Genomic DNA, 56288 nt, shown 5'->3' with positions numbered 1-56288 from the left:
CCAGCACGGCGCAGCAAGTGCACGTCTTCGTCAATGCTGTCGAGCGTATCGCCAGCAACGTGATGCGCCTGACTCTGGAACTGGCCGATGGCGACTGGCTGGAGTTCCGACCCGGCCAGTTCATGCAGATTGAAGTGCCCGGTTATGGCGTGGTGCGCAGCTACTCACCCTCGAGCACCGCGGCGCAGTTGCCCAAGCTGGAGTTCCTGGTTCGCCTGTTACCAGGCGGCGCCATGTCCGGTTACCTGGAAGAGAAGGCTACGACTGAGGACGTGCTGACGCTGAGCGGCCCTTATGGCGCGTTTTTTCTGCGCGAGGAAAAACGCCGCGCGCCGCATATTTTCGTCGCCGGTGGCACCGGCCTGGCGCCGATTCTGTCGATGATCGATGCCTTGCGCCAAGGCAGCGGACGCAAGCCACCGATGCTGCTCAGCTTCGGTTGCGCGGTCCCGGACGCGCTGTTCTGTCTCGACGACATTGAACTGCGCCAGCAATGGCTGCCAAGCCTTGAGGCGCGGATCTGTGTCGATCGCGAGCCGCGTGACGGCCTGCACCACGGCAGCCCGGTCAGCGCGCTGCGCGAGGGCGATGTCAGTGCCGACACGGTCGCTTACCTCTGCGGCCCGCAGCCGATGATCGATGCCGCTACAGCGCGGCTGATCGAGCTGGGCGCCGATCCCGCGAACATCTTCGCCGAACAGTTCGTGGCCAGCCACTAAGGAACCCGCCATGCAATCCACCCTGCAATCCACCACGGCCGTCAACTTCTCCGCCGAGCAAATGAGGTGGTACGAACAGGCCTGCGCCAAGATCGACCCCAAGCGTCTGCAGAACCTGTTGTACAACATCACCAACATCCATAGCCCTACCGGTGCGGCCCGTGCAGCCAGCGAGCACATGAAGGGCTACCTCGAAAGCATTGGCATGGCCGCACGTTACCAGCCAATGAGTTTCACCAGTGGCAATGTGTTGGCCGAACTGCGCGGCAGCGGCGGCGGCGCCAGCGTGCTCTTGTATTCACCAATCGATACCCACCTGGAGCTGGACGAAGCCGAGAAGATCCTCACCGGTCCCGCCGACGAAGCGGACATGCAGCCATCGGCGCAGCAGATCGACGACTGGGTTTTCGGCCTTGGCGCTTCCAATCCCAAGGGCATGATCGCGACCCTCACCGAGGTGGCCACTGCGTTGATCGAGGCCGAAGTACCGCTGGTTGGCGACCTGCTGGTCGGCCTGGCCGATGGCGGCATGCCGGTGGATGTTTCGGCCCGCCAGCATGCCGGTATGTCCAATGGCGTGACACACCTGATCAACCGTGGCGGCGCGCCTGACTTCGCCATCGTGATGAAGCCGTGGAACTGGGTCTATCACGAGGAACCTGGCATGGGCTGGTTCAAGCTGCGCGTGTACGGAACCCTCGGCTATGCCGGCGTTCCCCGTGGCACGCCGGGCTTCCGTAGTTCGGTGGTGCCGGCGGCGACGGTGATCCAGGATCTCGAGCAGTGGATCATTGAGTATGCCGAGCGCAACACATCCGGTCAGATCAAGCCGCACGGCTGGATCGCCGGGGTGCGCGGTGGCAATCCGGAACGCCCGGCCTTTCCATCGGCGGTTACCGAGATCTTCTTCGACGTGCGGATCAACCCGCGCACCAGCCCCGCCGAGGTCAAGGCACAGTTCGCCGGGTTCGTCCGCGATCTGCAGACGCGACGCCCGGAACTGGTCCTCGACTGGGAGATGTACGGCTCGGTGGCCGGCGGTAGCACCGATGCACAGAACTGGATCGTGCAGTCCGCCCGGCGTGGCTGGGAGCATATCGAGGGGCGCGCGCATGGCGAGGCCGACCTGCTCGGTGGGCAGACCGACGGTGCCGCGCTGCGTCGCCTCGGCATCCCCACTGCGCGCATCGGCTGGCCATGGCCGGCCGAAGGTGCACCGCTGCCGGTCGCCGAAGGGCTTGGGGGCATGGGCGCGACCTACATCCCGGATCTGCTGCCGTGCGCCAAAAAAATCATGTACGCACTGATCGACACCCTGACCCGGCCTCGTAGCGAGTTGGGCCTGTAGTCAGCGACTTGAGTTCTTTGATGGTAATTTTGGCCATGAAATGGGTTCCCCCTACTTTCCCCCCCCCACAAAAACGTCGGTTCTTGATGGGCGTTCCTGGACTCTCGTAGAGCTGAACACCGCTGGAGTTCAAGTAAATACTCGCTTGGAAAAATTCAGAGTGAAATTTTCAAAGCTTTCAAGAAATATGCAAAAGGAGTTGGGGTGCTAGGGGCCGAGTGTTCGAATCACTCCGTCCCGACCATATAATTCAAGGGGTTGCGAGACTTTATCTCGCGCCCCCTTTTTATTTTTGGTCGGTGTTACCCTACAAAACCATTGGCTCTAGGTGGAATCTTCGGCTGTGATAACAAGGGCGGAGTTTGTCCCGTGAGTCTTGGTCTCAGCTTGATAAGTGAATTGACGACGGTTTTTGTGGGTTCATTCCTGTTGCACGTTGCACGTTGCACGTTGCACGTTGCACGTTGCACGTTGCACGTTGCACGTTGCACGTTGCACGTTGCACGTTGCACGTTGCCGGCGCTATTGGCCGATTGCTGCCTGCCGGCAAGGGCTGCAATCAACTGTGGATTCAACCGGTCGACTTGGCTCGCGTTCAGATTGAACAAACCGGCCGCTCACCCAACCGTTCTACCAACCTTACGAGATAACCATCGGGATCCTGGACGATGAATTCGCGCTGGCCTACTTCTACATTGTTAGCCCGATACCAGGTGTCTTTGCATCCTCGATAGAGCGGAAATCCAGCGTGGCCAAGTTTTTGGATGATTGGTGCGACAGCCACAACGTCAATCTGTAGGTTAATTCCTCTACCAAACGGCTTGGTCAGGGGCGCAGTCAGCCATTGGCCTGCGTCCGGATCAACCTGCTCCAGCATTACTTGAGCACCATTTAAGTCGAGGTAAGCGAATCCATCCTCCGGGCGTTGATAAGCTACTTCGAGCCCTAGGCAAGACACCCAAAAAGCCAGGCTGCTATCCAGGTCAGTAACCATTAACTCTGGAACCAGTTTGTTACGTTCAAACATGAGATGACTTCCATTTCAATAAGCTCATTCGCCGGGTTCGGGCAGTCTAAATAACTTTTTCACGGTATCAGTGCTCTGCACTTCTGGCATTGGTGCCACACGGGACGTGACGAGCATGATGATGCACGGTCGGGAGAGTATTATCGAGTTGCGTTGAATGGCGGCTTCAGCCGATTGCTGCCTGTCGCGAAGGTCAGCAATTGAAAGCAAACCCTCGCCTCAGCGGTGGCACAACCCAGGTACATTCTGACCCGGGTTGTGGTGAGGCTACTCCGTCTGAATCCAATTCAGGGACAATTAGCGAAGACCTGGGTTACCAGAACTTGAACGTGTAAGCGACGATCAGTCGATTTTCATCGACATCCGTCGTTTCGCTGCCGCGATAAGTGACATTGCGCCAGCGCAGGCTCAGGTTTCGTAAAGGCCCGCTCTGGATCACGTAGGCAATGTCGGTATTGCGCTCCCACTCTTTGGCGGCAACGCCTCGAATATCGAAATCATCGCCTCGCATGTAGCGCGTCATCAGTGTCAATCCGGGCATACCCATGGGGGCAAAGTCATAGTCGTAGCGCAATTGCCAGGAGTCTTCCCTGGCCCGGACGAAGGGTTGGTAGGTGCCGTTGTTCAAGGCCCAGGGGTCGGCGACCAACAGATAGGGAAGGCCGGTGTCGCCACTTTGGTTTTGATAACCAATGCCTAGTGAATGACCGTGGCTGCTCAAAGTGAACATGCCGCCCAGATAGCGGTTGTCGACGTTGGTCTGGCCCTCGTCATCGCTGCCGAAGTAGCGCATGTCGGCCTTCAGGTTGATGCTTTCGGTCAGGGCCGATTTGTACAAAAGACTGGCGGCATTCTGGCTGTAATTATCCTTCAGTTCCGCGTGGTAAAACGTGGCACTGAGATCGGGCTGGATGGAGTAGGTTGCGCCTGCGTAGTTGAAACGGTCCGAGGGCACGCCGCCGGTGGAGCCGTCGGCCGCCATGCGCATGTCTTCGTAGTCGGACGAGTCACGCTGGTGGGCCTGGCGAAACTGTCCGGCAGTGAGGCTCAGGTTCTGGATGTCGGTGGAGACGACCTGACCACCCTGATAGGTTTGTGGCAGCAGGCGCGTGTCATTGCGAAACAGCACCGGCATCACCGGTTCGTGGTTGCCGAGGGTGACCAGGGTCTTGGCGACTTTGAGCTTGGCGGTCGGAGCCAGGAAGCTGTACTCATCGACCGGCTCGCCGGTTCGTTGATTGCGCTGCAGGACACCCGTACCGCTGCTACCGCCGCCGGAGTCGAGCTTGACGCCGACCAGCCCCAGGACATCCAGGCCAACGCCAATCGTACCCTCGGTGAACCCCGAGTTACCGCGCAGAATGAAGCCTTGAGCCCAGTCTTCGGCCTTGTTCTGGGGCTTGCCATCATGGCGTGGTCCGTCGGACAGACCCGCGTCCCGGTAATCGCGATTCATGTAGAAATTTCGCGTTTCCAGGCTCAAGTGACTATCGGCGATCAGGTCTGCATGGGCCTGTGTAGCGAGCAATAACGCAGACACACAAGAGGCTGTCAGGGAATACCGGGCATGAGTCGGCCCGGCCATATGCCCGGTGACGGGATTGGCTGTACGCATGATGAGATGTTCCTGCCTGCTGTGAGTTGTTTTTGTTGTTCAGCCAGCCCCTGGAAGGGGGCTGTTTTAGGGTTTTATGAACAATGACTCTTCGGCGAGGGCAGGAAGGTTGAAATCGGACTATTGCGCCTCGTCGTCTTGCTGCTCGTCGCCAAGCGATATGGCTGCCATGTCGCCTTGTAGCTTGTTGAGGTAATGCAGGAAGCTGACACTGTCGTCGAAACTGAAGCCTTTCAACGCCTGCTGGTAAAACGTCTGGATCCGCTCCTGCAACGAGTCCCAGAATGCCCTGCCGGTATCGGTCAATTGCACCAGGCGTGCACGTCCGTCATCCGGGTGCGGTACGCGTAGCACATGATTATCGCGTTCCATGCGCTTGAGCACGCCGTCCAGGCTCTGGCGGCTGACGAACAGGTACTCGGTCAGTTCAAAGAACGAGATACCGCCTTCATAACGTTCACGTGACAGTGCGCCGAGCACGGCCCATTGCACCGTGCTGATGCCCATCTCTTTCTGGACTTGCCTTTGCAGCACGTTGCCGGTCTGGAACAACCGGAAAAACAGCGTATTGGGTACGGATCGGGTATCGCTATTGTTCATTAATGTTCCTTGTCGGCTCCGTCAGGGCGAGCGCGATTGTATGAGCGCCTGGCCTGGCGGAGCAGACAGGGCATCAGCTAGGGACAAACTCGCGCGCGATGATATTTTTCATGATCTGCGCGGTGCCGTCACCGATTTGCAGGCCAAGTACATCGCGCAAGCGCTGGGCGAACGGCAGGTCCTCGCCATATCCGGTGTGTCCATGGGCCAGCAAACACTGCTTTACCACATCGAACGCCAGTTTCGGTCCCCACCATTTGTTCATGGCCGCCTCGGCATTGTGCGGCAGCTTATTATCCTTGAGCCACAAGGCGTAATAGCACTGCAGGCGCGCAGCATGCACGTAGGTCTGCAATTCTGCCAGTGGGTGGGTCAAACCCTGAAAGGTAGATAAGGCTTGGCCGAAGGCCTTGCGCTCGGTCAGCCAATGCCAGGTTTCATCCAGCGATTGCTGGGCCAGGGCCAGGCACTGCAGGCCGATCAGGGCGCGACTGTAGTCGAAGCCTTGCATGACCTGTTTGAATCCCTTGTTCTCATCACCCAGGCGATGGTTGACCGGCACCTCAACGTTGTCGAAGAAGATCGAGCCGCGGCCAATGGCACGCTCACCGGCATCGTCGAAGCGAGTGGTGCTGATACCCGGCAGGTTCATGGGGACCAGGAACGCGCTGATGCCACTGGCGCGTTGCTCTACCGTACCGGTGCGGGCGAAGACCACGGCGACGTCAGCCTGATCGGCCATGGAGATGGACGTTTTCTCACCGTTGAGCACATAAACGTCGCCCTTGAGTTCGGCCTTCAGGCGCAGGCTGGCGGCGTCCGATCCGCCGCTGGGTTCGGTCAGGGCGATGCAGGCGACCTTGCGCCCGGCGGTCATTTCACCCAGCCATTCCCGGGCCAGCGAGGATTCGGCGTACTGAGCGATGATTTGTCCGTTTAGCGAAGTCAGCAGTGGGATGTACGCTACATTGAAGTCACCACGGGCCAGTTCTTCGATGATCAGGCCGGCGGTGACGCAGTCCAGGCCGCTGCCGCCGAATTCTTCTGGCAGTTCACCGCCGAGCAGACCCATTTCACCCATCTGGGAAATGACTTCGCGCTCGATGCGGCCATCGCGATCCCGTTGGCGGTAACCGGGGGCGAGTACGTCAGCGCTGAATCGTGCAACGCTTTCGCGGATGGCATTTTGTTGTTCTGTGAATGCAAAATTCATGATGCTCTCCAGGCCATTCGGGTGCTGTGCCGGCAGCGGGATGGCTGCCGGCACAGGGATCATTTGTAGAATTTGCGGAACTCGGGCTTGCGCTTTTCCTTGAACGCGGCGACGCCTTCCTTGGACTCTTCAGTGTCGTAGTACAGACTCAGGGCCTGCATGCCCAGGCCGCCGATACCGCCGATATTGGCGCTGTCGGCATTGAACGAGCGCTTGGCGATGGACAGCGCGGTCGGGCTCTTCTCGAGAATTTCCTCGCACCACTTCTGTACTTCTTCATCGAGCTGTTCGTGGGGTACCACGGCATTGACCAGGCCCCAATCCAGAGCTTGTTGGGCACTGTACTTGCGGCACAGGTACCAGATCTCGCGGGCGCGTTTTTCACCGATCAGGCGCGACAGGTAGGCGGTGCCGTAACCCGGATCGACCGAGCCGACCTTGGGGCCGACCTGACCGAACACGGCTTTGTCGGAGGCGATGCTCAGGTCGCAGACCACGTGCAGCACGTGCCCGCCACCGATGGCAAAGCCGTTGACCCGGGCGATCACTGGTTTGGGCACTTCGCGGATCAGGTTCTGCAGCTCTTCGACCGGCAGGCCGATCAGGCCGCGACCGTCGTATTGGCCTTCATGGGCGCCCTGGTCGCCACCGGTGCAGAACGCCTTGTCGCCAGCGCCGGTGAAGACGATGACGCCGATTTCCTTGTTCCAGCCGGCGCGGTTGAAAGCGTCAAGCAGCTCCATGCAGGTCTGGCCGCGAAACGCGTTGTAGCGCTCGGGACGGTTGATGGTGATGGTTGCGACGCCATTGAGTTCTTGGTACAGGATGTCTTCGTAGTTCATTGCATGCTCTCCCATTTGAGTGTCGCCTGGCTTAGCCAGCCATCGTCAGGCCGCCGGACACGCTGATCACTTGACCGGTGATGAAATTGGCATCGTCGCTGGCGAGCAGGGCGATGATTCCTGGATAGTCTTCCGGTTGGCCGAGGCGACGCATCGGCACGGCATTCTTGAAGGCTTCCAGGAGCTTTTCCGGGTTGCTGGAGGTTTCGGCCACGCTCTTGAGCAGCGCGGTGTCGGTCGGACCGGGGCAGACCACGTTGACATTGATGTTCTTGGTCGCCAGTTCCCGCGCCAGAGTTTTGCTCAAACCCACCAGGCCGGCCTTGCAGGCCGCGTAAACCGCCTCTCCCGACGAGCCGACGCGGGCGGCATCGGAGGCAACGTTGATGACTTTGCCGCCACCGGCCTCGAGCATTTTCGGCAGCACCACGTGGTGCATGTTCAGGGCGCCGGTCAGGTTGATTGAAATCAACTGTTCCCACAGCTTGGGCTCGGTCTTGAGGAACGGCATGAAACGGTCGAAACCGGCGTTGTTGACCAGTACCGTCGGTACCCCCAAGTCGTTTTCGATGGCGGCCACGGTTTCGGTGATGGCGGCGTATTCGGCGATGTCGGCGGCGTAAGCGACTGCTTTGCCACCGGCTTCACGGATCAGATCGACGGTGGTTTGCGCCGCGGCACTGTCGCGATCAAGCACGGCAACCAGGCTCCCTTCGGCAGCGAAACGCTGACAGACGGCGCGACCGATGCCGCCGCCACCACCGGTGATGATCACGGTTTTTCCACTAAGGCCTTTCATAGGGGCATTCTCCAAGTCAGTTGAGTTGCGTGTTTCGAATGTGTGGATCAGCGACGCTTGGCCGGGTCGATGCGAATGCTCGCGGCCCGCTCATGCAGCTTGAATTTCTGGATTTTTCCGGAGGGCGTGCGGGGCAGGGCGGGCAGCACTTCCAGGTATTCGGGCAAGTAGTTGCGCGACAGGTTGTGTTCGAGCAGGAAGGTCACCGCGTCATCGAGGCTCAGGTCCGTATAACCGTCATGCAAGGTGACGTAGGCGCAGACACGCTCGCCAAGACGCTCGTCCGGGCAGCCAACCAGGGCCACTGCCGAAATGGCCAGGTGCTTGTAGAGCAGGTTTTCCACCTCCACCACCGGGATGTTTTCGCCGCCCCGGATAACCACATCCTTGGTTCGCCCGGTGATGCGGATATAGCCCTGGGCATCCATGCGGGCCAGATCGCCGGTGGCGAACCAGCCCTGGGCATCGACGCTGTATAGATCGGGACGCTTGAGGTAACCCACGAACAGACTGGCGCCACGGACCTGAAGGTGGCCTTCGCTGCCGGCAGGGACTTCAATCCCGGCATCGTCGACCACCTGCACCTCCATCAGGGGCAGGGCCACGCCGTCGGTGTAGATGGCCCACTCGGGATGATCCTGCGGACGTGTCATGGTCGAGGCGCCGGTTTCAGTCATGCCCCAGGCCGAGATGATTTTCGCGTTGATGCTCTTGCCTGCCTTTTCCACCAGGCTTTCCGGAATGGGGGCGCCGGCCGAAACAAAAATACGCAGGCTCGACAGCGCATCGCCGTTCTGCGGCGCGAGTTCGATCAAATCGGCGAGAAACGGTGTCGAGGCCATCGTAAAGGTGGGGTGCTCGGCGGCAGCGATCCTGATGGCGGTGCGTGCATCCCAGACGTCTTGCAGTACCGCCGCCGCCCCGAGGTAGATGGGCATCAGCATGCCGTAGAGAAAGCCGGTCTGATGCGCCATGGGCGAGGCCATGAAGATAATGTCTTCGTGGCCAAGTTCCAGGCGTTCGGCATAAGGAATGATATTGCTCAACAGGGTTCTGGAAGTGTGCAGCACGCCCTTGGGTTCACCGGTGGTGCCGGAGGTGAACAGCAGTTGGACAATGTCGTCGGCTTGCGGGCGACGCTCGGCGAACAGAACCTGAGTATCGCCATTATTTTCCCATTCCCGATTGAGCAGTTGCTGTTCAAAGCTGTTGTCGCCGTCGCCACCTATTACCAGTACATGGCGCAGTTCCGGCAGATCGGTGCGCAAGCCTTCAGCCATGCTGGCGTAATCGAACCCCCGGAAGTTTTTGGGCACGACCAGCAGATGACTGCGGGCATGGCCGAGCATGAAGCGCAGCTCGCGTTCCCGGAAGATCGGCATCAGTGGGTTGAACACGGCACCGATACGGGCGCAGGYCAGGAACAATGCCGTCATCTGCCAGCCGTTAGGCAACTGGCAAGACACCACGCTGCCTTTTTCCACACCCAGGGCGGCCAGGCCGGTACCCATGCGGGTAACCACTGCATCCAGTTCGCCGTAGGTAAACGAGACGGGGTTGTCCTCGCCAGCCTGGTAGCTCGACAGGGCGCGGCAGTCTGCGCCTCGGGCAAGCTGTTCATCCCAGTAATCTGTAATGATCATGTCACTACTAGTGCTGGTGATGGACGTTTCTGGATGACGATCTGCTGGTGTGCCTGTCCAGGTGTTCATTTATAGATATCGACTCTTAAGGGTTGGAGTTGTTATTCTCTTACGATCTGGTATTGCCCTTTCGATGAGCTGAAGATAAGGCTTTCAAAATTAATATGTCAACATGTTGTCTTTATATTTTTCTGTGGATATATTCGAAGGCATTCCCGGACAACAAGAGGTAGGTGACATGGTTTTCCTGAATATCCTTGTCGAGCGGCGTGCAGCCGTCGGCCTGATCCGTTTGAATCGCCCGACTGTCTATAACGCCCTCAATGACGCCTTGATGACCGAGCTGGGCCAGGCGCTGCTGGCCTTCGAAGCCGATGAGCAGATTCGGGCCGTGGTCATTACCGGCAACGACAAAGCCTTCGCGGCCGGTGCCGACCTCAGCGAATTGCAGTTCAAGGGCTTTGCCGATGTGTACCTGGAAGATTTCGTCACGGCCAACTGGGAAACCGTCACCCGCTGCCGCAAACCGGTGATTGCAGCGGTTGCCGGCCTGGCGCTGGGTGGTGGTTGCGAGCTGGCGATGATGTGCGACATGGTCATTGCGGCCGACAACGCCCGTTTCGGCCAGCCCGAAGTCAAGGTCGGCACGTTGCCCGGTGCCGGCGGCACCCAGCGCCTGACCCGCGCCATCGGCAAAGCCAAGGCCATGGACCTGTGCCTGACCGGGCGCTTCATGGAAGTCGATGAGGCCGAGCGCTGCGGCTTGATCAGCCGTGTGGTGCCCCTGGCTGACCTGCTGGCTGAAGCCCTGGTCGTGGCCTCGCAAATTGCCGCTCATCCGGCCATTGCGGTGAAACTCAATAAAGAAGCGGTTAACCGTGCCTTTGAAACCACCTTGGCCGAGGGTGTGCAGTTCGAGCGCCGTTTGATGCACGCCAGTTTCGCCAGTCAAGACCAGAAGGAGGGCATGCAGGCCTTCGCCCAGAAGCGCCAGCCGGTGTGGACTCATCGCTGATAAGCGCGATCGCTTGGCAAGCAACATAAAAACAAGAAGAGCAAGAGGAACAGTCCAATGACTTCAGTCGTGCAAATGACCCGCGAGGAAGGCGTGGCCTTGATCCGGGTCGACAACCCACCGGTCAATGCCCTAGGCCATGCCGTGCGCGCCGGGCTGCTGGAAGCTTTTATTGCAGCCGAACGGGACGAGCAGGTCGAATTGATCATGCTCTATTGCGCCGGGAAGACCTTTATTGCCGGCGCCGATATTCGCGAGTTCGGCCAGCCTGCCCAGGCGCCAATCCTGCAAACGCTGACCATGGCCATAGAGAACGGCAACAAGCCTTCGCTGGCGGTGTTGCACGGATCGGTGCTGGGCGGGGGGCTGGAAATCGCGCTGGGCTGTCACTACCGCATCGCTCACAGCTCCTCCCGACTCGGCCTGCCGGAAACCCGTCTGGGCCTGTTGCCCGGTGGTGGCGGCAGCCAACGCCTGCCGCGTTTGGTCGGTGTGGAAAATGCACTCGACATAATCATCACCGGTGAGCCGATCGAGGCAACTCAGGCACTGTGGCTCGGTCTTGTAGACGCACTGTTCGATGATGAGCCTCTGGTCGCAGGCCTCCAGCATGCGCGGCAACTGTTGGTCGAGCGGGTTTCCGTGCGGCGCGTCGGCCAGATGACGGTGCCAACGGCGCCTGCCGAGGCGAGCGCATTGATTGCGGCCCGGCGCAGCGAAATCTGCCGAACCCAACCTGATTCTTTCTCGACGCCGCGCTGCCTTGCTGCAGTCGAAGCAGCGATCCAAATGCCATTGATCGAAGGCTTGCAGCGCGAGCGCGCACTGTTTCTCGAATGCATGGCATCGCCCCAGCGCGCGGCTCTGATCGAAGACTTCTTTGCCCGGCGCCAGGCGGCCAAGAAACGCCAAGGCTGAACCCGAGGCCAGCCTGGGGTTGGCCTGACCATCGATAGAGGACTTTGCATGGACATCCACTACACACCTGCCGAGGTTGAGTTCCGCGCTGAGGTGCGAGCCTTTCTTCGTGACGCGCTGCCAGCAGACATCGCCAGCAAAGTTCGCTTGGGCAAGCGTTTGAGCAAGGACGACCACCAACGCTGGCAGCGCATCCTCGCCCGCCGCGGCTGGTACGCGGCCAATTGGCCGGTGGCCTTTGGTGGCACCGGTTGGGGCGTGGTGCAAAAACACATTTTCGAGGAGGAGTGCGCAGCCTTCGGTGCGCCGCGCCTGATCTCCTTCGGCGTCAACATGGTTGCACCGGTGATCATGAAATTCGGCAGCCCGGCGCAGCAGGCGCATTACTTGCCGAGGATTCTGTCGGGCGAAGACTGGTGGTGCCAGGGCTATTCCGAACCGGGCGCAGGCTCGGACCTGGCCAGCCTCAAGACCCGCGCTGTGCGTGAGGGCGACCACTATGTGGTCAACGGCCAGAAAACCTGGACCACCCTGGGTCAGCRCGCCAACATGATTTTCTGCCTGGTGCGCACTGACAGTGAAGCCCAGCAGCAGCGGGGCATTTCCTTCCTGCTGATCGACATGACCACGCCCGGCATCAGCGTGCGCCCGATCATCACCCTTGAAGGCGAGCACGAAGTCAACGAAGTGTTCTTCGACACCGTGCGCGTGCCGGTGGAAAACCTTGTAGGTGAGGAAAATCAGGGCTGGACCTGTGCCAAGTACCTGCTGACCCACGAGCGCACCGGGCAGGCCGGCATCGGCCAGTCCAAAGCCGCACTGGCGCATCTCAAGCAGGTCGCCCTGCAGGAACTGCGCAATGGTCGGCCGTTGCTGGAGGACCCGCAGTTTCGCTTGCAGGTCGCCGAGGTGGAGATTCAGCTGCTGGCGATCGAGATGAGCACCTTGCGCATCCTCGCCGCAGCCCAGGCCGGCGGTGTGCCCGGTGCCGAAAGCTCGATCCTGAAGATCAAGGGTTCGGAAATTCGCCAGGCCATCAGCCACTTGCTGCGTAAAGCGCTTGGCGTCAAGGCGTTGCCTTTTGTCGAGACGGAACTGCACGACGACTTCACAGGCACCCCGCTGCACAGCGATTACAGCGCGGCCCCCGCCAGTCAGTATTTCAACCTGCGCAAGCTGTCTATCTACGGCGGCTCCAATGAAATTCAAAAGAACATCATCGCCAAGATGATTCTTGAGCTTTAAGGAGGTACGCAATGGACTTCACACTCAGCTCCGAGCAGCAGATGCTGCAGGACACCGTGGCCCGACTGGCCCGCGATCACTACAGCTTCGAAGCCCGCGAAGGCTACTACCACAGCGAAGCCGGCATGAGCCCGGCATTCTGGAGCCAGATGGCTGAACTGGGCCTTTGTTCGGTGCCGATTGCCCAGGAACATGGCGGCTTCGGTGGCAGCGGCGTGGACAACATGCTGATCATGACCGAGCTCGGTCGCAACCTATGCCTGGAGCCGTTCCTGCAATCGCAGATTCACGCGGCCGGTCTGCTACAGCAACTGGGCGATGCCAGCCAGCAGGCGGACCTGCTGCCGCAAGTGGCCGAAGGTTCTTTGCAACTGGCCGTGGCGCTGGAAGAACTGCAAAGCCACTACCAACTGCACGATGTGCACACCCAGGCGCGCCCGGTCGAGGGTGGCTGGTGTCTGTCCGGGCGCAAGATCTGCGTGGTGGGTGCTGCCAATGCGGGGTTGATCCTGGTGTCGGCGCGCACTAGCGGTGATGCATGTTGCGAACACGGCATCAGCGTGTTTCTGGTCGAGGCGCAAGCTTATGGGTTGCAGCGTCACGATTACCCCTGCATCGATGGCCCGCGTGCCAGCGACTTGATCCTGGATGATGTCTTTGTGGGCAGGGGCGCTTTGCTCGGTAACGTCGGCGAGGTCTTGCCGGCCTTGCGTTATCAGCAGGGCCGCGCCATTGCCGGGCAGTGCGCCGAGGCCGTCGGTGGCATGCAGGAAGCTTTTCGCCTGACCCTCGAATACCTCAAGACGCGCAAGCAGTTCGGTGCGCCAATCGGCAAATTCCAGGTGTTGCAGCACCGCATGGCCGACATGCGCGGCGAGCTGGAAATGGCCACCTCGATGGCGATCCTTGCTGCCTGCGTGGCCGACCAGGCCGATAGCGATGAACGCAGCCGGCAACTGGCCGCTGCCAAATTCGTGGTGGTCCGCGCCGCACGCCTGATCGCCGAGCAAGCGATCCAGTTGCACGGCGGTATCGGAATGACCTGGGAATACAACTTGGCCCATCACGCCAAGAGGTTGGTGATGCTGGGTCACCAATTGGGCGATGACGATCATCATTTGCAGGCCTACGCCGAGCTACTGCACAGCGCCTGATCCATCACTGCACTAACACGGGAACACACTATGAAAGTACTGGTTGCGGTAAAGCGTGTGGTTGATTTCAACGTCAAGGTCCGCGTCAAGGTGGACAGCTCCGGCGTTGACCTTGCTAACGTCAAGATGGCGATGAACCCCTTCTGCGAAATTGCCGTGGAAGAAGCGGTGCGCCTTAAAGAACAAGGCATTGCCACTGAGGTTGTGGTCATCAGCATTGGTAGCAGTGCGGCACAGGAGCAGCTGCGCACGGCCCTGGCACTGGGTGCCGACCGTGCCATCCTGGTCGATGCCGGCGAAGACCTGGGCTCCCTGACCGTTGCCAAACTGTTGAAGGCCGTTGTCGACAAGGAGCAGCCGCAGTTGGTGATCCTTGGCAAACAGTCCATCGACAGCGACAACAACCAGACCGGCCAGATGCTCGCTGCATTGAGCGGTTACGGTCAGGGCACGTTCGCCTCAAAAGTCGCCATCAGCGGCGACAGCGTTGCGGTGACCCGCGAAATAGACGGCGGCGCACAGACGGTCGCCCTGAAACTGCCGGCCATCGTCACCACCGACCTGCGTTTGAACGAGCCGCGCTACGCATCGCTACCCAACATCATGAAGGCCAAGAAGAAGCCGCTGGAGGTGCTCACGCCGAGCGCCCTGGGCATCAGCTGCGCCTGCACCGTGCTGACCCTGAAAGTCGAGGCACCGGCCGCGCGTAGTGCCGGGATCAAGGTCAAGTCGGTGGCCGAACTGGTCGAAAAACTCAAGAACGAAGCGAAGGTGATCTGAATGGCTATCCTGGTTATCGCTGAACACACCAACGCAGCACTGGCGGCCGCTACCCTCAATACCGTGACCGCAGCGCAGCAGATCGGTGGCGACATTCATGTGCTGGTCGCAGGTCAGGGCGCTGGCGTCGTGGCTGAAGCGGCGGCGAAAGTCGCTGGCGTGGCTAAAGTGCTGCTGGCCGATAACGCTGCCTACGCTCACCAGTTGCCGGAAAACGTCGCGCCTTTGATAGTCGCGCTTGTTCAAGAAGCCGGGGCTGATAGTTACAGCCACATCCTGGCTGCCGCGACCAGTAATGGTAAGAACATCCTGCCGCGGGTTGCTGCGCAACTGGATGTCGACCAGATCTCGGAGATTATTGCGGTCGAAAGCGCCGATACCTTCAAACGCCCGATCTATGCGGGCAACGCCATCGCGACGGTGCAGTCGTCTGCCGCCGTAACGGTGATCACCGTGCGCGGTACCGGGTTTGACGCCTCTGCCGCCGAAGGTGGCAAAGCCGTCATCGAAGCTCTCGCCATAGTCATCGACAGCAGTCAGTCGGCTTTCGTCAGTGAAGAGCTGGCCAAGTCCGATCGCCCGGAGCTGACCACTGCGAAGATCGTCGTTTCGGGTGGCCGTGGCATGCAGAACGGCGACAATTTCAAACACCTCTATGCGCTGGCCGACAAGCTCGGCGCGGGCGTGGGGGCGTCGCGTGCTGCCGTCGATGCCGGTTTTGTGCCGAACGACATGCAGGTCGGCCAGACCGGCAAGATCGTCGCGCCGCAGCTGTACATCGCGGTGGGCATCTCCGGCGCCATCCAGCATCTGGCCGGCATGAAGGATTCTAAAGTGATCGTTGCGATCAACAAGGACGAAGAGGCGCCGATCTTCCAAGTGGCCGACTACGGCCTGGTGGCGGATCTGTTCGACGCCGTGCCGGAACTGGAGCGGGCGATCTGAGGAGGTGCTTGTGGATACGTTCAAACAAATCGGTGTAATCGGCAGCGGCGCGATGGGCCGGGGGATCGCTCAGTTGTTCGCCACCGCAGGCGTTCCGGTGTTGCTGTATGACAGCCGCAGCGAAGCGACGGAGGAGGCGCTAAAAGCCAATCGGGAGTTGCTTGAGCGTTCCGCAGCCAAGGGCAAGTTGAGCAGTGAAGCGCTGGCCAGCGCACTGTCTTGCATGCGCGCGGCCAATAGCCTTGAGGCTCTTGCCGATTGTGATTTATTGATCGAGGCGATCGTTGAGAACCTCGAGGCCAAGCAGGGGTTGTTCCGTGCGTTGGAGCAAGTGGTCAGGGTCGACGCGGTGCTGGCGACCAACACCTCCTCCTTGTCGGTGAGCCTGATTGCCAGTGCCTGCCGACATCCTGAGCGGGTGGCCGGGTTTCATTTTTTCAACCCGGTGCCACTGATGAGAATCGTCGAAGTGGTGCGCGGCGAGCTGACCGACCCGAAGGTGGTCGAGCGCCTGGCGACGTTGGCCGGGCGTGCCGGTCATTTTGCCGCGACGACCCCCGACTCACCAGGCTTCCTGGTCAATCACGCCGGGCGGGCCTTCGGTCCGGAGGCGTTGCGTATCCTGGGCGAAGGGATCGCCACCCCGGCGCAAATCGATCGCATCCTCAAGGACAGCCTCGGCTTTCGCATGGGGCCGTTCGAGTTGTTCGACCTGGTAGGCCTCGACATCTCCCATGCGGTGATGGAGTCGATACACACGCAGTTTTATCAGGACCCGCGCTACACCCCGTCGGCGATGGTGCCCCCCCGTCTGGCCAGTGGCTTACTGGGGCGCAAAACAGGGCAGGGTTTCTATCGCTACCAGGACGGTAGCGTGGTCGAGGAAGCGCAGCAGGCGCTGCCGCAGGTGGCCATCACCCAGCCGTTCTGGTTGGACTGCGGCAACTCGGCCATCCGCGAGCGGATCGCCGCGGTGCTGTCCGTTGCCGGCGTGGTGCTGGAGCAGGGCGATCAACCCAGTGCGACCGCCATCTGCCTGGTGACGCCGCTGGGCGAGGATGCCAGCAGCGTGATCGCCCGTAAGCGACTTGCGCCGCGACGCAGCCTGGCGTTGGAAACCTTCGTCGGCTTTGACACGCGTCGCGTACTGATGCGCCAACCGGCGCTCGATGCACAGGTGCTGGCGCAAGCACGCCAGGCCTTGGGCGCCGATGGTGTGCCGGTGGAAGTCATCAATGACTCGCCGGGCTTCATCGCCCAGCGTGTGCTCGCTGGGATCGTCAATCTGGGCTGCGAGATTGCCCAGCGTCGTATCGCCGAGCCGGCCACTCTGGACCGTGCGGTGCAGTTAGCCCTCGGTTACCCCCATGGTCCGTTGGCTTTTGGTGATCACTACGGTGCATTGCAGATCCAGCAGATCCTGCACCAATTGCATGAGCTGTATCAGGAGCCGCGCTATCGGATCAGCCCCTGGCTGCGGCGCCGGGTCCAGCTCGGCCTGCCCCTGACCACTGCCGAGGATTGAGCATGACAGCCTATATCTACGATGGTCTGCGTTCGCCGTTCGGTCGCCATGCCGGTGCCCTGGCCGGTGTGCGCCCCGATGACCTGCTGGCCGGTGTGGTGCGTGCCCTGGTGGCGCGTAACCCGTTCGAGGCGCAGGACTATGAAGACCTGATCGCCGGCTGCAGCAGTCAGGCAGGTGAGGACGGGCGCAACCTGGCGCGTCATGTTGCGCTGCTGTCCGGGCTGCCGACGGCCGTTGGCGGTTTGACTGTCAATCGTCTCTGCGGCTCCGGCCTGGCCGCCGTGCTGGATGCTGCTCGCGCCGTACGTACCGGCGAAGGCGAGCTGTTTATTGCGGGTGGCGTTGAGAGCATGAGTCGTGCGCCGTTCGTGGTGGCCAAGGCGCAAAGCGCCTGGTCGCGCGACTTTCAGGTGTACGACAGCACCCTCGGCGCACGCTTTCCCAACCCGAAGGTAGAGTCCGGGTTCGGTGCCGATTCGATGCCGAAAACAGCGGACAACGTCGCTCATGAACTGGGCATCACTCGCGAAGAAGCCGACATCTATGCCGCTCGCAGTCAGGCACTGTTCGACGCAGCAGTGCGGGATGGATTCCAGGCTGGTGAAATCCTGCCGATCGAGGTAGCGCAAGGGCGCAAGCAGCCACCGAAGATCGTCGACCGTGACGAGCATCCGCGTCCGCAAAGTAACTTCGAGGCACTGTCGGGCCTGCAACCACTGTTTGACGGCGGCGTTGTCACCCCAGGCAACGCCTCGGGCATCAACGATGGCGCGGCTGCGCTGCTGATTGGCTCGCGTGCCATTGGCGAGAAGGCCGGTTTCAGGCCTCGCGCGCGCATCCTGGCCGGCGCGGTAGCGGGTGTCGAGCCGCGCCTGATGGGCCTCGGTCCGGTGCCTGCCTGCACCAAGGCCTTGCAGCGAGCAGGCTTGAGCCTGGCGGACATGGACCTGATCGAAATCAACGAGGCGTTTGCCTCGCAAGTACTCGGCTGTGCCAAGCAACTTGGCCTGGCCTTCGATGATCCACGCTTGAACCCCAATGGTGGCGCCATTGCCATTGGTCATCCGCTCGGTGCCTCCGGTGCTCGCCTGGCTTACAGCGCGGTGCGTCAGCTGGAACGTAGTAAAGGTCGCTTCGCCCTGGTCAGCCTGTGTATTGGCCTGGGGCAGGGTATCGCCTGCGTGATCGAGCGCCTCGACTGACAACATAACAAGAACCAACCCGGAGAAATTCCCATGGGCAACAAGGCAAGCTTCAACTGGATCGACCCGCTGCTGCTGGATCAGCAACTGAGCGAAGAAGAGCGCATGGTCCGCGACAGCGCCCAGCAGTTCGCCGCCGACAAGCTGGCGCCACGGGTGCTGGAGGCTTTTCGTCACGAGCAGACGGACCCGGCGATCTTCCGCGAGATGGGCGAGACCGGTCTACTCGGCGCGACCATTCCCGAAACCTACGGTGGCAGTGGCCTGAACTATGTGTGCTACGGCTTGATCGCCCGCGAGGTCGAGCGGGTGGACTCAGGTTACCGCTCGATGATGAGCGTGCAGTCATCCCTGGTGATGGTACCGATCAATGAGTTCGGCAACGAAGCCACCAAGCAAAAGTACCTGCCGAAACTGGCCAGCGGTCATTACATCGGCTGCTTCGGTCTGACCGAGCCTAACCATGGCTCTGACCCGGGCTCGATGATCACCCGCGCGAGAAAAGTCGACGGCGGCTATCGCCTGACCGGCAGCAAGATGTGGATCACCAACAGCCCGATTGCCGATGTCTTCGTGGTCTGGGCCAAGGACGATGAAGGGCAGATTCGCGGCTTTGTCCTGGAGAAGGGCTGGGAGGGCCTGAGTGCACCAGTTATCCATGGCAAAGTCGGCCTGCGTGCGTCGATTACTGGCGAAATCGTCATGGACAATGTGTTCTGCCCTGAAGAGAACGCCTTCCCTGAAGTGCGTGGTCTGCGCGGCCCGTTCACCTGCCTGAACTCGGCGCGTTATGGCATCGCTTGGGGCGCCCTGGGTGCAGCCGAAGATTGCTGGCACACCGCGCGCCAGTACGTGCTGGATCGCCACCAGTTTGGTCGACCGTTGGCTGCCAACCAATTGATCCAGAAAAAACTGGCGGACATGCAGACCGAAATCACCCTGGCCCTGCAAGGTTGCCTGCGTCTGGGGCGGATGAAGGACGAAGGCACCGCCGCGGTCGAAATTACCTCGATCATGAAGCGCAACAGCTGTGGCAAGTCGCTGGACATCGCGCGCCTGGCGCGGGACATGTTGGGCGGTAACGGCATCAGTGATGAATTTGGCGTGGCCCGCCATCTGGTCAACCTGGAGGTGGTCAACACCTACGAAGGCACTCACGATGTCCATGCGCTGATTCTCGGGCGCGCTCAGACTGGCCTGCAAGCGTTCTTCTAAGGTGGTTACAGCTTTGAGCAGACTGCCGCGACCTGACTGAAAGTGCAGAGTGGGACTGTATCTAAACTTCTGATACAGTCACCTCTACTGACCTCAGCCTGCTCACATCCCCCCGGCTGTGCACAAGATGCCGTTTCAACCCGTGTGCTGATCGGCAGGCTTTACATTTTGGACAATTGCTCCCCCTTCAACGCGCATCCGGAAAATCGGTTCCATTGGTTGCTGCGTCACGCAGACTTGTCGAGCGCGTCGATCACCCAAATCCACGACCTGCAATTCTCGCCAGTCACATGCTCAAAGCGTCAAGGGTAACGAGTTTTAACTCAAGGGGAACATTCAACCCTCGGTCTGTGAAGTGATCGGCGGCGCGTTTCGATGCAATTGAAAGCATGTTGCTCAATTGCAGCAACCACAGATTTCGATGAGCGAGGACGACTCTATCTGTCGAGCTTGGTTGAGGTAGTAGCGCCAATCCTGCTCGCCCATCTCAACCATGAATTGACGGTACTCCGCCTGCTTGATCGTCAGGTACACCTTGCGGAAGTCATGGCCCAGTGCGTCGCACGCTCAGCTCGAGCGTGCGAGGGCGCTGAGCGAGCTGAGCCAATTGGTGGACAGCAGGGTGGTGGCTTGGGCGTAGCCGTTGCCTTTAATACTTTGAACATGGTGCCATCCGTTTATAGGGGGCGGCAACCTGTTGGAAAGAGCAGTTATTTGGTTTTTCTGTTCAACACTCGAACGCCTTAAGGGGCTGAACCGGGCTCACTCCGGCGGATTTCTACATCCATGTTTTGAGTATCAGGTAGCTGGCCACCCCCATGCATACCGCGGAAAAACAGAGTTGTATCGCTTTGGCAGGAATCCTCGGGGAGAGCATTCTGCCCAACAACATCCCGCCGACACTGGCGGCGATAAACACGCCACCGGTCACCGTTATGTGGGCACCTGCGTGAATAGCGCCCGCCACTGCAGTGGCGGAGATCAGGGCAATGGCCATCAGCGAGGTAGATACGATTCCATGCATCTTGATGTCTGAAAGCTGTTGAAACGCCGGTACGATCAAGAATCCTCCACCAACGCCGAGCATCCCCGTGAGCAGCCCTGATACTGAGCCGACGACGGCCAGGGTGGTTGAGCATTCCAGGGTCCAGCGCAGTCGGCCGGTCTGCGGGTTGAGCATGCAGTTTTTGTGTTGCCAGGGCTGTTCATCGCCTGCGTGTTTAGGCGGGTTGCCGCACGCCTGTCGAGCCATACGAATCGCCACAATGACCATCACCCCGCTGAACAGCGAGATCAATACGGTATTGGGTAGCGAATGGGCAACGAACACGCCCAGCGGCGAGAAGACGGCCCCCAATAACGCCATCAGCACGGCTGCACGATAACGGACAAGGCCTTTTCTGAGGCCATCCACGGCCCCGACTGCGGCCGCAGCGCTGACGGCGAACAGCGCAACGGGTGTCGATTGCGTCATGGTCCAGCCCAGCCCGATCACCAGCGCCGGTATGGCTAGAATGCCGCCCCCTGCACCGGTAAGGCCAAGAATGATGCCGATGGCTATTCCGAACGTTGCACCTAAAAGCATGCTCGTCCCTCACTCAGACTTGGAGACGCTCGTCAGCCACTCACGGCCTTTGAGCATGCCATTCCAGTAAAACCAGGGTAAAAATCTGGCTTTCAGGAACCAGGCGGACCGCCGGGCAACCGTCGGGTCCAAGGGGAAGGAGGGGAGCAGTTTCCCGCCGTAGCCGAACTCGGCCAGCACGACTTTGCCTTTTTCGACTGTCAGTGGGCACGACCCGTAGCCATCGTAGCGCAGCGGCATGGGCTGATGACGGCGCAAGGCCAGGAGGTTCTCGGTCACGACGACGATTTGTTTGCGGGCGGCAGCGGCGGTTTTGGCGTTGCTGGTGGAGCAGATATCACCCAGCGCGAAGACGTCCGGATAACGGCTGTGTTGTAGGGTTCCCGGATCTACCTCGCACCAGCCGGCGGAGTCCGCCAGGGGGCTTGAGCGAATGAACTCGGGGGCTACCTGTGGCGGCACCACATGGAGCATGTCGAAGCGCTTGGCTTGCCGAACGAGAGTGCCGTGTGCGTCCCGGCTTTCGAACCAGGCGGTTTTGCTCGGGCCGTCGACTTTGACCAGGTTAGAGCCGAACACCAACTGCGCCTGATACTTCTCGATGTACTTCATCAGTGCGGGGATGAAGGGCGCCACTCCGAACAAGGTGGCACCGGCGAGATTGAACTCGACATCCATGCCCTGCAAAACACCTGATTTTTGCCAGTGATCGCAGGACAAGTACAGGGCTTTTTGCGGAGCACCGGCACATTTGATTGGCATGGCGGGCTGGGAAAACAGCGTTTTGCCGCGGTGTAGCCCCTGCACCAGCTGCCAGGTGTAGGTGCAAAGATCATAGCGATAGTTGGACGTCACCCCATGCTTGCCCAGAGTTTCTTCCAGCCCTTCGATGTGCTCCCAGGCCAGCCTCAGTCCCGGGCAGACAATGAGGTGCTGATAGGCGACGCGTTGACCATTGCTCAGCGTCAGACGCTTGTTGTCGGGCAGGACCTCGACCACCGCGGCCTTGATCCAGGTGGCGCCGCGCGGAATGACGTGCGACATGGGCCTGACGGTCTTGCGCACGTCATACGCGCCACCGCCGACCAGCGTCCAGGCCGGTTGGTAGTAGTGTTGGTCATTGGGTTCGATCAGTGTGATCCGCAGGTCGGAAGCCCGCTTGAGCAGACTGGCTGCGACCCCGATGCCCGCCGACCCACCCCCAATGATCAGGATGTCGGCAGTAATTTCAGGGAGATCGCCGGCGRCTTTGTTGCGATTGACACTCGTAGACGCCTTTTGGTAGAGCGTGGTTGAGCGATTACCGGTGCGGCAAAATGCCAATACCGGTGCTGGCAAGCTGTCCAGCAGCCAGCCAAAATCTTGTACGTCAGTGTCGCTGATGGCACTGGGCTGAACCGGAAAATAGGCAAATTCGAGGCCTAGCCGGTTGGCTTCAGTTTGAATGATCGCGCTGGCCGGTTGATCCGCGCCACCTTCATTATCCGGTCGGTTACAGATGATGGAGCGAAACCCGAGCTTGGCGGCTTCGTGCAGATCTTCCGGGGTTATTTGACCGGATGTTGAAAAGTCTTTGCTGTGGGTAGTGACTTGCATGCCGACTCGACTCTTAAAAGAGGTTATCCATGTGGCTCTGCCTGAACTCAATAAAGCTGTTCAGAACACATTGAGCGGAATCTTCAGGTAGCGGATGCCGTTGGCCTTCGCCGCAGGTGTCTCGCCGGCCCGCATGTTGATCTGTACTGACGGCAGCAGCAGCCTGGGCTGGCCCAGGGTTTTGTCGCGCGCTGCGCGCAAGGCAACAAAATCAGCCTCGCCGATGCCTTGGCCGACATGGATGTTGTGTGCGCGTTCTTCGGCCACAGTGGTCTGGTAGCCATAGTGGTCGCGCACGGGGGATTTGTAGTCGTGACACATGAACAGACGGGTATTACCTGGCAGCGCGAACAGCCGGTTAATCGAACGGTACAACTGGTGAGCGTCGCCACCGGGAAAGTCGCAGCGGGCGGTGCCACAGTCGGGCATAAACAGGGTGTCGCCAACGAACGCCGCATCTTCGATCAGGTAGCTCACGCAAGCCGGCGTATGGCCGGGGGTGTGCAGTACAACGACGGACAGTGAGCCGATGTGAAATGTTTCGCCGTCGGCAAACAAGCGGTCGAACTGACTGCCGTCGACCTTGAACCCTTCTTCGGCGTCGAACAGCTTGGCAAAGGTGTCCTGCACCTGGGGAATACGATCGCCAATGCCAATTTGCCCGCCCAGGTGCTCTTGCAGATAGCGGGCGGCCGAGAGGTGGTCGGCATGCACGTGAGTTTCCAGTATCCACTCGAGCGTAAGCCCGTTGGCGCGCACCTGCTCGATCAGGCGATCGGCACTGACGTACGAGATGCGCGCCGCGGCGGTGTCGTAGTCAAGCACCGGGTCGATGATTGCGCAGCGCTGAGTCAGCGAGTCGCTGAGCAGATAGCTGTAGGTGCAGCTCTCGGGGTCGAAGACAGGTTCAACGTTAAACGGCATCGTCATTTTTCCACGCACAGATCGTCTGGGTCAGTACTGCCGGCAACGTACAGCAGCGCGGCGGTTGAGTCGCACTGCTGCAGTCCATTCAAGACGCCAGCGATATCCCGCCCCCGGCCATTGGCGAGCGAATATCGGACAGGAATCGCTGCGCGCGAGGGTGTTCCGGGGTCAGGAAGAACGACTCGGGCGTCGCGCGTTCGAGCACCCGTCCCTGATCCATGAAAATCACCCGATCAGCCACTTCGCGGGCGAAGCCCATCTCGTGAGTGACGCAGACCATGGTCATGCCTTCCTTGGCCAGGCCTTTCATCGCTTGCAGCACCTCGCCGACCATCTCCGGATCCAGCGCGGAGGTGGGCTCATCGAACAGCATCACCGGTGGGTTCATGGCCAGTGCCCTGGCGATGGCCACGCGCTGTTGCTGGCCGCCCGAAAGCTCACCGGGATAGGCGCCGGCCTTGTGGGCCAGACCGACGCGCTCCAGCAGGCTCATGGCCAGGTCGTTCGCTTCTTTGGCGGGCAGCTTGCGCAAGCGCCGCGGTGCCAAGGTGCAGTTTTGCAACACGGTGAGGTGCGGGAACAGGTTGAACTGCTGGAACACGAAGCCGATCCGGCTGCGCAGAGCGTTCACACTGACGGAGCGCGCATGGATGTCCACACCGTCGATGAAAATGTTGCCATTCTGAATGGCTTCCAGCCGGTTGAGGGTACGAATCATCGTCGACTTGCCGGAGCCCGACGGGCCGCAGACCACCACCACCTCGCCTTTGGCCACGGTTTCGTTGATGTCAGCCAGCGCATGATAGCTGCCGTACCACTTGTTAACGTTTTCTAGTTTGATCATGGGATTAAACCTTTGCAGAACGGACGGCGAGATGCTTTTCAAGCCAGTAGGCGAAGCGCGACAGGCTGAAGCACATGACGAAGTAAGTGAGGCCGAGGAGTGCATAGATCTCGATCGGTTTGGTCGGCAGCTGAGCGCTGATCTGCGAAGCGACAAACGACACTTCGGAGAGGCTGATGATGTAGCCCAGCGAGGTCTCCTTGATGGTGGAGACGAACTGGTTCACCAGCGAGGGCAGCATGTTGCGAAAGGCCTGGGGCAGGATTACCAACAGCATCGTGGACAGGTACGAGAAGCCGAGTGATCGGGAGCTTTCCATCTGCCCACGGGGCAATCCGAGAATCCCGGCGCGGATGATTTCGGCCAGGTAGACCCCATCGAAAATCACCAGGGCGACGAGCATGGTGCCGAATTGATCGGTGCGTTGACCGGTCAGGGTTGGCAGGAGGAAATAGGCCCAGAAGATCACCATCAACAACGGAGTGCCGCGCAGTACATACACCATCCCGGTGACCGGCACGCGTAAAATGGCGAACGGACTGATGCGGCACAGCGCCAGCACTACGCCGACTGGAAATGCCAGCACCAAGGCCGACGCGGCCAGGATCAGGGTCATTAACAGACCGCCCAGAGGGCCGTTCGGGTACTGGCCGATCAGGTAGTACAGCCCATAGGTTTGGATGATATCGAGCATCTCAGGCACTCCGTACGGGATAGCGTTGCTGGTACCAACTGGACAGCAGGGTGATGACGATCGAGACGCTGACATAACCTGCGGTGGTCACGGCGAACGACTCGAAGCCCCGGAAGGTGGCGCTTTCCACTTGCTGGGCCTGATACATCATTTCAGCGACGCCGATCACCATGGCGATGCTGGTGTTCTTCCACAGGTTCAGCGTCTGGCTGATCAGCGGTGGCACGGTCACCCGCAGCGACTGCGGGAGGATCACCAGACGCATGGTGCTGATAAAGCCGAAACCGAGGGTGCGACCGGCTTCCATTTGCTCCTTGGGAATGGCGCGTAGACCGCTGCGGATGTCCTCGGCCATATACGCGGCGGTGTAGAGCACCAAGGCGATGACCGCACTGACCGCCTCGATGTTGTGCTGGTAAATCCAGGCCTTGATACCGGCCGGCAGCAGTTCCGGTGCGCCGAAATACCAGAACAGCATGTGCGCCAGCAACGGAACGTTACGGATCGCTTCCACGTAGATGATCGAGATGCCGCGTAGCGGCGCGAAAGGGGCGAGCCGCAAGACCGCCAGGACGATCGCCAGCGGCAGAGCAATGACCAATGTGATCAGGGCGAGTTGGATGGACAGCAGGAAACCACTGACCAGCCATTCGTGATACTGCCCGGACAGTACGATCGACAAATCAAACGTATTCATAAAAGGGGCCCATGGCCCGGCCGAAGCCGGGCCTCCAACAAGTCAGTTGATGTTGTCGGTTTCGATCTTGAACGATCGGCTGGCGAACTTCATGTTGGAGTCTGGACCAAACCATTTGGTGAACAGTTTCTCGGCCTCACCGGAAGACTCCAGGTGACGTAGGGTCTTGTTTACCTGCTCCTGGAAGGCCGGCTCGCCTTTCTTCAGGCCCAACGCCAAGTGCTCGGTCGACAAGTTCTGCGGGAGTATCCGATAGTCTTTGGCCGCATCACCGAGCTTGGCGAAATTTCCGGCCAAGGAAGTCTCGTCGTTGGCATAAGCCAGACCTTTGCCCTGTTGCAGGGCGAGCAAGGCCTGAGGATTGCTGTCGAACGAGACGATCTGGGCGGTGGGGAGCTTCGAGCGGACACTCTGCTCCATCGTGGTGCCCTTGATCGTCAGGATCTTCTTGCCTTCCAGTTGGTCCAGTTGATCGATGCCACTGTCCGCCTTGACCATCACCTTCTGCCCGGTGATGAAGGTCGAGAGCGAGAAGTTGATCAACGCCTCACGCTCCTTGCTATGGGTCAGGGAGGCGGCCAGGAGGTCAATGCGACCTTGCTGCAGTTCGGGGATACGTGCAGTGTTCGCCAGTTGTTTCACCACTGGTTTGACCCCGAGGTCCGCGGCGATGGCAGTGCAAAGATCCACGTCGTAACCCTCGATTTCACGAGTTGCCGGGTTCTTCATGAAGCTGAACGGCTCGTCGGTGCCGAGTACGCCACAGACTAACTCCCCCTTTTGCTTGATATCGCTGAGTTGGTCGGCTGATGCCGAAACGCTAGTTGCCAGGGCTAGGGCCAGGGCCAGCACTGCAGTTTTCCAGTGGGTTTTGACTACGCGGTTTGTCTGCATTTTATTGACCTTATTATTGTGAAAAAACATTCCAGTTTTAGTCAGCATTGGGTGGAGCGAACTTCGAGGTACCTCTTGTTGACATGGGTATAAGTTATTCGGCCGAATCAGTACGCAGTCGCTCAAAGCCTGCATTCAAGTCGGCGATCAGGTCGTCGACGTGCTCCAGGCCGATGGAGAGCCGGACCAGGTTTTCGCTGATGCCGAGGCTGACTTTCTGTTCATGGCTCAAGGAGTTGTGCGACATGCTGTAGGAGTGGTTGATCATGCTTTCCACCCCACCCAGAGAATCGGCCAGGACAAAGATCGACAGTTGCTCAATGAACGGGGCCATCGCCTTGCGGTCGGCCGCAAGCTTCAGCGAGACCACCGCGCCGCCAGAGCGCATCTGGCTGTTGCACAGTGCGTGCTGCGGATGGCTTTCCAGCCCTGGGTAGAACACTTCCTCAACTAGTGGGTGGGTGCTGAGGAAACGCGCGATCTGCGCCGCATTGCTGCACTGACGCTCCATCCGTACGTCGAGTGTCTTTAGTCCGCGCAGGGCCAGGTAGCAGTCGAACGGACCCTGGACCGCACCGATGGCCATGCTGATGGCGCGCAGACGGGCGAACAGTTGCTCATCGGCCGCCACCACCACACCGCCGATCAGGTCGGAGTGGCCGCCGATGTATTTACTCGCCGAGTGCATCACCAGGTCGACGCCAAACTCGATCGGGCGCTGGTTCCAGGGCGAGCAGAAGGTGTTGTCGACGCAGGTCAGGATGCCGTGGTCGCGGGCAAAGTCGGTTACGCGCTGGATGTCCACCAGTTGCAGCAGTGGGTTGGTTGGGGTCTCGATCCAGATCAGGCGAGTGTTGTCGCGACGGCTGGTAGCCAGTGCCTCAAGGTCGTTGAGGTCGACGTAGCTGGCGTTCAACCCGGAGGTCTTGCTGCGATAGTCCTGCATCAGGCGGAAGGTGCCACCATAGACGCCAGCCATCACGATCACGTGTGAGTCCTTGGGCAGGAGATCAAGCACGGTGGCGGTGGCGGCCATGCCAGAGGCGCAGGCTACCGCACCATGACCGCGCTCCAGCTGGGCAATGCAGGTTTCGTAGGCATGGCGGGTAGGGTTGCCGACCCGCCCGTAGGCGTAGTCCGGGCTGTCATCAAGGCTGCGTTTGGAGAACGAGCTGGAGGTGACAATCGCCGGGAAAATTGTGTTGTCCGCATAGGTCGACTGTTCGCCGGCATGGATCACTTGGGTCGAGAAGTTGTTCGTGTTCTGGCTCATGTTGGGATGCCTGGCGCGGGTTAAAGAAAGCGATCGAGTTGTTGGGTATACGGGGTGATGTCGCCGATATTGCGCGTGACCCAATCACGGTCGTAATAGGTGTCCAGATAGCGTTCGCCGCTATCGCACATCAAGGTCACGATGGAGCCCTGTAGACCCTGTTCCTGCATCCGCAATGCGACACTCAGCGCCCCCCACATATTGGTCCCGGTGGAACCGCCCGGCTTTTTGCCAAGCAGCTTTTCCAGCCAGTAGAGGGTGGCGATGCTGGCCGCGTCGGGCACCTTGAGCATGTCGTCGATCACGTCCGGCAGGAACGATGGCTCCACCTGAGGGCGGCCGATGCCTTCGATGCGGCTGCCCTGGGGGCTGGTGAGGCTCGGGTCACCCGTACGGTAGCTTTCATAGAACACCGAGTTCTCGGGGTCGACCACGATCAGCCGGGTGTCGTGGCCCTTGTAGCGAATGTAGCGGCCGAGGGTTGAGGAGGTGCCACCAGTGCCGGCGCTCATGACAATCACGTGGGGAACGGGGTGTGGCTCGCCGGCCATCTGCTGGAAGATGCTGTCGGCAATATTGTTGTTACCGCGCCAGTCCGTTGCCCGCTCGGCGTAGGTGAATTGGTCCATGTAATGGCCGTCGCTCTTGCGGGCCAGGCGCTCTGCCTCGGCATAGACATGGGACGCATGATCGACGAAGTGGCAGTGTCCGCCGAGCTGCTCGACCTGTTGGATTTTTTTGCTCGCAGTGTTGCGCGGCATGACCGCGGTGAAGCGCAGGCCCAGCAGTTTGGCGAAGTAGGCTTCGGACACGGCCGTGCTGCCCGAGGATGCCTCGACCACATGGGTGCCCTCGCGGATCTTGCCGCTACAGATGGCGTGCAGGAACAGCGAGCGTGCCAGCCTGTGCTTGAGGCTGCCGGTTGGGTGTGTGCTCTCGTCCTTGAGGTAGATGTCGATGCCCTTCAAGCCCGGAATGTCGAGCTTGTGGATATGGGTGTCGGCGGAACGTAACAGGTCGCAGGAAATGCTGCTGATGGCCGTGCAGATCCAGTCATTCATGGTCTGATTCCGGCTCAGCATACGGCCACCGCGATAGCGTCCACCTCCACCAGCGCTGCTCGCGGCAAGCTGCTGACGCCAATCGCCGCGCGCGCCGGATAGGGCTTGGTGAACAGCTCCTCCATCACACCATTGATCAGGGAGAAGTGGCTCAGGTCAGTTAAGTAGATGTTCAGTTTGACCACATCGGCGAAGCTCATCGCAGCCTCTTCAAGGATCGCCTTGAGATTGACGAAGGCCTGTCGGGTCTGCGCTTCGATGCCTTCGACCATCTGCATGCTCTGCGGGTCGAGGGCGATCTGGCCAGAAACATAAAGGGTATCTGCGCACTTCACTGCTTGGGAGTAAGGGCCAATCGCCTCAGGGGCGGCGCGAGCGGTGATGATCTGCTTCATTTTCGGGGCTCTCGGGGTACGTTTCATGTGACAAATCTTACAGTCACCCCCTAGAAAAATAGTTTTAAGATTCCTACTATTTGCGGTGTTTTTTAGAAAAAATTTCTACCGTTTTAACCAAAGAAGAATTTATTTATTCGTTCGCCACATCCTCTCCCGCTTGCAACGTTGCCGTCACGTCCCTCAAAGCCGTCAACTAACCAACAACACTCTGCCGGAGTGGGTAAAGAAACTTGAGGACGGGGGCTATACATCAGAGCCAAGGTGGTCCTGCTTCACCGCCGCTCTCCATCCGTGTCGCATAGACTTCGCCGATCACCAGAAAAAACTTCTAAGAGATGACCAAAGTCCGGTTTTTTTTGGGAACATTTTCTATTTTGACAACGCTAAGCTTCCCTTCTGTCGATCCGCACTCGTGATCGTCAAAGACGCGACGAACGACGCGTTCTTCCATGCACCGCGTTCCGAGCGGGCGCGTGGCTCCCTTGACCAGATCCTGCACTGCCCCGCCATACTTCGCGGCCCATCCGGCCGTGCCTCTTCAACGAACGCCAGGGCCCGATATGAACATGGCAACACTTTCCACGAGACTCGATACTTTCGACCGCTTGAGCTTGATTGACGTGGTGACACCGCTGCAGCGGCTGTCGCGGCTCTCGGCCCACGTGGGCCGCGACATTTACGTCAAGCGTGATGATTTCACGCCGCTCGCAATGGGCGGCAACAAGCTGCGCAAGCTCGAGTTTCTCGCCGCGGATGCGATCCGCGAAAAGGCGGACGTGCTGGTGACCGCCGGTGCCGTCCAGTCCAATCATGTCCGGCAGACCGCCGCGCTCGCGGCACGACTCGGACTGGATTGTGTGGCGCTGCTGGAAAATCCGCTCGGGGACACGCACGACGATTACCTGCAGAACGGCAACCGGCTGTTACTCGATTTGTTTCGCGTGTGCGTGCATGACGTCGACGAACTCGACACCGCGGACCAGCAGCTCGAGACTGCGGCCCAGCGTTTGCGTAACGAAGGCCGTCGCCCATACGTGATCCCGATCGGCGGCTCGAATGCGCTCGGCTCGCTCGGCTACGTTCGCGCGGGCCTCGAGCTTGAGCAGCAGATCTCAGCGGCGGGGCTCGACTTCTCGGCCGTGGTGCTCGCGTCCGGCAGCGCGGGCACGCATGCCGGTCTCGCATTCGCGCTCGCCCATGCATTGCCGTCGCTGCCCGTGATCGGCGTCACGGTATCGCGCACAGAGGCCGCGCAGCGTCCGAAAGTGCAGGGTCTCGTCGAGCGCATCAGCACGCTGCTCGACGTCGAGACGCCGGCCGGCATGCGCATCGACCTGTGGGACGAATACTTCGCGCCGCGCTACGGCGAACCGAATTGTGCCGGCCTCGACGCGGTTCATCTGCTCGCGCAAACCGAAGGGCTGCTGCTCGATCCGGTGTACACCGGCAAGGCGATGGCTGGTCTGCTCGACGGCATCTCGCGCGGCCGCGTAGAAGGAGACGGACCGGTGCTGTTCCTGCACACAGGGGGGGCGCCTGCGCTGTTCGCGTATCGCGACGCGTGCCGCGCTGATTGATGCGCGACACCGTCTCCTTGCTCCAATAACGCAGAACGCGCCGCCCGTCGACGTGCGGCGCGATCGCATCATGTCGTAACAATGTAATCGGTCGGTAATGCGGTCGTGCGCTTGATCACCTCCATTGCGAACGCCGAGCTCACGTCCATCAGCTCGACGCTCTTGATCAGCCGTTTGTAGACGTTGTCGTATCCGGCGATATTCGGCACGACGACCTTGAGCAGGTAATCGACGTCGCCGCTCATCCGGTAGATCTCGATGATCTCCGGAATCGCACACACAGCCTCGACGAAATGCTTCGTCCACTCATCACCGTGCTGATTCGAGCGCACCGTCACGAATGCAGTGAGCCCCAGGTTCAGCTTGGCCGGATCGCATAGCACGACCTCCCGGCAGATCACTCCGTCTTCCCGTAGCTTCTGCAACCTTCGCCAGCATGGCGTCGGCGACAGATTCACCGCCTTCGCCAGGTTGTTCAGACCGACCGTCGCATCCGCCTGAAGTATCGTGAGCATCTGTGCGTCGCGTTTATCCATATTGCCTCCGAGTTAGAAATTTTTTCCAATCCTATCTTGATCGACGACATTCTTTGGAAACAATTTTCGTCTTCGCGCAATTAATATGACTTCAAGCACAGCGACTGCCGCGACGATGCGGCGCTGCTTGATTCCCCTCGATTGAACCGACGAAAAAGGATCACGCCTTGAACACCACGTATTCGACCGATACCGTTCTGGTCCACGAGGGCCGCACGCACAACCAGCTCGGCGCGCCGGTGAACCCGCCGGTCTACCGGCAATCGACGTTGCTCTTTAACAGCCTCGAGGCACTGAAGACTGCGAGCGGCACGCCGAACGCATATGGCCGCGGTGGTAGTCCGACCACCCGCGCGCTCGAGAACGCGCTCGCCCGTCTCGAAGGTGCGCATCGTGCAATGCTGACGCCGAGCGGGCTCAGCGCGATCACCACATCGCTGCTCGCGGTCCTGGGTCCCGGCGACCATTTGCTGATGACAGACTCGGTCTACGATCCAACTCGTGCGTTCTGTGCGGAGACGCTTGCGCGTCTCGGCATCGAAACGACGTACTACAACCCGTCGATCGGCTCGGACATCGCAGCACTGATGCGTCCGAACACGCGCGCCGTTTTCGTCGAGTCGCCCGGCTCGCTGACGTTCGAGGTGCAGGACATTCCGGCGATCAGCCGGATCGCGCATCGGTACGGCGCAATCGTGCTGATGGACAACACCTGGGCCACGCCGCTGCATTTCCGTTCATTCGAGCATGGTGTCGACGTGTCGATTCACGCGGCGACGAAATACATCTCCGGGCACTCCGACGTACTCATGGGCGTGATCCTCACGACCGAGGCACTTTTTCCGAAGATCAATCGCTTCTATCGGCAGTTCGGCATAACCGTGAGCGGAGACGACGCGTATCTCGCACTGCGCGGCCTGCGCACGCTGTCACTCCGGCTCGAACGGCACCAGCGCAACGCGCACGCACTCACGGAATGGCTCGCGCAGCAGCCGGAAGTCGCTCAGATCCTGTACCCGGCACGACCTGATTCACCTGGGTACGCGCTGTGGAAGCGCGATTTCACGGGTGCGAGCGGCCTGTTCGGCGTGGTGCTGAATCCGCAATCGGACGAAGCGATGCGCGCGATGCTCGACGGCATGACCTGCTTCGGCATGGGCTATAGCTGGGGCGGTTTCGAGAGTCTGATTCTCCGGTCGAACCCGGCGAACTCCCGCACGGCGACGCAATGGCCGTGGGAAGGCCCACTGCTGCGAATTCACGCTGGCCTCGAGCACCCGGATGACATGATCGCCGATCTTAAAGCTGCATTCTCGCGGCTGCGCGCCGCCGCTCTGACACCAATGGAAGCCTGACCCGCCGCGTGCGCATCGCCCACACATCACCTCAACGTTCAATACCCACCCACAGAGAGACAACCATGAAAGACAAACTGCTCATACTTCGTCCAGGCTTCTTCAGCGGCACCGAAGGCCCGTTCTACTGCGGCGACTCGGTATCCGTCGAAGGCTTGCTGAGCTTCTGCCCACAGCTTCGGGACTTGGTCGACGTCGAGTACATCGATGCGCCGCGTCCGCGCAACGCAATCGTCGCGCTGATCGGCGAAGACAACCAGTCTGCGCCGGTAATTGTGCTCGGCAATGGGCAGGAGCCAAAGGACGTGTCCGTTGCGGTTCAGGAGTACAACGGCACGCGCTTCATCAACGCGCCCGACGATATCCGGCGCTACCTGTCGTCACAGTACAGCGTCGCGCAAGCGTCGTGATCGGTAGCGCTCAGGCGCACCCATCACAAACGGCCCGCCGCACCTAGTGACGGCAGGCCGCGGGCCGACGGTTCGCTAACGAGCCGTCGGCCCATTCTTTTGACGCAACCGCAACCGCAACCGCAACGGTTTGCTCGGCGCACATTCAGCGTGATGCTGCTCTTGCGATTTGGTCGACACGGCCCCGCTTGTATGCCGACTTTCATCGTCAAGGGTGATGTGCGCCCGGGGAGGGTGCAATTGATTGTAATTGACGTCCGGTGCTGCTGCGGGTTGGGGTTTATTCGGGGTGGCGCATTTACTTTGGACTACTGAGGTATCGCCCCAGATTCAGAAGCAAGGTCAGGCTGATGGTGGGCTTATTGTGCGGAATGCTTGCAGCTGCGTTCATGATTTTCGGTGTTCGTCCGCTTAGTGTCAGCATCGCTTTATTTGCGCCCAGCTTCATCGCAGCAACTATTCTGGTCGTGCTGATGTGGAGCAGTCCTGCTGAAAACCAATGATTATAAACGTCAACCTTACGTGCCATGCACTGAGGATTGAGCCGCCCTTAATTTCGTGACATACCGAATGTCCGCTACTGGCTGTGGATTCAACCGGTCATGAAGCCGAAATCAAGCTGAAGAACGTGCTCGGCGATGTTTGCGCAACTATGAGGACTTAACACTAAAGACGCTGACTTAAGACGGCGGTAAAGAGCCAGTCGCGGTATAAGCAGGAAAAGACATCATCGATTCTGCTGGCGGATGCTCGTAGGTCGAGGACAACACGGCGCTGAGTTGATCGCCCAACGGGTCCCAAGCGCGCGTCTTCTCTTCGGCATAGTCGTGATGCAGGTAGTGGCGCCTCACCCGCGAGCCGGCCAGCACATGATTTTGGCAACGATCGATGACATCCTGGCTGACACCTAAGGCTTGCATCATGGTCGCGCCCGTGCGGCGCAGGTCATGCGGTGTCCAGTCACCGTTCTGGCCGTCGGCAAGGACCAGGGTATCGTCGTGACGCCGCCTGGAGAGGGCCTTGCGGTTTTTGAACCGGGCCTGGCAATCACCGACCTGTTTGCTCACCACCTTTACGTCTACATGCCCATTATCCTGCTTGTTGGGAAAACACCACTGGGAGTCGCCCGTCAGGGTCTTGAGTTCCTGAAAAAAATGCAGGGCGAAGGGCGAGAGGAGGACATGGTGGCCCTGTTTCTTGCCGCGGGTGCCTTTGATGTTTTCACTAGGGAGGAACCAGGTCTGTCGGTCCAGATCGACATTTTTCCATTCGGCCTGCAGCAACTCGCCAATTCGGCACAAGGTGCCCAGGCTAATCCAGAGCGCGAGTTGAATTTCTTTTTTTAACGGCCGAATGCCGTCGTATTTTTGGCCGGCGGGGAGGGCGATGTAATCGGCGGTCATTTGCTGGAAGCGATTGTGCAATTCCAATAGCTCCGCCGGTGAAAGGATCCTGCTTCTTTCGGCCTCGTAGTCGGCCGGAATCAGGGGGGAGATGTCGACCAGTTCCGTCGGGTCGCTCTCGACCAATAAGGCCCGCCAAGGTTAGCGCTTTCTGGCCCAACTGAACATCTGGGTGAGGTCGGCGAAGAAACTGATGGCTTCCCGTGCCGCGAGTCATCTTGGAACAGGCGTCTGGATCGGTCAGTGAGACCTGCTGATCCGGCGATTCGTTGAGCTGAGTTTCGATGACCTGAAGCTCTTTCATTTGAGCCTTCAGCTTTGCGATTTTTTCTTCCAGCCGCACGGCCCTAGGCTCAGACGATGTGGATTCTTGCTGATCGCGAGTATCGAGCGCGGTCAGGTAACGGTTGATGCTCGATTCAATTTCTTCCATTCACCGCTTCAGTTTGGCGCTGGTGAAATTGCGGTCGCGGTTGTTGACGGCCTTGAATTTACTGCCGTCGATGGCGACCAGATTTTCTCCGAAAAGTCCCAACTGCTGACAGAGCACAACGAACTGGCGGCAGACACCTCGGATGGCCTTGCTGTTGTCTTTTCGGAAGTTGGCGATAGTCTTGAAATCTGGCATCAAACGCCCGGTCAGCCACATCAGCTCGATGTTGCGACGGGCTTCTCGTTCAAGGCGTCGGCTCGACGGAATGCGGTTGAGATAGCCGTAGATGTAGATCTTCAGCAAGATTGCGGGGTGGTAAGCAGGTCGACCAGTATCGGCTGGAACGACGCCTTCAAAACCCAGATTGACTAGGTCGAGTTCGTCGACGAAAACGTCGACTACGCGCACCGGATTTGTGTCACTGACGTAGTCGTCAAGGCTTTCGGGAAGCAAGTTGCTTTGTCCGCGATGCTCACCTTGAATGAAACGTTTTATGGGCAATCCTGCATTAACACTTTGGGCAATCATAGCAATGTTAGCCGGGTCTTCACGTACTCTGACGTAAGCACGATATGCTACTGAATTTGGAGTTGAAGGGCTTACCCATGGAAGTAATTTCAGCGCACCGATTTTGTGAAAATCACCGCACCCAAATTGAAGCAAGTGATCGTTGTGGCTGTTTTTACTGCTTAAGTGTGTTTTCGCCCGTAGAAATCACAGAGTGGGTCGACCTGGATACCCCCCGCTTTGTGTCCGAAGTGTGGGATTGACTCGGTCATCGGATCAGCATCCAACGTGCCGGTTAACCCACAGTTTCTTTCGAAAATGAACGAGCACTGGTTCTAAACGATCCCATCATTCGATGGCTTCCGTTCTGTTTGGCATCTACACAGAGCGTGGTTTGAACCAGTGCCGTACGTTGCTGCTGATCGACTACGTTTTTACACACTCTGGACCGATAGCTGCCTGCCACGACTGGCTGAAACCGCCCGATTCTGTTGAAAAAGTAGCTCCCCTGTCTGGCCTGCGGCAAAATCTCTGCATTGGCCAGCAGGGAAGCACGCAGCATGATGGGACAGTTATCGAGTGGGCAGGAGCGGCTGTTTTACTCGTTCAACCTTGAAGAGCACATTCCCGCCAATCACCTTCTGCGCAGCATTGATCAGTGTCTCGACCTGAACGAGCTGCGCCATTACCTCGCCGATTTCTACAGCCCGATTGGGCGTCCGTCGATTGATCCTGAACTGATGATCCGCATGCTGATCGTCGGCTATTGCTACGGCATTCGCTCCGAGCGGCGGTTGTGCGAAGAGGCCCATTTGAACCTGGCGTATCGCTGGTTCTGCCGGTTGAGCCTTGAAGATGAAGTCCCCAACCACTCGACCTTTTCCAAGAATCGACATGGCCGTTTTCGGGACAGTGATCTGTTTCGCTGGCACTCCACGCGCGCATGGGGCTGCCCTTGCGATGCTAATAAGTAAGATTGAGGAAAGGATTGTCAGTAGGGACAGGGCTCAGAAGAGTTTCAGCATTTTGCAACATGTAGCCATTGAGGGAAGCCCTCCGGCGGGGGCCCTGCACTGTGCAAGTCCATATGTTCTGCCCGTTTGGTCGTTTGAGATGTACGCCTAAGTGCTCAAAGTGACGTTGAGTGCGCCGCCAAGCATCGGTCTTGTCGTCCCCTGCAGATAGCTCAGGGTGCTCCGAAGCGTAGAGCTGGAAAATGCCGGGTGTGACCAGGTAGAACGTGCCGTCGACTGTGTGAATCTTTGCCTTACAGTCGTTGACGAGCAGACGATGGCTTTGGATCCCCTCGCGTAGCCAGTCGACAAAGGCCAGCCCTGGTGCCTCGCGGGGTGAAGCAGTTGAGGATTTCAGTCCTTGAGCGCTCGATTCATCCTCGTGCTCAACCGTCTCTTGCAACATATCCATCAAGTCATCGAGATAGTCGAAGTCATGGTTCGGAGGTAAGGGCTCTGGCGTTTCCTTGGCCGAAGTTGCTTGTGGCCGATCCAAGGCCGACTCGATAGCTTCACCGCTCGGCACGGTATTGTCAGCAACGAGCTCAACTGTTCCTTCAAAGCATCGGGGCCGGCTTTCATCGGCCCAGATCAGGCTCGGTTGGAGACGCAAGAATGTGAAGCGATGCTGCCATCCTTCGTCTGACACGGTTGCGCTCCATACCGCTTTGCCTTCTGGCGTGGTGTCTACCAACCCGTGGGATTGCAGTTCATCGAACATGGCAATGTTGGAGGAGGGGATGCCATTTACTGCCTGGGCCAGGAGGTAAGCGCGAAGTTTGTCAGTTGCGGTCTTGCTGACTAGCCACAGATGATTTTCGGTGAGCCAGCCAGCAGCCCCGGGCTGATTGAGTTTGAACTCGTTCTTGACCAGATGGCGTAAGCCAGTCAGCAGGTGATGCTGAAGCGACCGAGTGGGCGCCTGTAGTGCCTTGGTGGGATTGGCTCCGATGTTCTGCGCGGTAGATACCCGATCAGCTTGCAGCACCAGCTCCCCCAGCGTCGCGGCGTATTCATAGTGGTTGGCCAGCAACGACAGCAGGTTGCCCCATAGAGTTGGGTAACCGCTGAGCCAGTCGAGCAGGCGCGGCGTCAGTATTTGGGTGTAGAGCAGCCCAGCGGCCGCAGCATGTAGCTGGTAGTCGCGCCCTGTCACGTAGCGGAAGCGGTAGGGCTTGTTCAGGGGGCCGTGCCACGGATGCCAGAGCTCACCATTTTGGTACTCCACCTGCAGGTCGACGGCAATCTTGCCGATGTCATGGAGCAGGGCGCCATAGGCGATGGCGGCGCTCCAGGCGTCGGTCTGCGCGGCCTGGTCTTCGGGCGCGGCGCCGCTGGGTAGCAGGTACGACTGGCGCAGTTTCAGGCTGCAGGCCATCAGCTCCAAACCGTGGTCCAGCATGCCTCCCGGATAGGCATGATGATGGCTTTCGCTGGCAGGTAGTTGCTGTACATACTTGGCGTAGCGGTGGATTGGATCGAGATAGAGCTGATCGAACTGAGGTTGGGAAAGGGCGGTGTATTGGCAGATGCGCTCGAGCAGCCGCTTCCGGTGATCGGCGGCAAGGAGCGATTCTGATGACTCAGGCAAGAAGTAACCTTCGGCGACAAGTGCTGGCGCGGGGCTGGCGGCGTTGCCTTTTTCATGTTTGAGCCACCAGCGCATCATCGCAATACCTGCTTTGTACCTGGGAGGTCCTTTTGCCTTTTCGGATAAGCCTCTTACCCTTGCAATCCCTTCCATTGGCGCCGTTATCCTTTACTGTCTTTGTCCTTTTCGCGAACGCGAAAATCCGAAGGCGGGAGCGTCGAGTTAGTCGGTCGATCAGGATAGCCGGTCCCTTTTACAGGGGGTAAACTGGCCGGCATCATTTTTCGGAGCAGGGGCGCTGATGACGCTTACCGATGCAGTGTTGATCGTGCTGCTGGTCGACCGGATTCATGGAACTGACGTTGCCATTCGCTCAGCTGCGAAGCGCTGCGCGAAAAAGCTGCCACGTGGTCAGCGCGATATTTTGTTCAAAATTGGGAATAGCCCTGCACCTCGGCAACTTGTGGGCCACCTGTGCCAATACTTGGCAGAGTGAAAAGTCAGGCAGATCTGTTAAAGCTGGACACCAGACGAGCCGCAGTGAGGATCAAAACCTCGGCTAAAGTGCGGGTCTCAGATACTATTCCCACACTTGTCTCATACTAGGAAGAGCCCATGTCTAAGCTTGCCGAATTCAAAGCGCTGGAAGCGCAGCTGGCCGCGCAACTTCAACAGCTGGATGCGATGAAAAACGATTCCGGGCTGAAGCAGGAAATCGAGTTTGAACAAAAACTTAAGGCCTTGCTGGAAGAGTACGGCATGAACCTGCGGCAGGTGATCACCATTCTTGATCCGTCCAAAGGGGTGAGCGTAAGTACCGCCGGCGCCTCCAGCAGCGTCCAGCGCAAGCCTCGTGAGATCAAGCGCTACAAAAACCCGCACAGCGGTGAGGTCGTGGAAACCAAGGGCGGCAACCACAAAGTCCTCAAACAGTGGAAGCAGGAGCACGGCTCCGACACCGTCGAGAGCTGGTTGCAGTAATCAGTCGTCCAGTTATAGCGGCGGATGACCGGCGTTGCAGGCAAAACAAAGGCCCCAGATGGGGCCTTTTTGATGCTTGAGTGAAGTCACGCCGTTAACCGTTCAGTCGTTTCAGTGGCCTGATCGGACTGCAGCGCCAGTAGGTACTCGGAGGCTTCACGTGCCTGGCCGCTGGCGCGGAAGATCGCACGCTTATCCTCCTTGAGTATCTTCAGCCAGGACGCCAGGTACTCCTCGTGACGTAACTCACCCTGGGTACCGGTCAGCGCACAGAGAAACGCTGCGCCCATTTCCGCTACCAGTTCCTCGAAGGCGTACGCCGCGGAACCAAACGCGTGCCCGCCAGTGATGCCGTCGCGGTTGAGGCGCGAGTGGTGACCCGACCAGTGCGTCAGCTCATGAAGGGCCGTTGCGTAGTAGCTGCCGACGTCCTCGAACTGTGCCTTGGTAGGCAGTTGGATGAGATCCCGCACCGGCTGATAGAACGCGTGATCGCCGTAGCGATGCTCAATCCGCGCCCCACTGGCGACCAGTAGTTGCTCGGCAGGGGCATGATCGACGAAGGCTGGCTGGTCGTCACGCTCATCGTGTTTTTGCTCTTCGGCAGGCAAGTCTTCGGTCTGCTCGATGTTGAACAGGCAGTGCATCCGCAGGAGCGCGAACTGCACCATTTTGATGTTGCCCTGTTCATCACGAACTATCTGCCCGTCTTCGTCGTGCGCCTCCTTGCTCATCGGTTTGTACAGCACCGCGAGGGTTGATTGCTCCCCCTTGCGAACATGGCCACCGGCTTTGCGCGCCTGGTTGAACGTGAGCCAGCGATCCTGGCGGAAACCACGCAGGCGCGCCTCGGCCCACAAGAGCGGAATGTTGATGCCAGCGTAGGGCCGCCGGGTGATGGCGTTGATGGGGAAAGGGGAGTCTGCACTCGAGCTGGTGGTTGTCCAAGGTTTGATCCAAGGGATAACTCCTTGACTCAGGGCGCTGACAATCTTGTTGGTAACGTCTAGGTAGATATCGGACATGACGTTCTCCGGTTGTGAAGTGGGAACGCTGCCCGGCCGGGAAGGGTTCCCGGTGGGGTAGAGGGGCAGTGGATGTGCTGACGGGTCAGATGGCCGCGATGTCTACAGCGATCTCACTTGGCAGACGGATGAGCAGAAAAGCTGGGCCACTGCGAGGTGTGATGCGAGCCAGCTGTAACAGCGTTGAGTGTTCGACTGCTGATGAGTCGTCGCTCTGTGGATGATCGAACCGCAGCTCGATTGGACACTGCAAGGTGCGAGGCGCTGAAGTCAGGGCGCTGTTGAGCAGGGCTACCAAGCGCTGTGCTGAGTGTCCAACGGGGTCGTTGCCTGGGGCAGGTTCAATGACATGTCGCCATACACCTGGGCTCAGCACAACGGCAGTGGAGAAGAGCTTCTTCCTGGACATTGGAACCTCCGGGTAGCAGATCCCGCGACACTTCAGCTGAGATGCTGGTGTAGATTTTATCGCTACAAATAACGCAGCGAGCAGGGAGTCTCCATGCATTAAAACGCGTTCGACCGTAGGGTCAATCTACAATCCAGACGTCTACAAGCGCAGCATTCCATCGCATTCCAGGTAAGAGTATCGACCTCAAGTTCCAGATAAGCGGTGATCTCCAATCGGTTAGGAAGTGCCGTGAAAGATGTTCCAGAAAGGCTCGGATAGGGAGCCCCTCTGGAAATTTGACTGACTCTCATCGGTGTTTAGGATTTGCCGTCGGGGCAACCTCGATGGCTAGGTACAGGTGGGTGGACGTTGCCTCCACCACCAGCGACCTGCTGTCCCGCGAAGACTTGCCAGGATCGGATCGTCGATGTCGAAGTACTCGGCAAAATCATCGCCACCCAATTCATCTCGTGCGCGATTCCACCAGGAATCGAAGTCGTCGACGTCTGGGTTGCAACCGGTGGCGTAGGCCACGCATTTGCGGCCGCCTCCATCCGGTTTGTTCTCGCCGGTCTCGGCCATAAGGTAGACACCATGGTCCTTGACCAATATCACTCTGCAGCCATTTGTACGGGCTTCGGCCAACACGGCGTGTAGTTCAGATCCTGTAAAACGCAGCATGATGAGATCCTCCAGAAGGTGCGGAGGAATGCCTCCCGTGCGGGAGAATTCCCTGCACTGGAATGGATTGAGAAGGGTTGCATCGAAGAGCAGGCTTGGTGAACCTGGGGATTGGAAGGCGTTCATCATCGCAGGAGCGATGATCGTGCGAGCTGCCGAACGCGAATCGCATTTGGGGACAACCATCACCAAGGTGACGTAGCCTCGAAGGTTATGGCTACCTAGGGTGCTGGAAACCAGCAATTGCACAGTCGGTTTATCAAGCGAATCGACGTAGCGTCAATGGTGTTTTTAGTTTGAATGAGCTGTTTCGATCCATGCAGCCCCACTGACGATTATTAGCGCCGTCCAGGCGATCAACGGTCATGGGCACTAGAGAAAGAGGAGTAAGCTAAGGCTTGGATCCAAATTCTTGGTGGTTACTTGTCCACGAGTGCAGAAAAGGAAAGGGAGGCACTCAAATGACTACTCCAGCTTCTTCTACTTCCTGCCGTACCCCATTCGGCAAGCCTTTAGTTCGTGCTGCAGTTCGTGCGGGTCGCCTGGTGAGTCAACTCGAAGCGAGAATTTTGCATTCCCGTATTTTCGCTTCCGTGCCCTTTAAGTATCGGCAAATCGGCTTTCAGAGTCTCAAGGTAATACTCGTGCTTGCCGCTGTATCAGTTGCGATTCTCTTGGCGATCGGAATGATTGCTTTATGGACCATTGCGGCTCTGCCCATTATTGCTGATAAGCAACCTCGTATTCACGAAGTGAGCCACCCCCAACATCAACTCAAGTATCCCGAGCTATACGACGATAATGGGGCGCTCAGGTAGCAGGCTATTTTAATCTCCGGGCTCCAGATATGAGCTGAGAGGAGCCCTTCTCTGCTTGGACCTGAGCAGCTTCTGTTCCTCGAGTGAGGAGAGTCTGGACACCACTGCCCACGTTGTACCCCGCCCAGCTCATCGCGCCGAGAAAGAACATCGGCAGTACCAAAAACATCGCGCCCATGACGTACTCGATCACTTGTGCGGTCACCGTCCCATCCATGAAACCAGCGGTCGGCAACGACAAGAGCGTCTGGTCCGTGGCAGATACCTGGTTGTACAGCGTCTCCAGCATACTTGAGTCGATCCAGCGTGCGAGCTCCCACCAGAACGTCAGCATGTGCAGGGTAAACAGTGCGAACGTGACGGTCATGAGTGCCTTGAGCTGGTAGGTGCTGATCAGCAATACCAGCGGCAGGCTGATGATCGTGCCCATGATCAGAAAGGCCTGGACCATCGGTAGTGCGGCGCGCAATGCATTCATCGCCGGGAAATTGCTGAACGAACCCAGGGCCAGCCCGGTGTTCGTCGCCAGGTTGTTGAGTCCTTGCGTCAGTGATCCGCCCCGGGCGCTGCTGCCGTAATCCTGGAATACCTGTCCTGGTGCCATGCTCAACGATTGCTGTCGCGGGCTCACCAATTCGCGAAGGGTGGCGTCTTCGATCTCGGTAGTCGTACGCCCGGTCAACCAGCTTCGCAGGCGCGAAATCAGCGACGGATCGACCTCGGCGACCAAACGATCACGCAGCCCGACCGTTGCATCGCTCCACCATTCCTTGCAGGTGGGAAAGCCCGCGCCGTTATCGAGCTGGGGCAGGGAGGCATCCCGGGTCTCGTCGTACGGCCAATCAACCCTGGGCGTTCGCGAGCGATCGGTGTCGTAGTAACCCGGCGTGTTAAGCATGTACGTCGAGCCAATCCAGGACGCGTCATAGCTCTGCGACTCGTCCAGTTCGGGGCGTTTGGTGAACAGCCGCGAGCGCGAGAAGCCGTAACAATCCCGGGTAAAATCGGCGACTTCCTGCAGCAGCACCTGGTCGTTGATACGCGAGGTGTCGATCTCCATGCGCATCGCACGGATGTCGGGCGCGCACGGAATCGACGCGGTAGCGGCCGCCGTGATGCCTTTGCTCATGGCATGCACGAGGAACCACCACACCGGCACATTCGCTGATTTCTCGCCGATGGTGTTGAAGGTTGTGCCCCAGGCCGTTTCGGTGGGCTTGGTCATGGAAATACCACAGCGTTGGCTCGCCGTATCGTCGAAGGTCACGGAGGACAGGTTCAGCGGAAAAAAAGGCATGCAGCCAAACAGGATGACCACGTAACTCATCCACAGCCGGTTCTCGACGCGAGGGATCGACAGCAAGCCCTTGTTGCCCTCGTCAGCGCCTTGTTGGCGAGCGGACAGCCATTCCTGCAGGATGATCGCACCAAAGGGCGCGGCGAACAGCCCAGTGTCTGCCAGTGTGTTCCAGATGCCGTTGTTGATGATCCAGGCCAACAGCGACAGGTAGTACTCGAGGTAGCTGTTGGTGCTCATGCTCATGATTGCACCTCACACGCGAAACAGTTCGACCAGGATGATTGAGCTGAAGCCGATCAGTCCCAGGGGTTTGAGCCGTTGCTGGTCTGCAGGCGCCGGCCGCAAGCGCAACGCCGCGGTCCAGCCTGCGAGGATCAGGGCATACAGCAGGGCACGCCAGGAGGCGAGGTAGGGCGTAGCGGTGCGCGCCTGCCCGAACCAATCAAGCTGGGCACCTGTCAGCTGCAGTGCCATCCAGGCAATCAGGAGCATCAAGGCCATGGCGCTGAGGATTAGCAGCACATGGGCAAGAGTGGACTTCACAGTAAACAGCTTCATGGTGTGCTCCTCCCCTGGTCCGCACGGTGCAGTCGGTCCGACTCCGGATCGCGTTGATCGATGCTCCGGGAGGCGTCGGCGCCTCCGGCGTGGCGATCGAGGACCAGGCTGGCGGTGTTGGTGGCCAGCGACTGGCGTACCTGCAGCTCCGTTTGCAGCAGGCGTATCTCACGCTCCAGCATTTCGACGTTACCGTTGAGGGCGTGGGTGGCGGGCTGCGCCGACGCGACATTAGGTTCATGACTGCCGGCCAGGAATGTGCGCTGCAGCAGCATCGCCTTGTAGATCACGCTCGACAGCGCGGTCTCGCTGGCCAGGCGCCGGGCCAGCAGGTTCTGGTCGGGATCGTCGCGCAGGCCCTCGATGACGCCGCGGGACACCTGCAGCAAGGGACTGGAGACTTTGCCAAGGTTCTCCGGCGTGGGTTGCTCGGCGCCCGACAACATTCGTTGCAGACCCTTGAGGTGTTCTGTGTAGGTTTCCTGGATCAGCGGCGAGAGGCCTGCCCCGGCGGTAACGCGCAGCGTCTCGCAGTCATCGCAGGTTGCCACCTCGGTTTCACCAAGCACGCGGGTGGCCCATGCGGAGGCCTCTTCGGGGCTCGACCAGGCCTGGCAAATGGCACCATTCTGGCAACCGGAACCGACGGCCGATGCGTCCTCGACCGTTCGGTTGTGCAGTAGGTTGTAGCCTGCCTTAACGACGTCCGAGGTCACCCGTATGGGTTCCTGACCGTTACCCCCCGCTTTCTGCCCACCGACCCAGCTGACACCGTTGTTGCCGTTGTTCGATTCGGTATCCTTCACCGCCACCACGGCATCACCGTCGGACTGCTCGAGGTTTTTCTGCATCTCCTGGTTCTGCGCCAGTGCGCCCCAACCGGCCTGGTCCACCTTGTCGGCCATTTTGGCCGCCATCGCCTGGCAGGTGAGCTTTGAGCGGTCAAAGTCGATGCGCCCCTGCAGTACGCCGTTGCTCAGCAGCTCATACAGACCGGGATTGGCGCGCTGAATGATCATCGCCGGCAGAGACATCACGGCCTGTGTGGCATTCTCGATCACATTGCCCATGATCTGCTGGAAGCCTTGGGTGGCGCCATTGAGCTGATTCTGCAGAGTATTGGAGAGGTTCATGTTTCCGCACATCATGTTCGCGCGCCAGGACATGCCCACGCCAAGGCCATTGGGGCGGTAGAGCGAGGAGGGGGACCCCGTCGCCGATCCGCCGCCAATGGTGTACATCACGCGGTCATCCAGGACCTGGGCCTGGTCACCAAGGTGGTAGCCGTTTTCTGCGGCATAGCCGACGGCACTTACGAGGGCGCACACCAACCCGAGCGAGAGGGTATTCATCATTGGCCTCCATCAAAGTCGATGCTGAACAGGAAGGTCTGGCCCATCCGCTGGCAGCAGTGGTAAGGGCGCCAAAGCGACCAGGCATAGGCGCCGTCGGCGCTCTGGATCGTCGGGCTGGGGAAGATGGTGCAGGTGGTCTGGATCACCGGGGCGAGCAATTGCCAGCGGTGGTTGTTGATGTTGTTCTCCATCACCGGCTGCGGCGGCCAATAGCCGGGAGATGGCATCGGCTGCAGCGGCAGGTAGACATGCGGCTGGCCGACGCGCGTGATGAAGTCGCTGGCACGCTGGGCCATGACGGCGGATGCTTTGAAGTCGTCAGGCTGCACCAGAAATCCGTGCCGCGGATAGACACTGCCCCACATGTTCCCAAGTGCCTGGCTGCCAATCTCGCGCATGCCCGGAATGAGCGCTTGTGGGTAGATGGATTCGGGAACGGCCTGACGCCAGGCCAGCGGGTCGAGCGTGCTGAGGTAGTATGGCGCAAGGGGAGTCGCCCCACTTGGGCACGCATAGCCGAAGCCATGCGCAAAGGCTGTCAACGCCGAACCGCCGGGATGCCCGATGCCGTCGACATTCTTGAACCGGGGCAGATTATCGCGCTGCTTCGAAGGCGTGATCAGGTTGCCACCCCCTTGTGACGCCGGTGTGGGCATCGACAGTGCGGACACCTCGCCCCAGGGATTGCCGCCTGTGTCGGAATAGCTCGATACCACCAACTCGGGAATAAAGTGGCGGACCTTGGGCGAGGTCTTCACCGTGCAGCCAAACGGTGTACAGAGCAGCCAGAAGCAGATCCCGACGACCCGGTACTCCAGGCACTGCAGCGAAGTGACGGAGGCGATGATGGTGGGGGTAGTCAGTGCCGCGCACTGCTCGACCGCGACGAGCAGTGCAGCCGCGGTGAAGGCTCGGCCACGGCCAATCTTCCTGGACTTTGGCGATCTGCAGCGGGTGGTGGCGGTCACGATCATGGGCAGCGCTCGACATGTGGCAGCGGTGTGCATCCGTGCGCCAAGCTTCAGCATCCAGGATCCGACCGAATAGGACGGCGGACAAACCGAGGCCGGAGTGATCGGTTTTGTCAGTCACCGGGTTGAGGGCCGCAAATTCTGCAAAATCACCGAAGGAGTACAAATGTACTCATGCCGATTTTTGTTGATTGAAAGTCTTTTGAAAGTCGCCGGCGCTCGGGTGTTCACGACATGCCGCGTAACCGATCGATCTCCGCCGCGACCTGGAGGGCGGCGTCCAGCTCGGACTGTTGGTGCTGTTCCATCAGTCGCCAGCGCTGAGCTTTTTCCTCGGGCTCGGTCATGGCTAGGGCGAGGTACAGGCTCGGCGGCACCGCGCGAAACAACGTCTCCAGGTTCTTCGACAGGACCACGCCCTCGGTGTATTTGCCCGAGGCCTTGCTCGCGGAAAGCAGTAGGGCCTTCTGAGCGGATGTGAGCTTTTTAAAGCGGGCAATCTCTTCAATTTCTGCCGGTGGCATGTTCAGACAGATCCACCACTCGATCATGTTGAGCATGGTCTGGGCTGCATCGGGGAAGTCGGCCAGGTTCTGCGTTGCCATCCAGAACCACGCGCCGAGTTTGCGCCACATCTTGGTGCCCTTGACCACAAACGGCGCCAGCAGCGGGTTCTTGGTGATGATGTGGCCTTCGTCGGTGACCATGATGATCGGACGACCGAGGTACTGATCGCGTTCGGCGAGGTTGTTCACCGTGTTCATCAGGCTGATGTAACTGATCGACATCTGCGCCTCGTAGCCCTCACGGGCATAGGTGGCGAGGTCGACGATCGTCACATCGCTTTCTGGCCAGGGTGTGCCTGGCCGGTCGAAGAGGGCACCCTCGAAGCCTTGGCAGAACAGGTCGATGGACTCGGCCATCTCCTGCGCCCGCTCGCGACGCTTGTCGGGCAGATGGGCGTCGCTGGCGACCTGGCGCAGTGCATCGCGAATGTGGCGTGTCATGACCTGCTGCTCGGTGGCCGCGCAGTGTCTGGCGGCATCCAAGATGCACTCGCGGATCAGGCTGCGGTCTGCCCGGGTCAGCCGCGCCTCTTCCTTGGCTTCGCCGCCGGTGATCATCAGGCGGGCAGTGATTTCCAGCTCGCCCAGCACGTCGCGTTGCTCATCACTGTCCGTCACGGTTTCATCCAGGTCCTCGGTCGACAGGCTGGCCACCTGATCGGGCTGTTCGATCAGACGGCGAGCATCGGCGAAAGGCGCCAAGCTCAAGCCACTGCCGGGTTTGAGCTGAACCTTGTTGACGGACAGCCCAAGGGTGGCGAAGTAGTCGCCCTGCAAACCGAAGGAATTACCCGCTTCGACAATGAACAGCCGCGGTCGATACACGGCCATGACCTGCATCAATATCGAAACCAAGGTGGCCGACTTGCCGGCGCCGGTCGGACCGAACAACAGCAGGTGGCCATTCATGGAGCGGTCGAAACGCGACAGCGGGTCGAACGACAAGGGCGCACCACCACGGTTGAAAAAAGTGAGGCCCGGATTGCCGGTGCCGATGCTGCGCCCCCAGAGGGGCAGCAGGTTGGCGACATGCTGGGCAAACAGCAGGCGGGTGTACCAGTTCCGCGTGTCTCGAGCCGGGTTGTAGACCATCGGCAACCAGCGCAGGTAGCTGTTGCACGCCGCGACTTCGTCACCTTCACGCACCGGCTGCAGGCCAGCGCCGAGCAGCACGTTGGCGGCCTGGGTCGAACGCTGGCGCAATTGCTGTTCATCGGCACCGCGCAGGTACAGCGCCAAGGTGCCGCGGTACAGCTTGTGCTGGCGGCCGATCAGCGCGCGGGCCTCTTCCACGTCCTGGCGGGTTTGGGTCGAGGCGAGGTTCTCGCCGATGGCTTTGCGCGCCAATCGGTTGAGCTGCTCCTCGAGCACATCCTGAGGCGTGATTACCAAGGTCAAACACATGACGGCCTGCTCGGGTAACTGATCGAACAAGGCGTTCAAGGCCTCGCCCTTACGCGTTTCGCCGGTCAGCTGACCGATATGGGGCGGCTTGCGCAGCTTGTCGACCACCATCACCGTGTGCGGTTGCTGATCGAAATACCACAGGCCCTGGTCGCTATCCGAGCGTGGCTCCTGAAAGAACAGTCGCTCGGCAAAATTGTGGTCGAACGGCAGCGGCAGTCCATCGCCGTCATCCTCCTCGGGGTAGGGCACTTGACGATAAAACGCTGCGGGTGATTCGCCGGTGAGGGCAGGGGCCGGGTTGAACCAGGGCAACAACCAAGTGTAGAAGTCGCGCCCGGTCAGACGCCGCGGGCTGACCCCGCAGGCCTGCAACGAGGCGACCAGACGGTCACACGTCCGGCTCAACAGCTGAGCCGGGCTCTGCGTATCGTCGTCACCTTGATCCCCCAGCCAGCGATAGACCACTAGCCGAATCCGCCGATTGCTGCCGCGCCAGGGCAGGTGAGACACGATATGGTCGTCGAACAGTCCGCCCGGTTTGGCGATGGCGTCGAGGTGACGTTGCATCGACGCGAGGAAAGCCTCGGTGAACGGCGTGCCTTGTGCCCGTGGCGCGACATAGCGCTCCAGGCGTTCGAGGTACGGGGAAAAGTCACTGTCGTCCTGGCAGAAGAACTGCACCACCCAGGGCGTCTGGTCGAGCTCGTCGAAGCTGTCCTGCAGTGCGTCTTCCAGGGCGTCGCGCGCCGCCATCAGCCACTCGGGCTCACGGCCCTCAGTGCCGATCGGCTGCAGCTCAAACACGGCGCCCACCGAGCGATTGTCGTCGAGGAGAAAACACTGCTCGTCCTCAAGGTATTCGACCCAGGGCAAGTGGTCGGTGAAACTGGGATTGTGTGCGTACTGGGCCGCCTCATCGGCAAGGGTGGCGCGCCGACGTTGCGCCGCGCGCCAGGGTTTCCAGCGCGGCAGCTCGCGATTCGCGTCATCGACCATCACAGATCTTCCAGTCGCTCGCCGGGCAGCGCGTACTGGACCTTCTCGTACAGCGGGAACACGGTCGAGTAGCCAGGCACCGGCGTCTGCTGGGTGCCGGCCAGGTGCGGATAGACATACATCACCAGGTCGGGGTTGGGCAGGCGCGGGAACTGGTTGCGGATCTCGTTGGCGGCCGTGCGGGTGTAAGCACTCTGATCGCTGATCAGCCGCTCCGGATCGAGCATCGGCCTGCGCAGTTCGCCGCGGACCTCCTGCAACTGTTGCTGAGTGCCAACCGAGTCACTGTTGTTCCAGATGTCCAGCATGGTTTGATCGCCATGAGGCAGCATTTCATCTTTGCTGGTGGAGCAACCGGCCAAGTGCAGGCTGAGCAGCAGGCTAATCCAGATCCAGTACCGAAACGGATGGGCTTTCATGATTCACTCTCCGGCCTTTGGGTTCGTAATCGATGCTGATTTCATGGTCCAGGTGCAAGGCCACCTTGGCCCCGGGTGGGACGTAGATGGCCGCGAAGGCTTCACCGTAGAGCTTGTTGATCCATTCACGGATGTCGCCAATGCCACCACTGATGACCGAGTTCAACGCGCTGTTGCCGCTGTTCTGGGTCAGGCCCAGGTTGCCGCTGGCCGAGTTGATGAATGAGGTGTTGGTCTGCTCACTGCCCAGGGCCGCGGCGAAGCCGGCACCGGCCGCAGTGATCAGGCTTTGGCTCCCCAGGTACTGCTGGGCATTGGAGCGGCGTTCGCCGGAAATACAGGGAATGCCGTAGGGGTCGGAGATGTACCCTAAGCCGCCCCGGATCTTCTCGGTGCCCGAGGTCTGGGCGCTGCTGCGATTACGGCTGACGACTTTTTGCGGCTGCGGCACCGTGCGAACGGTGCCGTCGCTGAAGACAAAGGTGATCGACTCGACCTGGCCGCGCACGCAAGACAACGTCCAGTCGCCCGCGGCAGTGCCACTCATGACCGCGCCAACCACGTCGGGCAGGTCGATGCCGTTGGCGGTGAGGTTGTCCGGCCCCACCAGCACCTTGAACGGATAGGGGTCGTTCACCGTGCCATCCACCGGTACCCGGCCAATCAAGGCGCTCATGGCGATGGAGCCCATCAGCGTGGAGTTTTCGGGAATGGTGTAGACGGGCCTGGCCCCTTCAGTGCGATCCTGGTCGTTTTCCAGGTCGCGCTCGCCCTTGGTAACGGCACGTAAGTGGTCCTGCCCACGGTCGATCGCGTTGTTGTCCAGACCGTGCAGGTCCTTGAATTTCGACGTGAGTGTCGACAGCGGCCCACCGGATTTCGTGGCATCCTCTTGCCTGGCGCGCGCATTTGACGGTTCGATCCACTGCACCGCGTCAGCCGATGCTTGCGCGTCTGAAAATTGCTGCTCGTCACCTGGCTCGAGACCAAAGCCCGCGGGCAAATCCGACTTTGCTGCGGGCTTGCCGGTGAGCTGGTCCTTGAGCCTGGACAGCAGCCCCTGGGTCTCGCGGTGCTGCTGCTCGGCCTTCTGCCGGGCATCATTGGCCTGCTGGCGCTGTTCGCTGACCTGCTGGGTGACGCTGCTCAACGTGCTCTGGATGCGGCTGTCGATATTGCCTTCACGCGTGCGCAGCCGGGTGTTCTCGCTCTGCAGGCCATCGTTACCCTTCTTCAACGACAGCATCTCGTTGCGCATCGCCTTGACCTGTCCAATCAGCGTGGCCACGGTGTCGCGCGGGGTGTCGCCCGCGATGCCGAGAGCCTTTGCCTGTTCCGGACTGAGCGTTGCCTTGTCGGGATCATGAGCGGGCTGGCCAGTGGGTACGGCCACCCAGGATTTGCCGATGATCAGTACGATCCCCAGCAGGACGCCGGGCACCAGCCATTTCAGCAGGCTGTTAGCTTTCATGATCGGCAGCCTCCGGTGCTGGCGGGGGCAGTAGCAGCGCGTGCTTCAGGTCGCCGCCGCGAGTGACGAGGTAGGCCACGGTGGTGTCTTCAGGCGTGCCGGCACGGCCGAGGTCTGCGTGCTGGAACGTCGCGGCGTACAACGTGGCCTGCAGATGACGCGGGTCCAGCGAGACCTTGCCGGGGCCCCGGTTCACGATCTTTACCGCTGTCACCCAATAGTCGCCCAGCCTCCAGGCGGCGAGCGCCTTGATCGATACGCGCTCGGTGGGCAGCAACGTGTTGAATGCAGTGGCGTCAATCAGCGGCATCCGGCGGACACCGGGCAGTGGCGTCACGGTTCGCAGTGGTGCATAGAGGTTCTGCGCCGCATAGCGGGTGAGCACCACCGGAACCGGCGTCGCGGCAGGTGCTGCGTCCTTCGCGGGTTCCACGTCCGGCGCCTGAGCCTGGGCCACGATTTTGACCGGCTCCAGCGCCACGCTGCCGTCGAGCGCTTCGATGTCGATCAGTATGATGTCCCCGGACTTCACCGACTGCAGCTGCAGTCGCGTAGGGGGAAGGGCTTCCGCGGCGCGCAGGTACACGGTTCCGCCCACGGACTGCACGCGCAGCTTGCTGGCGATTGCACTCGGCAACCCGACGCGGACATCTTCATCCAGCATCAGGATGCGTTCCTGGCCAACGGTGAGCGGGACGGCCAGCGGCAGGCGGTCCCAGTATTTGATCTCGACGGCGCCTGCGGTTGAGCACCAACCGGCAACCGACACCAGGATCAGAATCAAGACACGCATCATCACGCACCTCCGGGCAGTGTCAACTTTTGCGGTGTGCCTTCGTAGCAGTCCAGGGCCAGGCCCCACTTGTTGTGCTCAGGGTCGACATCGAAACGCACCACGCGCAGCGGATAACGCACCACCACTCTTTTCACCGGCTCGGCGGCGTAGTACTCGTCGGCATTGAGGTCGAGCTTGACCAGCCAGCTGCGTGCATCCAGCTGCTTTACCCGCAAATTGGGATCGTCGCTGTAGCCACGGCCCAGCACTTCGTACACACCGCGCACCCGGCCTCGTAGCTCGCCCGCCGCCTTGCGGTACTCGAAATCGCCGTCGAAGAAGGTTTTGCACGCCGGGGTGAGGTAGGGTTGCAGGGCGAAGATGGCGCGGTGGTAATCAGCCTCACCATCGGAGGGCCAACGGTTGAGTTGACCGAAGATGTACAGGGCGAAGGCATAGATGTTTTCGGGCGGCACATCCCACCATTTTCGCGTGCTCCCGGAGCGCAGATCGGGTGGCACGTGGACGGTCAGTTCAGACGGGGCCGACTGCCAGCCGTACCAGAGCCCGGCGCACAGCACTGCCAGGATCGCCACAGCTAGGCGCAGGCTGAGGATATGCGCCTGCTGCGCATCTACCTTATTACGGAAGCGGCTCATGCGGCGGTCCTCACATGCCGACGCGTACGTCGGACGGTCCACGGACCGGAGTGCAGGATCAACTGGTTGGTGCCGATGCCCCAGTGCACCGCCAACTGCCACTGCAGGCGCCGGTACAGCCAGGTTTCGGGGCGGGCGCGCTTCGCCCGGCGCAGCAGCTTGCCGCCGCCGAGCAGCACCAACGCCATGCACAGGAACATGCAGGTGGGGAGGGTGGCGATGGAGGCGGTCGCTACCGCCAGCGGCGCACCGAGGATCAAGCCCAGCGTGGCGCCGACCATCAGCGCGACCCACATTTCGTCGTTGGTGAGGCCACGGAGGACGGCCGGGTCACGGTTGAGGCGCTCCGGCAGGAAGGTCAACGTGCCGTCAGGCAGGGTTGGAGGGGTATCGGACATGATGACCTCACAAAATCGTGGCGGCTTTGGTCAAGAACCACAGGATCACCACTACCAGCAGTGCGCCGACACCGACTACGGCGCCGAGGTCCTTCCAGGTTTTGCGCTGGTTCTGTACGTCGGCGTAGACGGTGAGCGAATGCCAGGCCACGCCCAGGAACGCAAGGGTGGCGATCAGCAGCCCGAGCAGGATGCCGCCGTCGTAGGCGTAGTTCTTGATGGTGTCGATCAGTCCCGAACCTTCGCCGCGGGAAGGCGCTTCCATGGTCGGTAGATCAGCCCAGACCAGGGTCGAGCTCAGCAGAACTAGACCGCCGAGCAGGGCCTTCAAACAGGTTTCCCGCAGAAAAGCGAGCGAGCGGTGACAGCGACGGGAGAGGTTCATGGCAAATCTCCTGGTTTACGACAGCATGAAAAACATCAGCACGATCAGGGTGAGGGCAAGGCGCAGCGTGCTGCCGCCGAGCGACCCGAAGTTGATATTGCCGGCCGCCCAACCGCGGTAGCCGGTCCACAAGGCCCAGGCGCACCAGAGCAGTGCCAGCATCAGAACCGAGGAGCGCCACAACACCGAACTGAGCTGCGGGGTAAACCCGGAAACGGCGGAGAACGCGGCGAGTTGGGCGTCAGTCATGCTCATCGGAAGGGCTCACCTGAGGTGCCTCAGCGCGATAATTACCGATCAGCTCGACCAGGTCGGCCGGCTGCGCCCGTGAGGGCGAAAGGTAATTTTTGATGCCGTGCCGCACGCGTTCGAGGTCCGCTGCGACCCTGGGGTAGTCGAAGTGATAGCGAGCCCCATCGGCATCAGGCTGACTACTGCGCGCGCGTTCTGCCAACTGTTCGATGACAGTGATCTGCCGCTGCATGAGGCCAAGGTCCGAGCGCTCGCGAACGTCTTGAGCAGCGACGCTGAGCGGTACCAAGCAGGCAAGTAGCAGCGAATGAATTGAAGGTGTCATGGGGAAATCCAGCCGAGAATCTGGCATTCACCCTGATGTCTCAGGTAGGTTTTGGCATGAACTAAAGGGATCTTCGGGCCTTCACTTTAGAAAAACCAAGCAAAGGATCGGTATCGTCGTATTCCAGGAACACCTGTGATGTTCAAGCCTTGCGCTTAGAGGGGTGCGATTTATATCTTCATTGGATACGAAATATTGGACTTAGCTAGCACTATGTTCGTTGGTTTAGCGGTGAAGCCAGGAGCGTAACGGCCGGCTTTCCTTCAAATGCAGCAATCGCTCCACCTGAGACAGGCTTTGAGCGGCTAGAGCTTCATTTGGTGATGATGAGTGGTGCTCAACTGAAAAAATCCTGCCAGAAAATTGCTCGCCCTCTACGCTCACTGACCGCAACGGTGGAAAGCAGCTATCGGCCGATTCATTTGAAAAAAGTGATCAGATCGCCTCAAAAAGTGGCACATTGCTATTGAAGTCGTGTTCTCGAACCCTCACTTGGTGGAGGACACCTTAATACTCGGTCAGGGATTAGAGCGATAAAATGCCTACAGCCTTATCAGCATCGTCAAACAGCATCACACCGCCGGCCGCAACCAATTTTAGCGACCAGGAGCTGGCCACTTGGTTGGAAGGATGCCTTGCTCAAAAGCATCGCGTCGCTTATGTCACTGCAGGGTACGTCTGCAAATTCGTTGATCTCGATGAAGCGAGTCTCACCTTGCACCCCGCGGATCCGGGAGCAAAAGCCAAAGCAAATCTAAAAAAGCTAGCTACCAAGAACTTACTTTCCACTGTGGACATGAGCCAGGCGGCACTAACTGATGCCCTCACCGTTGACAGCGCTTGGGCATTTATACCAGTGCAAAGTAAACCCCAAGTGGATCATTTCATCGCGACCCGCGATGGGATGCTCGGTAGAACCACTGGAAGGGGGCAAGATATCTCCGAAAGAACGGCGCAAAAGGTTTGGGCTGATGCAGGCGCAAGATGCATGTTCGAAGGCTGTGCGCATGACCTGTCAGAGATTGCCCTTTGGACCAGCGCTGCACGAGTCGGGTATTTGGCACACATCGTTGCATCGGACCCTGAAGGCCCTCGGGGTAGTCAGGCTGATTCTCACCGACTCTCCAATGTTGTCGAAAACATCATGTTGATGTGTGATGAGCACCATCGTCTGATTGATTCTTTTGCACCTCAGTTCTACACCGCAGAAATCCTGAACGACATGCGCAAATCCCACCGGGATATCGTACACAACTATTTGAATTCATTGGCATTCCAGCGTACAAAAGCGGTGACTCTGCACGCGAATCTGGCGAACGTACCGACCTACTTTCACGACTCCGAATTGATTGAAGCCATTGTGGCGACCAGACGAGCCATGGAGCCCGGCGTTATTCATTACGTGCGTCGTAAATCACAGCGCGATGATCGTCATCTACCAGAGTTTTGGCACCAATATTTAAGAGAGCACGAACATCATATTCGGGAGCTCGTCACTGGATTCAACTCCAGTAGCGGTTTGAGTACTGAAAACCTTGCGATCTTCCCTCTACACCATATCCCCACCTTGGTGCTGGCCGGTCGAGTGATGGGTGAAGCCCAGGCTATTCAGGTCTTCCAGTACGACAAGGTCCGAAGGACCTGGGCGTGGGACTCGAAAGCGATTGCTCATGCTCCAGGTACTTTCGGCGTGAGCTCACTGCCTTCGGGGCGCGCCGACGAAGTGTTCATAACACTCGAGCTGTCGGCAAGTATTGATGAGGATTCGCTGTCTGCGGAATTTAAAGCAGCGGTGGATTCTGGCCAGATGCCTTGGATTCGCGTGACTACCTCGAAGACGGGAGCAGACTGCATCGGGTGTCCAGAGGATCTTGAACAATTTTCGCAAGCTGCACGCAAGGCCATTGTTCACGCCCAAGACGTGATGAGAGTTCAAAAGGTGCACCTTATTGC

General features: G+C 59.7%; 52 protein-coding genes and 6 pseudogenes (1 of these 58 running past the window's edge). 20 read left to right on the top strand and 38 right to left on the bottom strand.

All coding sequences use genetic code 11. The features are described 5' to 3' along the window. Positions 1–719, top strand: partial view of an FAD-binding oxidoreductase gene (locus AC1DXW_RS15025; RefSeq protein ID WP_477752736.1) — the 3' portion only. Its footprint begins 307 nt before the window's first position; the window shows 719 of its 1026 coding nt (coding positions 308–1026); the start codon falls outside the window, past its left edge; it ends in the stop codon at positions 717–719. A gap of 10 nt (positions 720–729) precedes the next feature. Then, a complete protein-coding gene (locus AC1DXW_RS15020; RefSeq protein WP_477752737.1) occupies positions 730–2067 on the top strand; it encodes an acetylornithine deacetylase in 1338 nt (445 codons plus the stop codon). Between the two features lie 595 nt (positions 2068–2662). Here the strand turns inward: AC1DXW_RS15020 and AC1DXW_RS15015 are convergent. From AC1DXW_RS15015 to AC1DXW_RS14985, 7 genes are all read right to left on the bottom strand, one after another. Further along, on the bottom strand, positions 2663–3094 hold the full coding sequence (locus AC1DXW_RS15015; protein WP_477752738.1) for a bleomycin resistance protein: 432 nt from the start codon (positions 3092–3094) through the stop codon (positions 2663–2665). Between the two features lie 313 nt (positions 3095–3407). After that, positions 3408–4709 carry an OprD family porin gene (locus AC1DXW_RS15010; protein ID WP_477752739.1) on the bottom strand — a complete coding sequence of 434 codons (1302 nt, stop codon included), beginning with the start codon at positions 4707–4709 and terminating at the stop codon, positions 3408–3410. Between the two features lie 120 nt (positions 4710–4829). Beyond that, complete coding sequence (locus AC1DXW_RS15005) at positions 4830–5309, bottom strand: MarR family winged helix-turn-helix transcriptional regulator (protein WP_477760154.1); 480 nt, start codon at positions 5307–5309, stop codon at positions 4830–4832. 73 nt (positions 5310–5382) lie between these two features. Beyond that, positions 5383–6522, bottom strand: a complete 1140-nt coding sequence (gene aliB / locus AC1DXW_RS15000) for a cyclohexanecarboxyl-CoA dehydrogenase (RefSeq protein ID WP_477752741.1) — start codon at positions 6520–6522, stop codon at positions 5383–5385. 59 nt (positions 6523–6581) lie between these two features. Continuing rightward, positions 6582–7364, bottom strand: coding sequence for an enoyl-CoA hydratase-related protein (locus AC1DXW_RS14995; protein ID WP_019689441.1), 783 nt, complete (start codon positions 7362–7364; stop codon positions 6582–6584). Between the two features lie 31 nt (positions 7365–7395). Further along, positions 7396–8163 carry an SDR family NAD(P)-dependent oxidoreductase gene (locus AC1DXW_RS14990; protein WP_477752742.1) on the bottom strand — a complete coding sequence of 256 codons (768 nt, stop codon included), beginning with the start codon at positions 8161–8163 and terminating at the stop codon, positions 7396–7398. 47 nt (positions 8164–8210) lie between these two features. Further along, the gene (locus AC1DXW_RS14985) at positions 8211–9806 is read right to left on the bottom strand and encodes an AMP-binding protein (RefSeq protein WP_477760153.1); all 1596 of its coding nucleotides are present in this window, start codon (positions 9804–9806) and stop codon (positions 8211–8213) included. Positions 9807–10044: 238 nt separating this feature from the next. On the opposite strand from AC1DXW_RS14985, the gene AC1DXW_RS14980 reads away from it, so the two are divergent. Genes AC1DXW_RS14980 through AC1DXW_RS14940 form a run of 9 tightly spaced genes read left to right on the top strand, consistent with a single transcriptional unit; the run spans position 10045 to position 19808 of the window. Next, positions 10045–10821: an enoyl-CoA hydratase gene (locus AC1DXW_RS14980; protein ID WP_477752744.1), complete on the top strand. Its 777-nt coding sequence runs from the start codon at positions 10045–10047 to the stop codon at positions 10819–10821. A 57-nt stretch (positions 10822–10878) separates the two neighbouring features. Continuing rightward, positions 10879–11739, top strand: a complete 861-nt coding sequence (locus AC1DXW_RS14975; RefSeq protein ID WP_477752745.1) for an enoyl-CoA hydratase/isomerase family protein — start codon at positions 10879–10881, stop codon at positions 11737–11739. Positions 11740–11787: 48 nt separating this feature from the next. Then, the gene (locus AC1DXW_RS14970) at positions 11788–12984 is read left to right on the top strand and encodes an acyl-CoA dehydrogenase family protein (protein ID WP_477760152.1); all 1197 of its coding nucleotides are present in this window, start codon (positions 11788–11790) and stop codon (positions 12982–12984) included. Between the two features lie 11 nt (positions 12985–12995). Then, the gene (locus AC1DXW_RS14965) at positions 12996–14138 is read left to right on the top strand and encodes an acyl-CoA dehydrogenase family protein (RefSeq protein ID WP_477760151.1); all 1143 of its coding nucleotides are present in this window, start codon (positions 12996–12998) and stop codon (positions 14136–14138) included. Positions 14139–14168: 30 nt separating this feature from the next. After that, positions 14169–14918, top strand: coding sequence for an electron transfer flavoprotein subunit beta/FixA family protein (locus tag AC1DXW_RS14960; RefSeq protein ID WP_477752748.1), 750 nt, complete (start codon positions 14169–14171; stop codon positions 14916–14918). Continuing rightward, entirely contained in the window at positions 14919–15863 is a 945-nt protein-coding gene (locus tag AC1DXW_RS14955; protein WP_477752749.1) for an electron transfer flavoprotein subunit alpha/FixB family protein, read from the top strand. 10 nt (positions 15864–15873) lie between these two features. After that, positions 15874–17388 (top strand): 3-hydroxyacyl-CoA dehydrogenase, encoded by a 1515-nt coding sequence (locus AC1DXW_RS14950; RefSeq protein ID WP_477752750.1) that lies wholly within the window; start codon positions 15874–15876, stop codon positions 17386–17388. 2 nt (positions 17389–17390) lie between these two features. Continuing rightward, positions 17391–18593, top strand: coding sequence for a 3-oxoadipyl-CoA thiolase (locus AC1DXW_RS14945; RefSeq protein WP_477752751.1), 1203 nt, complete (start codon positions 17391–17393; stop codon positions 18591–18593). 33 nt (positions 18594–18626) lie between these two features. Then, on the top strand, positions 18627–19808 hold the full coding sequence (locus AC1DXW_RS14940; protein WP_477760150.1) for an acyl-CoA dehydrogenase: 1182 nt from the start codon (positions 18627–18629) through the stop codon (positions 19806–19808). Positions 19809–20204: 396 nt separating this feature from the next. Here AC1DXW_RS14940 and AC1DXW_RS14935 read toward each other — a convergent pair. The 12 genes and pseudogenes from AC1DXW_RS14935 to AC1DXW_RS14880 form a co-directional block, all read right to left on the bottom strand. After that, positions 20205–20462, bottom strand: a pseudogene (locus tag AC1DXW_RS14935) (hypothetical protein); the annotation flags it as partial. A 124-nt stretch (positions 20463–20586) separates the two neighbouring features. Next, positions 20587–21393, bottom strand: a complete 807-nt coding sequence (locus AC1DXW_RS14930) for a sulfite exporter TauE/SafE family protein (protein ID WP_477753382.1) — start codon at positions 21391–21393, stop codon at positions 20587–20589. A gap of 9 nt (positions 21394–21402) precedes the next feature. After that, positions 21403–22620 (bottom strand): NAD(P)/FAD-dependent oxidoreductase, encoded by a 1218-nt coding sequence (locus AC1DXW_RS14925; RefSeq protein WP_477753384.1) that lies wholly within the window; start codon positions 22618–22620, stop codon positions 21403–21405. A gap of 63 nt (positions 22621–22683) precedes the next feature. Then, positions 22684–22989, bottom strand: a pseudogene (locus AC1DXW_RS14920) (protein tyrosine phosphatase family protein); the annotation flags it as partial. A 60-nt stretch (positions 22990–23049) separates the two neighbouring features. Next, entirely contained in the window at positions 23050–23913 is an 864-nt protein-coding gene (locus AC1DXW_RS14915; protein WP_477753381.1) for an MBL fold metallo-hydrolase, read from the bottom strand. Between the two features lie 88 nt (positions 23914–24001). After that, positions 24002–24760: an amino acid ABC transporter ATP-binding protein gene (locus tag AC1DXW_RS14910; RefSeq protein ID WP_477753380.1), complete on the bottom strand. Its 759-nt coding sequence runs from the start codon at positions 24758–24760 to the stop codon at positions 24002–24004. Between the two features lie 4 nt (positions 24761–24764). Then, entirely contained in the window at positions 24765–25454 is a 690-nt protein-coding gene (locus tag AC1DXW_RS14905; RefSeq protein WP_477753379.1) for an amino acid ABC transporter permease, read from the bottom strand. Position 25455: 1 nt separating this feature from the next. Next, positions 25456–26151 carry an amino acid ABC transporter permease gene (locus AC1DXW_RS14900; protein ID WP_477753378.1) on the bottom strand — a complete coding sequence of 232 codons (696 nt, stop codon included), beginning with the start codon at positions 26149–26151 and terminating at the stop codon, positions 25456–25458. Between the two features lie 42 nt (positions 26152–26193). After that, positions 26194–27045, bottom strand: a complete 852-nt coding sequence (locus AC1DXW_RS14895; protein WP_477753377.1) for an ABC transporter substrate-binding protein — start codon at positions 27043–27045, stop codon at positions 26194–26196. A 94-nt stretch (positions 27046–27139) separates the two neighbouring features. Next, a complete protein-coding gene (locus AC1DXW_RS14890; protein ID WP_477753376.1) occupies positions 27140–28318 on the bottom strand; it encodes a trans-sulfuration enzyme family protein in 1179 nt (392 codons plus the stop codon). A 20-nt stretch (positions 28319–28338) separates the two neighbouring features. Continuing rightward, positions 28339–29379: a PLP-dependent cysteine synthase family protein gene (locus AC1DXW_RS14885; RefSeq protein WP_477753375.1), complete on the bottom strand. Its 1041-nt coding sequence runs from the start codon at positions 29377–29379 to the stop codon at positions 28339–28341. A gap of 14 nt (positions 29380–29393) precedes the next feature. Further along, the gene (locus AC1DXW_RS14880) at positions 29394–29774 is read right to left on the bottom strand and encodes a Rid family detoxifying hydrolase (RefSeq protein ID WP_477753383.1); all 381 of its coding nucleotides are present in this window, start codon (positions 29772–29774) and stop codon (positions 29394–29396) included. Between the two features lie 569 nt (positions 29775–30343). On the opposite strand from AC1DXW_RS14880, the gene AC1DXW_RS14875 reads away from it, so the two are divergent. After that, the gene (locus AC1DXW_RS14875) at positions 30344–31354 is read left to right on the top strand and encodes a D-cysteine desulfhydrase (RefSeq protein WP_477760149.1); all 1011 of its coding nucleotides are present in this window, start codon (positions 30344–30346) and stop codon (positions 31352–31354) included. A 68-nt stretch (positions 31355–31422) separates the two neighbouring features. Here the strand turns inward: AC1DXW_RS14875 and AC1DXW_RS14870 are convergent, their stop codons facing one another. Next, the gene (locus AC1DXW_RS14870; protein ID WP_477753373.1) at positions 31423–31890 is read right to left on the bottom strand and encodes an Lrp/AsnC family transcriptional regulator; all 468 of its coding nucleotides are present in this window, start codon (positions 31888–31890) and stop codon (positions 31423–31425) included. A 167-nt stretch (positions 31891–32057) separates the two neighbouring features. Here AC1DXW_RS14870 and metC point away from each other — a divergent pair, with 167 nt between their 5' ends. From metC to AC1DXW_RS14855, 3 genes are all read left to right on the top strand, one after another. Then, complete coding sequence (gene metC / locus AC1DXW_RS14865) at positions 32058–33245, top strand: cystathionine beta-lyase (RefSeq protein WP_477753372.1); 1188 nt, start codon at positions 32058–32060, stop codon at positions 33243–33245. A 65-nt stretch (positions 33246–33310) separates the two neighbouring features. After that, on the top strand, positions 33311–33655 hold the full coding sequence (locus AC1DXW_RS14860) for a DUF3088 domain-containing protein (protein WP_477753371.1): 345 nt from the start codon (positions 33311–33313) through the stop codon (positions 33653–33655). Positions 33656–34005: 350 nt separating this feature from the next. Then, entirely contained in the window at positions 34006–34158 is a 153-nt protein-coding gene (locus tag AC1DXW_RS14855; RefSeq protein WP_477753370.1) for a hypothetical protein, read from the top strand. A 177-nt stretch (positions 34159–34335) separates the two neighbouring features. On the opposite strand, the pseudogene AC1DXW_RS14850 reads toward AC1DXW_RS14855, so the two are convergent. Further along, positions 34336–35268, bottom strand: a pseudogene (locus AC1DXW_RS14850) (site-specific integrase); the annotation flags it as partial. Next, positions 35258–35986, bottom strand: a pseudogene (locus AC1DXW_RS14845) (transposase); the annotation flags it as partial. The pseudogenes AC1DXW_RS14845 and AC1DXW_RS14850, both read right to left, overlap by 11 nt. A 572-nt stretch (positions 35987–36558) precedes the next feature. Here AC1DXW_RS14845 and AC1DXW_RS14840 point away from each other — a divergent pair. After that, positions 36559–36924: pseudogene (locus AC1DXW_RS14840) on the top strand (transposase); the annotation flags it as partial. Between the two features lie 37 nt (positions 36925–36961). On the opposite strand, the gene mobH reads toward AC1DXW_RS14840, so the two are convergent. Next, complete coding sequence (mobH, locus tag AC1DXW_RS14835; protein WP_477753369.1) at positions 36962–38680, bottom strand: MobH family relaxase; 1719 nt, start codon at positions 38678–38680, stop codon at positions 36962–36964. 223 nt (positions 38681–38903) lie between these two features. Here mobH and AC1DXW_RS14830 point away from each other — a divergent pair, with 223 nt between their 5' ends. Both AC1DXW_RS14830 and AC1DXW_RS14825 read left to right on the top strand, forming a co-directional pair. After that, positions 38904–39098: a DUF7740 domain-containing protein gene (locus AC1DXW_RS14830; RefSeq protein WP_069557600.1), complete on the top strand. Its 195-nt coding sequence runs from the start codon at positions 38904–38906 to the stop codon at positions 39096–39098. Between the two features lie 119 nt (positions 39099–39217). After that, a complete protein-coding gene (locus AC1DXW_RS14825; RefSeq protein WP_218497794.1) occupies positions 39218–39583 on the top strand; it encodes a histone-like nucleoid-structuring protein, MvaT/MvaU family in 366 nt (121 codons plus the stop codon). Between the two features lie 86 nt (positions 39584–39669). Here AC1DXW_RS14825 and AC1DXW_RS14820 read toward each other — a convergent pair whose 3' ends face one another. After that, positions 39670–40608, bottom strand: a complete 939-nt coding sequence (locus tag AC1DXW_RS14820) for an ArdC family protein (protein ID WP_477753368.1) — start codon at positions 40606–40608, stop codon at positions 39670–39672. Between the two features lie 698 nt (positions 40609–41306). Next, a pseudogene (locus tag AC1DXW_RS14815) lies at positions 41307–41680 on the bottom strand (DUF3085 domain-containing protein). A gap of 461 nt (positions 41681–42141) precedes the next feature. Here AC1DXW_RS14815 and AC1DXW_RS14810 point away from each other — a divergent pair. After that, entirely contained in the window at positions 42142–42498 is a 357-nt protein-coding gene (locus tag AC1DXW_RS14810) for a hypothetical protein (RefSeq protein WP_477753367.1), read from the top strand. Positions 42499–42502: 4 nt separating this feature from the next. Here the strand turns inward: AC1DXW_RS14810 and AC1DXW_RS14805 are convergent, their stop codons facing one another. The 13 genes from AC1DXW_RS14805 to AC1DXW_RS14745 form a co-directional block, all read right to left on the bottom strand. Further along, on the bottom strand, positions 42503–44041 hold the full coding sequence (locus AC1DXW_RS14805; RefSeq protein ID WP_477760148.1) for a conjugal transfer protein TraG N-terminal domain-containing protein: 1539 nt from the start codon (positions 44039–44041) through the stop codon (positions 42503–42505). A gap of 9 nt (positions 44042–44050) precedes the next feature. Then, positions 44051–44356, bottom strand: coding sequence for a hypothetical protein (locus AC1DXW_RS14800; protein WP_477753365.1), 306 nt, complete (start codon positions 44354–44356; stop codon positions 44051–44053). Continuing rightward, positions 44353–45708, bottom strand: coding sequence for an integrating conjugative element protein (locus AC1DXW_RS14795; RefSeq protein WP_477753364.1), 1356 nt, complete (start codon positions 45706–45708; stop codon positions 44353–44355). Before AC1DXW_RS14795 ends, AC1DXW_RS14800 begins: the two co-directional genes overlap by 4 nt. After that, positions 45708–46685 carry a TIGR03756 family integrating conjugative element protein gene (locus tag AC1DXW_RS14790; protein ID WP_477753363.1) on the bottom strand — a complete coding sequence of 326 codons (978 nt, stop codon included), beginning with the start codon at positions 46683–46685 and terminating at the stop codon, positions 45708–45710. The genes AC1DXW_RS14795 and AC1DXW_RS14790 overlap by 1 nt, the downstream gene beginning before the upstream one ends. A gap of 224 nt (positions 46686–46909) precedes the next feature. Next, positions 46910–49651: a conjugative transfer ATPase gene (locus tag AC1DXW_RS14785; RefSeq protein ID WP_477753362.1), complete on the bottom strand. Its 2742-nt coding sequence runs from the start codon at positions 49649–49651 to the stop codon at positions 46910–46912. Further along, entirely contained in the window at positions 49651–50070 is a 420-nt protein-coding gene (locus AC1DXW_RS14780; RefSeq protein WP_477753361.1) for a TIGR03751 family conjugal transfer lipoprotein, read from the bottom strand. Before AC1DXW_RS14780 ends, AC1DXW_RS14785 begins: the two co-directional genes overlap by 1 nt. Then, a complete protein-coding gene (locus tag AC1DXW_RS14775; protein WP_477753360.1) occupies positions 50033–51541 on the bottom strand; it encodes a TIGR03752 family integrating conjugative element protein in 1509 nt (502 codons plus the stop codon). Before AC1DXW_RS14775 ends, AC1DXW_RS14780 begins: the two co-directional genes overlap by 38 nt. After that, on the bottom strand, positions 51531–52337 hold the full coding sequence (locus AC1DXW_RS14770; RefSeq protein ID WP_223527621.1) for a TIGR03749 family integrating conjugative element protein: 807 nt from the start codon (positions 52335–52337) through the stop codon (positions 51531–51533). Before AC1DXW_RS14770 ends, AC1DXW_RS14775 begins: the two co-directional genes overlap by 11 nt. Further along, positions 52337–52975 (bottom strand): PFL_4703 family integrating conjugative element protein, encoded by a 639-nt coding sequence (locus AC1DXW_RS14765; protein ID WP_150752604.1) that lies wholly within the window; start codon positions 52973–52975, stop codon positions 52337–52339. Before AC1DXW_RS14765 ends, AC1DXW_RS14770 begins: the two co-directional genes overlap by 1 nt. After that, entirely contained in the window at positions 52972–53373 is a 402-nt protein-coding gene (locus AC1DXW_RS14760) for a TIGR03750 family conjugal transfer protein (protein ID WP_223527618.1), read from the bottom strand. The genes AC1DXW_RS14765 and AC1DXW_RS14760 overlap by 4 nt, the downstream gene beginning before the upstream one ends. A gap of 7 nt (positions 53374–53380) precedes the next feature. Beyond that, a complete protein-coding gene (locus tag AC1DXW_RS14755) occupies positions 53381–53758 on the bottom strand; it encodes a TIGR03745 family integrating conjugative element membrane protein (protein ID WP_223527617.1) in 378 nt (125 codons plus the stop codon). Positions 53759–53773: 15 nt separating this feature from the next. Beyond that, a complete protein-coding gene (locus AC1DXW_RS14750; protein WP_223527615.1) occupies positions 53774–54013 on the bottom strand; it encodes a TIGR03758 family integrating conjugative element protein in 240 nt (79 codons plus the stop codon). Further along, entirely contained in the window at positions 54000–54335 is a 336-nt protein-coding gene (locus AC1DXW_RS14745) for an integrative conjugative element protein, RAQPRD family (protein ID WP_477753358.1), read from the bottom strand. Before AC1DXW_RS14745 ends, AC1DXW_RS14750 begins: the two co-directional genes overlap by 14 nt. A 538-nt stretch (positions 54336–54873) precedes the next feature. Here AC1DXW_RS14745 and AC1DXW_RS14740 point away from each other — a divergent pair. Beyond that, a partial coding sequence (locus tag AC1DXW_RS14740; protein ID WP_477760147.1) for an SAVED domain-containing protein occupies positions 54874–56288 on the top strand: 1415 nt, incomplete at its 3' end.

This window comes from Pseudomonas sp. P4_C4, from assembly GCF_056402055.1.
Note: the sequence above shows the minus strand (reverse complement) of the source record. Positions and strands in the feature narration are given on the sequence as shown.

What these genes read in the sequence shown, in the direction of transcription:
- AC1DXW_RS14855 (WP_477753370.1), top strand. Translation starts at nt 34,006, where the DNA reads ATGGTGGGCTTATTGTGCGGAATGCTTGCAGCTGCGTTCATGATTTTC.
- AC1DXW_RS14995 (WP_019689441.1), bottom strand. Translation starts at nt 7,364, where the DNA reads ATGAACTACGAAGACATCCTGTACCAAGAACTCAATGGCGTCGCAACC.
- AC1DXW_RS14875 (WP_477760149.1), top strand. Translation starts at nt 30,344, where the DNA reads ATGGCAACACTTTCCACGAGACTCGATACTTTCGACCGCTTGAGCTTG.
- AC1DXW_RS14880 (WP_477753383.1), bottom strand. Translation starts at nt 29,774, where the DNA reads ATGAAGCAGATCATCACCGCTCGCGCCGCCCCTGAGGCGATTGGCCCT.
- AC1DXW_RS14755 (WP_223527617.1), bottom strand. Translation starts at nt 53,758, where the DNA reads ATGAACCTCTCCCGTCGCTGTCACCGCTCGCTCGCTTTTCTGCGGGAA.
- AC1DXW_RS14980 (WP_477752744.1), top strand. Translation starts at nt 10,045, where the DNA reads ATGGTTTTCCTGAATATCCTTGTCGAGCGGCGTGCAGCCGTCGGCCTG.
- AC1DXW_RS14785 (WP_477753362.1), bottom strand. Translation starts at nt 49,651, where the DNA reads ATGGTCGATGACGCGAATCGCGAGCTGCCGCGCTGGAAACCCTGGCGC.
- AC1DXW_RS14955 (WP_477752749.1), top strand. Translation starts at nt 14,919, where the DNA reads ATGGCTATCCTGGTTATCGCTGAACACACCAACGCAGCACTGGCGGCC.
- AC1DXW_RS14780 (WP_477753361.1), bottom strand. Translation starts at nt 50,070, where the DNA reads ATGAAAGCCCATCCGTTTCGGTACTGGATCTGGATTAGCCTGCTGCTC.
- AC1DXW_RS14930 (WP_477753382.1), bottom strand. Translation starts at nt 21,393, where the DNA reads ATGCTTTTAGGTGCAACGTTCGGAATAGCCATCGGCATCATTCTTGGC.
- AC1DXW_RS14790 (WP_477753363.1), bottom strand. Translation starts at nt 46,685, where the DNA reads ATGATCGTGACCGCCACCACCCGCTGCAGATCGCCAAAGTCCAGGAAG.
- AC1DXW_RS14870 (WP_477753373.1), bottom strand. Translation starts at nt 31,890, where the DNA reads ATGGATAAACGCGACGCACAGATGCTCACGATACTTCAGGCGGATGCG.
- AC1DXW_RS15010 (WP_477752739.1), bottom strand. Translation starts at nt 4,709, where the DNA reads ATGCGTACAGCCAATCCCGTCACCGGGCATATGGCCGGGCCGACTCAT.
- AC1DXW_RS14745 (WP_477753358.1), bottom strand. Translation starts at nt 54,335, where the DNA reads ATGACACCTTCAATTCATTCGCTGCTACTTGCCTGCTTGGTACCGCTC.
- AC1DXW_RS14940 (WP_477760150.1), top strand. Translation starts at nt 18,627, where the DNA reads ATGGGCAACAAGGCAAGCTTCAACTGGATCGACCCGCTGCTGCTGGAT.
- AC1DXW_RS14800 (WP_477753365.1), bottom strand. Translation starts at nt 44,356, where the DNA reads ATGAAGCTGTTTACTGTGAAGTCCACTCTTGCCCATGTGCTGCTAATC.
- AC1DXW_RS15020 (WP_477752737.1), top strand. Translation starts at nt 730, where the DNA reads ATGCAATCCACCCTGCAATCCACCACGGCCGTCAACTTCTCCGCCGAG.
- AC1DXW_RS14965 (WP_477760151.1), top strand. Translation starts at nt 12,996, where the DNA reads ATGGACTTCACACTCAGCTCCGAGCAGCAGATGCTGCAGGACACCGTG.
- AC1DXW_RS14945 (WP_477752751.1), top strand. Translation starts at nt 17,391, where the DNA reads ATGACAGCCTATATCTACGATGGTCTGCGTTCGCCGTTCGGTCGCCAT.
- mobH (WP_477753369.1), bottom strand. Translation starts at nt 38,680, where the DNA reads ATGATGCGCTGGTGGCTCAAACATGAAAAAGGCAACGCCGCCAGCCCC.
- AC1DXW_RS14975 (WP_477752745.1), top strand. Translation starts at nt 10,879, where the DNA reads ATGACTTCAGTCGTGCAAATGACCCGCGAGGAAGGCGTGGCCTTGATC.
- AC1DXW_RS14830 (WP_069557600.1), top strand. Translation starts at nt 38,904, where the DNA reads ATGACGCTTACCGATGCAGTGTTGATCGTGCTGCTGGTCGACCGGATT.
- AC1DXW_RS14910 (WP_477753380.1), bottom strand. Translation starts at nt 24,760, where the DNA reads ATGATCAAACTAGAAAACGTTAACAAGTGGTACGGCAGCTATCATGCG.
- AC1DXW_RS14820 (WP_477753368.1), bottom strand. Translation starts at nt 40,608, where the DNA reads ATGTCCGATATCTACCTAGACGTTACCAACAAGATTGTCAGCGCCCTG.
- AC1DXW_RS14900 (WP_477753378.1), bottom strand. Translation starts at nt 26,151, where the DNA reads ATGAATACGTTTGATTTGTCGATCGTACTGTCCGGGCAGTATCACGAA.
- AC1DXW_RS14765 (WP_150752604.1), bottom strand. Translation starts at nt 52,975, where the DNA reads ATGAGCCGCTTCCGTAATAAGGTAGATGCGCAGCAGGCGCATATCCTC.
- AC1DXW_RS15015 (WP_477752738.1), bottom strand. Translation starts at nt 3,094, where the DNA reads ATGTTTGAACGTAACAAACTGGTTCCAGAGTTAATGGTTACTGACCTG.
- AC1DXW_RS14810 (WP_477753367.1), top strand. Translation starts at nt 42,142, where the DNA reads ATGACTACTCCAGCTTCTTCTACTTCCTGCCGTACCCCATTCGGCAAG.
- AC1DXW_RS14905 (WP_477753379.1), bottom strand. Translation starts at nt 25,454, where the DNA reads ATGCTCGATATCATCCAAACCTATGGGCTGTACTACCTGATCGGCCAG.
- AC1DXW_RS14750 (WP_223527615.1), bottom strand. Translation starts at nt 54,013, where the DNA reads ATGAGCATGACTGACGCCCAACTCGCCGCGTTCTCCGCCGTTTCCGGG.
- AC1DXW_RS14805 (WP_477760148.1), bottom strand. Translation starts at nt 44,041, where the DNA reads ATGAGCATGAGCACCAACAGCTACCTCGAGTACTACCTGTCGCTGTTG.
- AC1DXW_RS14825 (WP_218497794.1), top strand. Translation starts at nt 39,218, where the DNA reads ATGTCTAAGCTTGCCGAATTCAAAGCGCTGGAAGCGCAGCTGGCCGCG.
- AC1DXW_RS14775 (WP_477753360.1), bottom strand. Translation starts at nt 51,541, where the DNA reads ATGAAAGCTAACAGCCTGCTGAAATGGCTGGTGCCCGGCGTCCTGCTG.
- AC1DXW_RS15005 (WP_477760154.1), bottom strand. Translation starts at nt 5,309, where the DNA reads ATGAACAATAGCGATACCCGATCCGTACCCAATACGCTGTTTTTCCGG.
- AC1DXW_RS14795 (WP_477753364.1), bottom strand. Translation starts at nt 45,708, where the DNA reads ATGAATACCCTCTCGCTCGGGTTGGTGTGCGCCCTCGTAAGTGCCGTC.
- AC1DXW_RS14960 (WP_477752748.1), top strand. Translation starts at nt 14,169, where the DNA reads ATGAAAGTACTGGTTGCGGTAAAGCGTGTGGTTGATTTCAACGTCAAG.
- AC1DXW_RS14890 (WP_477753376.1), bottom strand. Translation starts at nt 28,318, where the DNA reads ATGAGCCAGAACACGAACAACTTCTCGACCCAAGTGATCCATGCCGGC.
- AC1DXW_RS14770 (WP_223527621.1), bottom strand. Translation starts at nt 52,337, where the DNA reads ATGATGCGTGTCTTGATTCTGATCCTGGTGTCGGTTGCCGGTTGGTGC.
- aliB (WP_477752741.1), bottom strand. Translation starts at nt 6,522, where the DNA reads ATGAATTTTGCATTCACAGAACAACAAAATGCCATCCGCGAAAGCGTT.
- AC1DXW_RS14885 (WP_477753375.1), bottom strand. Translation starts at nt 29,379, where the DNA reads ATGAATGACTGGATCTGCACGGCCATCAGCAGCATTTCCTGCGACCTG.
- AC1DXW_RS14990 (WP_477752742.1), bottom strand. Translation starts at nt 8,163, where the DNA reads ATGAAAGGCCTTAGTGGAAAAACCGTGATCATCACCGGTGGTGGCGGC.
- AC1DXW_RS14915 (WP_477753381.1), bottom strand. Translation starts at nt 23,913, where the DNA reads ATGCCGTTTAACGTTGAACCTGTCTTCGACCCCGAGAGCTGCACCTAC.
- AC1DXW_RS14860 (WP_477753371.1), top strand. Translation starts at nt 33,311, where the DNA reads ATGAAAGACAAACTGCTCATACTTCGTCCAGGCTTCTTCAGCGGCACC.
- AC1DXW_RS14895 (WP_477753377.1), bottom strand. Translation starts at nt 27,045, where the DNA reads ATGCAGACAAACCGCGTAGTCAAAACCCACTGGAAAACTGCAGTGCTG.
- AC1DXW_RS14760 (WP_223527618.1), bottom strand. Translation starts at nt 53,373, where the DNA reads ATGTCCGATACCCCTCCAACCCTGCCTGACGGCACGTTGACCTTCCTG.